49 protein-coding genes and 1 pseudogene (1 of these 50 running past the window's edge) are annotated in these 57,671 nt (G+C 52.6%); 28 read left to right on the top strand and 22 right to left on the bottom strand.

What is annotated here, in order from left to right; all coding sequences use genetic code 11:
* On the bottom strand, nucleotides 1-468 hold the start of the coding sequence (glpK, locus tag CA13_RS21250; protein ID WP_146400047.1) for a glycerol kinase GlpK. Its footprint begins 1,026 nt before the window's first position; 468 of the gene's 1,494 nt are visible here — the first part of the coding sequence; its start codon is at nucleotides 466-468; the stop codon falls past the left edge of the window.
* Nucleotides 469-709: 241 nt separating this feature from the next.
* Here glpK and CA13_RS21245 point away from each other — a divergent pair, with 241 nt between their 5' ends.
* Nucleotides 710-2,293 (top strand): sugar porter family MFS transporter, encoded by a 1,584-nt coding sequence (locus CA13_RS21245; protein WP_146400045.1) that lies wholly within the window; start codon nucleotides 710-712, stop codon nucleotides 2,291-2,293.
* A 98-nt stretch (nucleotides 2,294-2,391) separates the two neighbouring features.
* Here CA13_RS21245 and CA13_RS21240 read toward each other — a convergent pair whose 3' ends face one another.
* The 4 genes from CA13_RS21240 to CA13_RS21225 form a co-directional block, all read right to left on the bottom strand.
* Nucleotides 2,392-2,898: a fasciclin domain-containing protein gene (locus tag CA13_RS21240; RefSeq protein WP_419194654.1), complete on the bottom strand. Its 507-nt coding sequence runs from the start codon at nucleotides 2,896-2,898 to the stop codon at nucleotides 2,392-2,394.
* A gap of 175 nt (nucleotides 2,899-3,073) precedes the next feature.
* The gene (locus tag CA13_RS21235) at nucleotides 3,074-3,658 is read right to left on the bottom strand and encodes a methyltransferase family protein (protein ID WP_146400041.1); all 585 of its coding nucleotides are present in this window, start codon (nucleotides 3,656-3,658) and stop codon (nucleotides 3,074-3,076) included.
* A complete protein-coding gene (locus tag CA13_RS21230) occupies nucleotides 3,655-4,275 on the bottom strand; it encodes a TerB family tellurite resistance protein (RefSeq protein ID WP_146400039.1) in 621 nt (206 codons plus the stop codon). The genes CA13_RS21235 and CA13_RS21230 overlap by 4 nt, the downstream gene beginning before the upstream one ends.
* 81 nt (nucleotides 4,276-4,356) lie before the next feature.
* The gene (locus tag CA13_RS21225; RefSeq protein WP_419194653.1) at nucleotides 4,357-5,238 is read right to left on the bottom strand and encodes an alpha/beta hydrolase; all 882 of its coding nucleotides are present in this window, start codon (nucleotides 5,236-5,238) and stop codon (nucleotides 4,357-4,359) included.
* A 349-nt stretch (nucleotides 5,239-5,587) separates the two neighbouring features.
* Here CA13_RS21225 and CA13_RS21220 point away from each other — a divergent pair, with 349 nt between their 5' ends.
* From CA13_RS21220 to CA13_RS21210, 3 genes are all read left to right on the top strand, one after another.
* On the top strand, nucleotides 5,588-6,487 hold the full coding sequence (locus CA13_RS21220) for an ABC transporter permease (RefSeq protein WP_419194652.1): 900 nt from the start codon (nucleotides 5,588-5,590) through the stop codon (nucleotides 6,485-6,487).
* 4 nt (nucleotides 6,488-6,491) lie between these two features.
* Nucleotides 6,492-7,388: an ABC transporter permease gene (locus CA13_RS21215; protein ID WP_146400035.1), complete on the top strand. Its 897-nt coding sequence runs from the start codon at nucleotides 6,492-6,494 to the stop codon at nucleotides 7,386-7,388.
* 161 nt (nucleotides 7,389-7,549) lie between these two features.
* Nucleotides 7,550-9,499, top strand: coding sequence for an ABC transporter ATP-binding protein (locus CA13_RS21210; RefSeq protein ID WP_146400033.1), 1,950 nt, complete (start codon nucleotides 7,550-7,552; stop codon nucleotides 9,497-9,499).
* Nucleotides 9,500-9,519: 20 nt separating this feature from the next.
* Here CA13_RS21210 and CA13_RS21205 read toward each other — a convergent pair whose 3' ends face one another.
* Together CA13_RS21205 and mutM are read right to left on the bottom strand one after the other, a co-directional pair.
* Nucleotides 9,520-10,566, bottom strand: a complete 1,047-nt coding sequence (locus tag CA13_RS21205) for a prenyltransferase/squalene oxidase repeat-containing protein (protein ID WP_146400031.1) — start codon at nucleotides 10,564-10,566, stop codon at nucleotides 9,520-9,522.
* Between the two features lie 216 nt (nucleotides 10,567-10,782).
* Nucleotides 10,783-11,679 carry a bifunctional DNA-formamidopyrimidine glycosylase/DNA-(apurinic or apyrimidinic site) lyase gene (gene mutM / locus CA13_RS21200; RefSeq protein WP_146400029.1) on the bottom strand — a complete coding sequence of 299 codons (897 nt, stop codon included), beginning with the start codon at nucleotides 11,677-11,679 and terminating at the stop codon, nucleotides 10,783-10,785.
* Nucleotides 11,680-11,831: 152 nt separating this feature from the next.
* Between mutM and trpB the strand changes: the two genes are divergently transcribed.
* Nucleotides 11,832-13,055: a tryptophan synthase subunit beta gene (gene trpB / locus CA13_RS21195; protein ID WP_146400027.1), complete on the top strand. Its 1,224-nt coding sequence runs from the start codon at nucleotides 11,832-11,834 to the stop codon at nucleotides 13,053-13,055.
* 67 nt (nucleotides 13,056-13,122) lie between these two features.
* Nucleotides 13,123-13,806, top strand: coding sequence for a metal-dependent hydrolase (locus CA13_RS21190; protein WP_146400025.1), 684 nt, complete (start codon nucleotides 13,123-13,125; stop codon nucleotides 13,804-13,806).
* Between the two features lie 211 nt (nucleotides 13,807-14,017).
* On the opposite strand, the gene nirD is transcribed toward CA13_RS21190, so the two are convergent.
* Nucleotides 14,018-14,335, bottom strand: coding sequence for a nitrite reductase small subunit NirD (gene nirD, locus CA13_RS21185; protein ID WP_146400023.1), 318 nt, complete (start codon nucleotides 14,333-14,335; stop codon nucleotides 14,018-14,020).
* Nucleotides 14,336-14,479: 144 nt separating this feature from the next.
* Between nirD and CA13_RS21180 the strand changes: the two genes are divergently transcribed.
* Nucleotides 14,480-16,315 carry a TIGR03960 family B12-binding radical SAM protein gene (locus CA13_RS21180; RefSeq protein WP_146400021.1) on the top strand — a complete coding sequence of 612 codons (1,836 nt, stop codon included), beginning with the start codon at nucleotides 14,480-14,482 and terminating at the stop codon, nucleotides 16,313-16,315.
* Nucleotides 16,316-16,364: 49 nt separating this feature from the next.
* Here CA13_RS21180 and CA13_RS21175 read toward each other — a convergent pair whose 3' ends face one another.
* From CA13_RS21175 to CA13_RS21165, 3 genes are all read right to left on the bottom strand, one after another.
* On the bottom strand, nucleotides 16,365-16,853 hold the full coding sequence (locus tag CA13_RS21175; RefSeq protein ID WP_146400019.1) for a 3-hydroxyacyl-ACP dehydratase FabZ family protein: 489 nt from the start codon (nucleotides 16,851-16,853) through the stop codon (nucleotides 16,365-16,367).
* A gap of 104 nt (nucleotides 16,854-16,957) precedes the next feature.
* The gene (locus CA13_RS21170; protein ID WP_146400017.1) at nucleotides 16,958-18,691 is read right to left on the bottom strand and encodes a M56 family metallopeptidase; all 1,734 of its coding nucleotides are present in this window, start codon (nucleotides 18,689-18,691) and stop codon (nucleotides 16,958-16,960) included.
* Entirely contained in the window at nucleotides 18,688-19,077 is a 390-nt protein-coding gene (locus CA13_RS21165) for a BlaI/MecI/CopY family transcriptional regulator (protein WP_146400015.1), read from the bottom strand. Before CA13_RS21165 ends, CA13_RS21170 begins: the two co-directional genes overlap by 4 nt.
* A 340-nt stretch (nucleotides 19,078-19,417) precedes the next feature.
* Here CA13_RS21165 and serC point away from each other — a divergent pair, with 340 nt between their 5' ends.
* The 3 genes from serC to CA13_RS21150 all read left to right on the top strand — a co-directional run bounded on the left by serC (nucleotide 19,418) and on the right by CA13_RS21150 (nucleotide 23,042).
* Entirely contained in the window at nucleotides 19,418-20,545 is a 1,128-nt protein-coding gene (gene serC / locus CA13_RS21160; RefSeq protein WP_146400013.1) for a 3-phosphoserine/phosphohydroxythreonine transaminase, read from the top strand.
* Nucleotides 20,546-20,593: 48 nt separating this feature from the next.
* Nucleotides 20,594-22,216, top strand: a complete 1,623-nt coding sequence (gene serA, locus CA13_RS21155; protein WP_146400011.1) for a phosphoglycerate dehydrogenase — start codon at nucleotides 20,594-20,596, stop codon at nucleotides 22,214-22,216.
* A 67-nt stretch (nucleotides 22,217-22,283) separates the two neighbouring features.
* Nucleotides 22,284-23,042 (top strand): ThuA domain-containing protein, encoded by a 759-nt coding sequence (locus tag CA13_RS21150; RefSeq protein ID WP_146400009.1) that lies wholly within the window; start codon nucleotides 22,284-22,286, stop codon nucleotides 23,040-23,042.
* A gap of 75 nt (nucleotides 23,043-23,117) precedes the next feature.
* Here the strand turns inward: CA13_RS21150 and CA13_RS21145 are convergent, their stop codons facing one another.
* On the bottom strand, nucleotides 23,118-23,720 hold the full coding sequence (locus CA13_RS21145; RefSeq protein WP_419194651.1) for an RNA polymerase sigma factor: 603 nt from the start codon (nucleotides 23,718-23,720) through the stop codon (nucleotides 23,118-23,120).
* A 116-nt stretch (nucleotides 23,721-23,836) separates the two neighbouring features.
* Between CA13_RS21145 and CA13_RS21140 the strand changes: the two genes are divergently transcribed.
* From CA13_RS21140 to CA13_RS21095, 9 genes are all read left to right on the top strand, one after another.
* Nucleotides 23,837-26,896, top strand: coding sequence for a protein kinase domain-containing protein (locus CA13_RS21140; RefSeq protein ID WP_419194650.1), 3,060 nt, complete (start codon nucleotides 23,837-23,839; stop codon nucleotides 26,894-26,896).
* 141 nt (nucleotides 26,897-27,037) lie between these two features.
* Nucleotides 27,038-29,107 (top strand): flagellar biosynthesis protein FlhA, encoded by a 2,070-nt coding sequence (flhA, locus tag CA13_RS21135; RefSeq protein ID WP_146400006.1) that lies wholly within the window; start codon nucleotides 27,038-27,040, stop codon nucleotides 29,105-29,107.
* A gap of 102 nt (nucleotides 29,108-29,209) precedes the next feature.
* Nucleotides 29,210-30,304: a flagellar biosynthesis protein FlhF gene (locus tag CA13_RS21130; protein ID WP_146400004.1), complete on the top strand. Its 1,095-nt coding sequence runs from the start codon at nucleotides 29,210-29,212 to the stop codon at nucleotides 30,302-30,304.
* A 269-nt stretch (nucleotides 30,305-30,573) separates the two neighbouring features.
* Nucleotides 30,574-30,846, top strand: a complete 273-nt coding sequence (locus CA13_RS21125; RefSeq protein WP_419194649.1) for a hypothetical protein — start codon at nucleotides 30,574-30,576, stop codon at nucleotides 30,844-30,846.
* Nucleotides 30,847-31,055: 209 nt separating this feature from the next.
* Complete coding sequence (locus CA13_RS21120) at nucleotides 31,056-31,853, top strand: FliA/WhiG family RNA polymerase sigma factor (RefSeq protein WP_146403807.1); 798 nt, start codon at nucleotides 31,056-31,058, stop codon at nucleotides 31,851-31,853.
* Between the two features lie 143 nt (nucleotides 31,854-31,996).
* Nucleotides 31,997-32,410, top strand: a complete 414-nt coding sequence (locus CA13_RS21115) for a ribosomal maturation YjgA family protein (protein WP_419194648.1) — start codon at nucleotides 31,997-31,999, stop codon at nucleotides 32,408-32,410.
* 210 nt (nucleotides 32,411-32,620) lie between these two features.
* The gene (locus CA13_RS21110) at nucleotides 32,621-33,802 is read left to right on the top strand and encodes a glycosyltransferase family 4 protein (RefSeq protein ID WP_146399998.1); all 1,182 of its coding nucleotides are present in this window, start codon (nucleotides 32,621-32,623) and stop codon (nucleotides 33,800-33,802) included.
* A 78-nt stretch (nucleotides 33,803-33,880) separates the two neighbouring features.
* Nucleotides 33,881-34,948: a serine/threonine-protein kinase gene (locus tag CA13_RS21105; RefSeq protein WP_419194647.1), complete on the top strand. Its 1,068-nt coding sequence runs from the start codon at nucleotides 33,881-33,883 to the stop codon at nucleotides 34,946-34,948.
* Nucleotides 34,945-35,934 carry an acetyl-CoA carboxylase carboxyltransferase subunit alpha gene (locus CA13_RS21095; protein ID WP_146399996.1) on the top strand — a complete coding sequence of 330 codons (990 nt, stop codon included), beginning with the start codon at nucleotides 34,945-34,947 and terminating at the stop codon, nucleotides 35,932-35,934. Before CA13_RS21105 ends, CA13_RS21095 begins: the two co-directional genes overlap by 4 nt.
* A gap of 251 nt (nucleotides 35,935-36,185) precedes the next feature.
* Here CA13_RS21095 and CA13_RS21090 read toward each other — a convergent pair whose 3' ends face one another.
* Nucleotides 36,186-36,884: a CvpA family protein gene (locus CA13_RS21090; protein ID WP_146399994.1), complete on the bottom strand. Its 699-nt coding sequence runs from the start codon at nucleotides 36,882-36,884 to the stop codon at nucleotides 36,186-36,188.
* Nucleotides 36,885-37,142: 258 nt separating this feature from the next.
* Between CA13_RS21090 and CA13_RS21085 the strand changes: the two genes are divergently transcribed.
* Nucleotides 37,143-37,871 carry a metal-dependent hydrolase gene (locus tag CA13_RS21085; protein WP_419194646.1) on the top strand — a complete coding sequence of 243 codons (729 nt, stop codon included), beginning with the start codon at nucleotides 37,143-37,145 and terminating at the stop codon, nucleotides 37,869-37,871.
* 64 nt (nucleotides 37,872-37,935) lie between these two features.
* Here the strand turns inward: CA13_RS21085 and dtd are convergent, their stop codons facing one another.
* Complete coding sequence (dtd, locus tag CA13_RS21080; protein ID WP_146399990.1) at nucleotides 37,936-38,379, bottom strand: D-aminoacyl-tRNA deacylase; 444 nt, start codon at nucleotides 38,377-38,379, stop codon at nucleotides 37,936-37,938.
* 153 nt (nucleotides 38,380-38,532) lie between these two features.
* On the opposite strand from dtd, the gene CA13_RS21075 reads away from it, so the two are divergent.
* The gene (locus tag CA13_RS21075; protein WP_146399988.1) at nucleotides 38,533-39,435 is read left to right on the top strand and encodes a DUF1559 family PulG-like putative transporter; all 903 of its coding nucleotides are present in this window, start codon (nucleotides 38,533-38,535) and stop codon (nucleotides 39,433-39,435) included.
* Between the two features lie 116 nt (nucleotides 39,436-39,551).
* Here the strand turns inward: CA13_RS21075 and CA13_RS21070 are convergent, their stop codons facing one another.
* The gene (locus CA13_RS21070) at nucleotides 39,552-40,766 is read right to left on the bottom strand and encodes an argininosuccinate synthase (protein ID WP_146399986.1); all 1,215 of its coding nucleotides are present in this window, start codon (nucleotides 40,764-40,766) and stop codon (nucleotides 39,552-39,554) included.
* A gap of 83 nt (nucleotides 40,767-40,849) precedes the next feature.
* Between CA13_RS21070 and larB the strand changes: the two genes are divergently transcribed.
* From larB to CA13_RS21050, 4 genes are all read left to right on the top strand, one after another.
* Nucleotides 40,850-41,677 carry a nickel pincer cofactor biosynthesis protein LarB gene (gene larB, locus CA13_RS21065; RefSeq protein WP_146399984.1) on the top strand — a complete coding sequence of 276 codons (828 nt, stop codon included), beginning with the start codon at nucleotides 40,850-40,852 and terminating at the stop codon, nucleotides 41,675-41,677.
* Nucleotides 41,678-41,872: 195 nt separating this feature from the next.
* Nucleotides 41,873-42,736, top strand: a complete 864-nt coding sequence (locus CA13_RS21060) for an NAD(P)H-hydrate dehydratase (protein WP_146399982.1) — start codon at nucleotides 41,873-41,875, stop codon at nucleotides 42,734-42,736.
* A gap of 58 nt (nucleotides 42,737-42,794) precedes the next feature.
* Nucleotides 42,795-43,736 (top strand): bifunctional riboflavin kinase/FAD synthetase, encoded by a 942-nt coding sequence (locus tag CA13_RS21055; RefSeq protein ID WP_146399980.1) that lies wholly within the window; start codon nucleotides 42,795-42,797, stop codon nucleotides 43,734-43,736.
* Nucleotides 43,736-44,728, top strand: coding sequence for a DHH family phosphoesterase (locus CA13_RS21050; protein WP_146399978.1), 993 nt, complete (start codon nucleotides 43,736-43,738; stop codon nucleotides 44,726-44,728). The genes CA13_RS21055 and CA13_RS21050 overlap by 1 nt, the downstream gene beginning before the upstream one ends.
* A 117-nt stretch (nucleotides 44,729-44,845) precedes the next feature.
* On the opposite strand, the gene CA13_RS21045 is transcribed toward CA13_RS21050, so the two are convergent.
* On the bottom strand, nucleotides 44,846-46,951 hold the full coding sequence (locus CA13_RS21045) for a membrane or secreted protein (RefSeq protein WP_146399976.1): 2,106 nt from the start codon (nucleotides 46,949-46,951) through the stop codon (nucleotides 44,846-44,848).
* A 113-nt stretch (nucleotides 46,952-47,064) separates the two neighbouring features.
* Between CA13_RS21045 and purB the strand changes: the two genes are divergently transcribed.
* Nucleotides 47,065-48,501, top strand: a complete 1,437-nt coding sequence (purB, locus tag CA13_RS21040; protein ID WP_146399974.1) for an adenylosuccinate lyase — start codon at nucleotides 47,065-47,067, stop codon at nucleotides 48,499-48,501.
* A gap of 140 nt (nucleotides 48,502-48,641) precedes the next feature.
* Nucleotides 48,642-50,107 (top strand): annotated as a pseudogene (locus CA13_RS21030) (IS701 family transposase).
* Between the two features lie 41 nt (nucleotides 50,108-50,148).
* Here CA13_RS21030 and CA13_RS21025 read toward each other — a convergent pair.
* The 3 genes from CA13_RS21025 to gatA are packed head-to-tail and all read right to left on the bottom strand — an operon-like array spanning nucleotide 50,149 to nucleotide 53,681.
* Nucleotides 50,149-50,709 (bottom strand): NYN domain-containing protein, encoded by a 561-nt coding sequence (locus tag CA13_RS21025; protein ID WP_146399972.1) that lies wholly within the window; start codon nucleotides 50,707-50,709, stop codon nucleotides 50,149-50,151.
* 1 nt (nucleotide 50,710) lies between these two features.
* A complete protein-coding gene (gatB, locus tag CA13_RS21020; protein ID WP_146399970.1) occupies nucleotides 50,711-52,180 on the bottom strand; it encodes an Asp-tRNA(Asn)/Glu-tRNA(Gln) amidotransferase subunit GatB in 1,470 nt (489 codons plus the stop codon).
* A 10-nt stretch (nucleotides 52,181-52,190) separates the two neighbouring features.
* Nucleotides 52,191-53,681 carry an Asp-tRNA(Asn)/Glu-tRNA(Gln) amidotransferase subunit GatA gene (gatA, locus tag CA13_RS21015; protein ID WP_146399967.1) on the bottom strand — a complete coding sequence of 497 codons (1,491 nt, stop codon included), beginning with the start codon at nucleotides 53,679-53,681 and terminating at the stop codon, nucleotides 52,191-52,193.
* Nucleotides 53,682-53,913: 232 nt separating this feature from the next.
* On the opposite strand from gatA, the gene CA13_RS21010 reads away from it, so the two are divergent.
* Nucleotides 53,914-54,378, top strand: a complete 465-nt coding sequence (locus CA13_RS21010) for a hypothetical protein (protein WP_146399965.1) — start codon at nucleotides 53,914-53,916, stop codon at nucleotides 54,376-54,378.
* 24 nt (nucleotides 54,379-54,402) lie between these two features.
* On the opposite strand, the gene CA13_RS21005 is transcribed toward CA13_RS21010, so the two are convergent.
* From CA13_RS21005 to CA13_RS20995, 3 genes are all read right to left on the bottom strand, one after another.
* A complete protein-coding gene (locus CA13_RS21005) occupies nucleotides 54,403-55,557 on the bottom strand; it encodes a sensor histidine kinase (protein WP_419194645.1) in 1,155 nt (384 codons plus the stop codon).
* A 136-nt stretch (nucleotides 55,558-55,693) separates the two neighbouring features.
* Entirely contained in the window at nucleotides 55,694-56,281 is a 588-nt protein-coding gene (locus tag CA13_RS21000; RefSeq protein ID WP_419194644.1) for a response regulator, read from the bottom strand.
* A 478-nt stretch (nucleotides 56,282-56,759) separates the two neighbouring features.
* On the bottom strand, nucleotides 56,760-57,671 hold a 912-nt coding region (locus CA13_RS20995; RefSeq protein WP_419194643.1), incomplete at its 5' end, for a CRTAC1 family protein.

Below are 57,671 nucleotides of genomic sequence, written 5' to 3'. Positions count from 1 at the left end.
ACCATGTGTTGCACGCTCTCGTGCCCCAGGAACATTGTCGAGTAGCCAACGAAGCTTGCTCGCGCAAAAATAGGAATCGATAAGTAGCCCTGTTTTTTGCTGAACGATTTCCGTGTGCCCAGCCTCGCGAAGCGAGTCACAAAATCCGGCCGTTCGTCGATCTTGCCAAACGATCGCGTTGTGAACCGGTTGGCCGCTTGCTCGATCCCAAAGCACCGTCGTTTCTCGCTGGTTGGCAATCCCTATCGCAGCGACCTCGTCGGCGGTTACTTTGCATGTGACCATCGCTTCACGAGCGACCGCAAGTTGACTTTCCCATATTTCGTTGGCATCATGTTCGACCCAACCCGAGGCAGGGTAATGCTGAGCAAATTCACGCTGAGCGACACCTAAAATCGATCCCGCATGATTGAACACGATTGCACGCGAACTGGTTGTGCCTTGATCGAAAGCTAAGACGACGCTCATCGGAAACCCTCTGTGTTGATTGGCAACAGATTGGATCGGTAGTGGTTCATCGTCGCAGATTGCATACCACTAGGCAACTATTTTCGACATTCTCGGCGGCGTCGTTGAATAGGAACATGCCGATATCGATGCTCGATCACGCCAGACCGTGCCTCACGCAGCATGACGTTCCCAATTTCTGATATCCTATGCATCGATCCGTCTGCTATCCCCTCCAACGCCTTCACTAAGTCTGTTTGCCGTGAACCAACGTCTTTTTTTCTGGTCGCTTACATCCGCATTGGCTGGATTTCTATTCGGTTTCGATACGGTGGTTATTTCCGGTGCTGAGAAACCAATCCAGTCACTTTGGGAACTAAGCAGTGCCGAGCACGGTTTGGCATTGAGCATGGCACTATGGGGTACCGTCATCGGATCTCTGATTGGCGGATGGCCGACGGACAAATTCGGTCGGACCAAGACGCTGTTGTGGATCGGTATTCTTTACGTCATCTCGGCGGTCTGGTCGGCACTTGCGACGGATGTTTATTCGTTCATGATCGCACGGTTCATCGGCGGGTTGGGCGTAGGCATCTCCACGGTAGCGGCACCTCTATACATTTCCGAAATTTCACCACCCGGACTCCGCGGGCGTTTGGCTGGAATGTTTCAGTTCAACATCGTGTTGGGCATCTTGGTTGCGTTTTTATCAAACGCATTACTGGGCAAGGTTGGCGAAAACGCATGGAGATGGATGATGGGTGTGGAAGCGTTTCCCGCCGTTTTGTACTCGGTGCTCTGCCTAACGCTCCCCGAAAGTCCGCGATGGTTGATCAGCAGCAAAGGAGAACGAGAAGCAGGACTCGATGTCCTTCGGAAGATAAACACGGACGCGTCAGAAGAAGAAATAACGAGGCTTGCGAACGAAATTACGGCTGCAGGGGAAGCAAGTGAAAAAGTCACACATGGTTTTTGGTCCTCGAAATTACGAATACCGATCATGCTGGCCTTTTTAGTCGCGTTTTTTAACCAATTGTCGGGGATCAACGCGATCCTATACTTCGCACCTCGAATCTTCGGTTTGACGGGGCTCGATCAACAAGCGGCACTCCTGCAGTCGGTCGGGATTGGTGTTACCAATCTGGTCTTCACGTTTGTGGGCTTGTACTTAATTGATCGCTTGGGACGAAAGACATTGTTGTTCATTGGGGCAATCGGCTACATCGTATCGCTGGGGTTGTGTTCCTACACGTTCTTTGCCAATGCGCCCGAGTTCAAAGTCGCTTCAAGCGCCATTGAGGTGGTTGGAGTTGTCGAAAAAATGGAACAATCGCAGGAACCAGAGACGTACAACGAAGATTTGTCAAAGGCAAGACAAGGGTTTGCGGACTCGTTCTCGTCCGACTATCGCGGCGAAGCCTTCACCGTTCCCCAGGATTCATCGCCGAGCGTCTTGAAGTTGATTGCTAAGAAAGCGGTCGCAAACGCTTCAGCTGCATCAAGCCCAGCGGGCATGATCGTACTGTTGTGTATCTTCGGTTTTATCGCCGCCCACGCGGTCGGCCAAGGAGCGGTCATTTGGGTTCTGATTTCGGAGATTTTCCCGAACAAGTATCGTGCAGCGGGACAATCGCTAGGCAGTTTCACTCATTGGATTTTCGCCGCACTCTTGACTCTCGTCTTCCCTTGGATGGTCACGTATTTTGCTCCTGGTTATGTATTCGGTTTTTTCTGTTTCATGATGGTACTTGAACTGATTTGGGTCATCTTCATGGTTCCCGAAACGAAAGGCGTTCCCCTGGAACAATTACAAGAACAACTAGGAGTGAGGGATGCCGCTGGTTAAGCTTGCTAACCATAGACCTACTTAAGGCAAACCGCAAAAAATCCTGCTTCCGCTTTCGCGAAAACAGGATTGGATGTGACTGAGCATTGAAGCGATGATTATTTCTCTGGTGGAAGTAAGACGCTATCAATCACGTGTACGACGCCGTTTTTGCAGACAATGTCCGTCTTCACGACTTTCGCTTTGTTCACTTTCACGCCCTCGCTGTCAACGGTGATGTTCACCATTCCGCCTTGCACGGTTTTTGCTTCGTCCATTTTTGCAACATCCGCAGCCATCGCCTTTGCAGGAATGACATGGTACGTGAGGATCGCAACAAGCTTCCCTTTGTTCTCTGGCTTCAGCAGATTTTCAACGGTACCCTTGGGCAACTTTTCAAAGGCTTCGTTTGTCGGTGCAAGCACGGTAAAAGGTCCTCTGCCGCTAAGGGTATCGACCAAACCAGCTGCTTTCACAGCGGCAACGAGCGTACTAAACGCTTCGTTACCTACGGCAACTTCGACGATCGATTTCTCTTCGGTCTTCACTGCTTCTTCAGCAACACACATGGCCGGAGCGACCAACGCGATGGCGAAGCCGGCGAACAAACTAAACAAACTTTTCATCTTCGATTTTCCTACGATTTGGTGACAGTTGTGTAAAAACATTCAAACGTACAAACCTACGCGAGGCCCCGCAAACAAATCTGCTGCCGGCTAGCAGGATGTTTTCTTTGGACATCGAGATGTTAGCGTCCCGTCAAGCGGCACTACAAAAAAATCTTTCCATTGTCGTCATAACTTAAGACGCAAGCGTCAAGTCCTCGCGGCGCATCCGCCAAAGGGAGATGGGCGTCAATAGCAAAGCACCCAGGATTGCAGTGTGCGGTGATCCCAGTAGCAGCGCCGCACCGATAGATATCAGCAAAAGTCCGATTTCAGATGGATGCCGAAACCATTTGTAGATACCAGTCCGAACGACCGTGTTGTAAGCTTGAATATCGCTAACAAAGCTTTTACCCAAAGTACGAATAGCCACGATTCTTAACGCAATGCCAATTGCCAAACCAGCTGCACCAAGAAGACTCATCCAGAAATCCGGGCTGTCTCCGAAGAGACGCTCGATTTGGGCCGCCCAAAAGCCCAGTAGCAGCAGCAAGCCAACAAACGAGGCAACTCTCATTGCTAAGGGATCATGGATCTTCACTTCCAATAAATCGAATTGAATGTGCTGGGAACTGCTTTCCAAAATCGCCGCAATCAAAACACCAATCATAAACCAGATATAGCGCCAATCGATCGCACTTGACGGTGCCAACACCATGGTTGGCAAAGTGAGTATCAAGCCGTGAATCAGATGCAACGACAACCACGCGAGCGTCTTCACGCGTCCGGATCCGGTTCGCTAAGATGGTTGATCAACTCGACATATTGATCTTGGGGAATACCAAGCGTCGTCGACAATTTTGCCAATTGAGCCTGATGCCCCGGCTGAAGATCACCGCCAGCAGACATGGTGTGAAATGCCAATTTCACGACCAGTGCTTTACCATGAGGCGACATGTCACCCGCGATCTTACCGACATAAGAATTCAGATCGGCCTTGGATTGGTGAGCCAGTTCGGTTTCTTGTTCAAGCGTTGCCGCAGGAATCGGAAGCCCCGTTAATTCCATGTACTGTTTCTGAATCTCGCCTCGTTCCGCATCGTCCATTTGGCCATCGGCGAGTGCAGCCATCACCATGACTCGCAGCAAATGCGAATTGGTTTCTTGTTGCTCCACTTCTGGATCGTACGACAAAATTTCCTCCGCAAAGGTGCCCCCGCAAGAGGTGCATTCAACGAATCGGCCAGCAACATTCAGTGGAATCAGCGGGATGAAGTAAAGCGTAAAAAAATTACGAACTTGTTTCAGATTACCACTGCGGTTTGCAGAGCATTGCGGACAATGAAATTGCGTCGACTCGACGACCGAGGTCAAACCTCGCGAACCCCAAATGATCATGCATTCATTCCAGAAATATGAATAGTGGTAAGTGACAAGATCCAAAAGGTTGGATCAGCAATTGATTCTATGAGTTAGCGTTTACTGTTGCACACTTTGTTGATGAATCATACCTAAACCCTTCAACCAATTTCGGCAAAGCCCCGGCCATTGTGATGCGCCTTGGACATTTGCAGCCATACCGAGTCCGTGTCGGCCGTCATTGAACAAATGCATTTCCACGGGCACGCTTGCTTCAACGCACGAACGGTAGTACTGAAGACTATTTTCGACGGGAACGGCTTGGTCTTTCGCAGTGTGAAACAGGAACGTCGGTGGCGTGTCGCCCGTAACTTGAGTGGCGTTATTAAGGGACGAAACTAGACGCGGATCGGGTTCGGCACCTAACAAATTGCGTTGGCTGCCGTGGTGGGTGTAGGGCGTTCCCATCGTCAGCACACCGTAACACAAGATGGCAAAGTCAGGCCGTGACGAAACGCGAGCGATGGGATCGTCCGATTGGTCGTTGACGGGTGCGAAATGTGTCGAAACGGTCGACGCAAGATGCCCACCAGCGGAAAAGCCGATCACACCGATTGCGTTTGCGTTGATATTCAGTTCACTTGCTCGGCTTCGCAGTGTCTGTATCGCTCGTTGGGCATCATGCATCGGGGCAGGGTGACCATAACCTTCGCCACCATTACCTGCTCCTCGAAGGCGATAGGTGCAAATCGCCGAACTGATCCCCATCGAAGCAAACCAATCGGCGATGTCGTGTCCTTCGTGTCCCATGGCGTGACCGCCGTAACCACCGCCAGGCAAAATCACGATTGCGGAGGTTGGCGTATCCGACTCAACAAGTTTGATGATCAATTGAGGAACGTCACCTTGATCGGTAAATCGTGCTCCGGGAACTCCTGCGGGCCAAAGCAAATCAGTACGGTCAGCGGGTTTTTCAGCGGAAACGTCTTGAACCAAAGTCATGGCAAGGAATATTGTGAAGGGCATGAAGAAACGAGGTAGGATCAAGCGGGGTAGAGCAGGGCGGGGTAGAGCAGGGCGGGGTAGGGCAGGGCGGGGCATCAATTTTCTCCGACAGGGCGACGATCTAGGAATTGCCCGCATTGTAGCGGATCACCGGGCCGGTAGGATGAGGAGGAATCGGTCCTTCGGATCTTGTCGCTTTTCTATTGTCATACTGTTTTGGCGACCCGGGGTCCCGCCCCATCAAGGGCAACTGCGACGAGTCGCAGTGACGTAAACCCCCAGTGACGTAAAACAAATTTCCTGCATTCGCTCATCAACTTCTTTTTTTTCTAAGCCGAACGAGACCGTGTCCTCTACTTCCACCGAACCACTAGCGACACCTCACCACCGCACCGGGTGGTCGTGGCGATTATCGACGTGGTGGATCATCCTGCGAACCGCGTTAGAAGAACGTTTGGTCTACCGAGGCGATTTTGCGCTCGGCACCTTGATGCGATTCTTGCCAATCATCACACAAATCTTTCTTTGGTATGCCGTCTTTGATGCGATTGAGGCAAAGGACGGTTCTGTCGCTGGCTCGGATGCGCCACAGATTGGTGGCTTCGGTTTCCGTGATATGGTCGCCTACTACTTGTTAACGATGGTCGCCCGCGCGTTTTCGAGTATGCCAGGCTTGGCGTCGGGGATCGCCCAACAAATCCGTGACGGCGAAATCAAGCGGTACCTGATTCAGCCGATTGATTTGATTGGTTTTCTGTTGCTCACACGAATTGCACACAAACTTGCCTATTATGCTGTGGCCGTTGGGCCGTTTGCGTTGGTCTTCTTTCTATGCCGTGGTTACTTCGTGATGGGGTGGCCCTCCGCGCCTGTGTTCTTCGCATTCCTCGCTTCGCTGTTGATGGGATTCCTGATCGGTTTTTTCCTGGAAGCGGCGATCGGGATGATCGGCTTTTGGTTCTTAGAAGTCTCGTCGCTTTTGTTCATTTACATGTTGTTTAGTTTCTTTTTGTCCGGCCATATGTTTCCCCTTACGCTTCTTCCCGAAGGGATTGGAACCTTTGTTCAATTCTTACCGTTCAAGTATTTGGCCTATTTTCCAGCGGCGGTTTTCTTGGGCAAGATTCCGGATGATGAATTGCCGATGGAAATGGCAATTCAGGCAGCCTGGTTAGTATTTTTTATCGTCGTTTGCCGTTTTGCCTTTGGGCAAGGGATCAAACGCTACAGCGGGTACGGGGGCTGATTGAATGAGCGAGTCCATTGCGGGAGATTCGATTACCAAAGAAACGCATCCGGTTGGTCCCAACTATGCGAAGGTTTTCTTGACGTTCGCCAGCAATAGTCTGGTCCGCGACATGACGTTTCGCGTCAACTTTTTCCTGCAATGCGTTAGCAGTATCGGTTGGACGCTGATGAATGTCGGTTTCTACTTGATCATTTTCCAATACACAGGGACGATTGGAGAAGACTCGGGCTGGGATCGAGATAAGTTCTTCGTGTTCCTGGCAACGACGTGGTTCATCAACTCGATGGTGCAGGCATTCTTTATGCCGAATGCGCAAGAATTCAGTGAAATGATTCGCACCGGCGGACTCGATTTTGCTCTTTTAAAACCGATCGATACACAGTTCCTGGTCTCATTTCGGCGAATCGATTGGAGTGCGTTGTCGAACTTTGCCGCTGGATTAGTCATCCTTACCTTTGCCCTGCATTCACTGGCGACTCGCGCGGTCGACCCAATGATTCCGTCGCTTTTTTCGGTCGGCTTGTATATAGTCTTTCTCGTTTGCGGGGTGTTGATGATGTACAGTTTGATGATCTCGCTTAGCGCGACGAGTATATGGCTGGGCCGAAACCAAACGCTCTACAACTTTTGGTTCTACATCACCAACTTCAGCCGTTATCCGATGGAGATTTACGATCGCGGATGGGGCAAGCCGCTGTACGGATTCTTCACGTTCATCATTCCTGTGCTATTAGTGGTAAACATCCCAGCCCGACTACTCGCCCGCCCCATCGATCCGCGAACAGGATGGGAATGGATGCTTGTCGGATGGGCATTGTTGGCGACGATTCTAAGCCTAGCGATAAGCCGATGGGTATTTAAGACCGCGTTATTGAGTTACCGGAGTGCTAGTTCGTAGTGGAGTAGGGCCGGTTTCTATCGGCTGAACACGGTGTCGTTGTGCAAGACCGCCTTCTACCGGACTATCGATTGAAGGTTGGCGGATAGGAAACGGCACCATGCCTGCCAGTTGCAAATTCCCCAGTTGCCAAATTTGCTGTTCGTGACTACCACTATGGTATGTCTACTGAGCCAAGCCGTCGTCGTTTTCGTTCCTACCGCCAAAAAGTTCTCGCCAGAAACAAAGGGTCCGCGCCGCGAGATACGCGTTCGTTTCACGGTTCATCGGGCCCGAGTGCCAAAAAGCTTGGCACACGAGAACGCGGTTTTTGGGAACTATTTCGCGAGTTCTTTCGGCTAACAGCTAACCACCGTGGTCAAATCATGACCGCCATTTCCCTGCTCACGATCGGCATTGGACTGCGGCTCATTCCTCCCTTTGGGACAAAACTGGCGATCGATTCTGCGTTGACCGATCCCCCCAAACCGTTGCCGGATGCGTTGATTGGCTTCGGCTTGCCGACGGATCCCTTTTCGTTACTGTTGGCAATCGCCTTGATCGTTACCCTTGTTACGATTTTGGGAACGGCAGTGAGCCTAAGCAGTCGTTGGCTTGCCACGAAAGCGGTTAACCAAAGTCAAGTCAGTATCCGCCGGCGAGTTTTCGAGCATGCGGTTCATCTTCCGCTACAAAATGTCTACGACATGAAAAGCGGTGGCGTGGCCAGCTTGATTCGGGAAGACGCAGGTGGCATCGCAGATCTGATTTTTAGCATGATCTACAATCCGTGGCGTGCGATCGTCCAATTCGTTGGCAGCCTCGTTATTCTGATGTTGGTGGATTGGCGGTTGATGGTCGGTGGGTTACTACTCATGCCCGTCGTGTGGGTCACACACCGCACGTGGATCAATCGAATTCGACCGCTCTACAAAGACATTCGAAGCCAGCGACAACACATTGATGCAGGAGCGACCGAGACGTTCGGCGGGATTCGTGTCGTCCGTACGTTCGCGCGCAGCCGCAGTGAATCGACCCGTTTTGTTCACGAGGGAAGCTACTTAGTCCGCCAACAACTCTTCACATGGTGGTGGACGCGAATCATCGAGACCATTTGGGAAGTGATCATTCCGCTGGCTTCGACGGTCCTACTTCTGTACGGTGGCTACCAAATCATTCATCAGCAATTAACGCTTGGCGATTTGATGATGTTTCTGGTTTACTTAACAATGTTACTCGATCCGCTAGCGACACTAGCCGGCAGTGCTGTTAGTTTTCAGAATAATTTGGCGGGGCTCGACCGAGTGCTCGACGTCCTCGATGTTGAAGAGGAACTGCCAAGTCGCCCCGGCGCGATTGAATTGAACAAGGCGAAAGTCGCCGGGTCAGTCTCAATCCAAGGCGTGTCGTTTTCTTATCCAGGTTCCGAAACGGTTGTGCTTGATGACATCGATTTGGAAGTCAATGCAGGCGAAACCGTCGCCTTGGTGGGACGCAGCGGAGCTGGAAAAACCACGATGACCAATTTGATCGCCCGGTTCTACGATCCCAACACGGGCAGCATTCAAATTGATGGGCGAGACTTGAAAGACATTAAGCTCAGTAGTTACCGAAAATTGCTCGGCATCGTCGAACAGGACGTCTTCATGTTCGACGGGACAATTCGCGACAACATTGCTTATGCCAGGCGTAACGCGACCGACGATCAGATCGTCGCGGCAGCCGAAGCCGCTGCGGCGGATGAGTTCATTCAAACGTTACCGCTCGGATACGATTCGATCATTGGTGAACGCGGTGTCAAACTTTCCGGTGGTCAGCGGCAACGATTGGCAATCGCGCGTGCGATTCTTGCGGACCCACGAATTTTAATTCTCGATGAAGCGACCAGCAATTTGGATAGCGAATCGGAAAGATTGATCCAAAACAGTTTGGCGGAGTTGCTCAAGGATCGGACTGCTTTCGTGATCGCCCATCGGCTCAGTACGATTGTGGGAGCCGACAAGATCGTGGTCCTCGAAGATGGCCGCATCACGGATGTCGGGACACACGAGGAACTACTCACACGAGGTGGCCATTACCACGACATGATTCACCTGCAAATGCATGAAACGATGCCGAGAACGATTGGTTAAGTGCTCATAACCGGATTTGTTCATCTCTGATAGATCGGCAGATAACCGTGGTCAAGTTGCAGCATAATCAAGTTGCATGCGGTAACGTAGACCGGATGAATTTGGCCCTCCCAATAGCCATCAGGCCGCTGTTCGCTAACGATGCGATCGTATAGCCGATTGCGAAATGCATCCCAAAGCTCGTCACCTTGGCGATAAACGACTTGGCTGTAATACAAGTACGTGTAGTGCCAATGGCCGAACGCTCGAGTCGAATCGCTGATATCGTGCAATGACTCTTTCGCATAAGCCAACATCTCGGGAACGTGCGTACTGTCGTAGTCGCCTGCGTTGTAGAGCGCCGCGAGCGCTGCCGCAGTGATCGCTGGCCTGCTACTTCCCTTCTGGCGACTGCTGTAACTGATTCCACCATCAGGGTTTTTACACTCGTAAATATATTGTTTTGCTCGTTCAATGACTTCACCGCTAACGGGGATTCCCGCATTACGACAACCGCGAAGCCCTTGGACCTGCGTGATCGTGGTTGAGCCCTCGTCGAAGTCATTTCCTTCGCGAGCCGAGACATAGCCCCAACCGCCGGCAGCAGTTTGTGCGCTGCCACTGAACTCGACCGCCTTGGTTAACACTTCGACCAATTCTTGACGTCGATCGAGTAGCCCTTCTTCGCCGAGCACTTGCGAAAGCATCAACATCGAAAAGCCGTGCCCGTAAGTGTAGCGAGGGTCGATTTGCGGATCACCAATCAAGCCGTTATTGCGGCTCTTGCTGATCAAGTAATCGGCTGCCCTGGCGATCTCTTTTGCGTAAGGCCCTTGCGTTGTCGTGCTACCGTTGGCGATCAGCGCAGTTCCCGCCAGCGCGGCGAGTGCCGTGGGATAGGCTTGCGTGTTCCATTGACCGCGTGAAGATTGCGTGCGACTGAGCCAATTAAGTCCCTTGGTGATCGCTTCGTTCCAACGAGGGTCGCGAGCAGCGGATGCCGTGCGAGCGGATAAGGACGCTGCGCCGCCCATCGACAGGATCGTTGCATTGCGAAGCCAGTCACGGCGAGATAGATTTTGTTTCATAAGGTTTTGCTGTTTGCGTCGGCTCGGCAATTCTAAAATGTGACTCTCATCTGCGACGAAAGTGCTTCGTGACGTTGTTGCAGTTCCGGCTCTAACCGCATCGAGCTTTCAATCGAACCCGACGCGAGCTTTCAATCGAACCCGACGCGAGCTTTCAATCGAACCCGACGCCTTGAACGCCTAAAGGCTGAACACCAACGGGATGCTTTAGTCCCCCTATTCTATCGCCTCCGGCCAGCTCGTCGAACGCCAGCTTCCCAGCAAGGAACGGTGGATTCCTGTTTTTCTTTGGCAAACCGGGCAAAAAAACGTGCTTCGTTGAGTTTGGACAATTCGCCGAATTTTTCCTTCGCCACATCGACGACATGGTTTCCCCTCTCGGTCGTATACCGAGTGGTGAGCCTGGAAGCTCCCTTCGCCGTTGATCGCGTTGCGGTAAGTACCGTCGCTCAGCGTACTGCCTTCGTAGAAAATGGCCTCGTTTAGGACCGCGTGCATTTCCGTCGTTATCCGCCGCCACTGGTTGCGTGCCAACCGGTTACAGCGTGTTCGCGGGTCGACACCCGACCGAAATAGGATTTCCGCGGCATAGATATTCCCGATTCCCGCGACGTCCGATTGATCAAGGAGTGCCACCTTGATCGCTCGAATGCTCTTGCAGAGACACTTTCGAAGTTCGTCTGCGGTGATTTCGAGCGCATCGGTGCCCAATTTGTCGTCGATATTGGATTTGACTTCTTTTGCAGAAAGCAAGCGAACCGTACCGAGGCCACGACGGTCCCAAAAGAGTAATTGTTCGTTATCGCCGCCGCTCAGCTCAATTCGTAAACGCAAATGGTCGCGGGTTGGCGGATCGGAAAGTAGCACCAATCCGGTCATTCGTGGTTCAATCACGATCGTTAGCGAATCTTCGATTTCGACCATCACTCGTTTACCGCGGCGTCCGATATCGACGATTTTTTTACCCTGAAGTCGTCGGTTGAACGTGTCAATGCGAGGCGTCAGCAGGATTGGTCTTCGGCTGCATGGCGGACGAACCGCGGATTCGATCCGGCTTCCGACAATTGGCAAAATGCCGCGTCGCATCGTTTCCACTTCGGGTAGTTCGGGCACTCGGGGTTCCTCATTGACCATCGATTGACTGCGGGCGACAATTCAATTCACAGATTACTTATCGTAGCGGAAGTCGCAGAGGCTTCTGCCCATGACAACTTCCAGTCCCCCGAAACTCTCTGCGAGTTTCGCTACGTCTTCGAGTCCACTTCATGAGTTCCGCTTCAGCACGTCCTCACGCTTCCGCCTCGGTCCCCGATTCTCAGGGCCGATTTGGCGATTTTGGGGGACGTTTTGTCCCTGAAACGCTAACTCGGGCCCTCGACCAATTGGCCGACGAGTACGATCGGGCCAAAAAAGACCCGGAATTTCAACGCGAGCTTGCGGGACTTTTGAAAACCTTCGTCGGTCGCCCTAGTCCGTTGTACCACGCCAAGCGATTGTCGAACTCAGTCGGCGGAGCCCAAATTTGGCTTAAACGCGAAGACCTCAACCATACCGGTGCTCACAAGATCAACAACACGCTCGGCCAAGCCCTGCTTACTCTGCGGATGGGCAAGACTCGCGTGATCGCGGAAACCGGTGCGGGCCAACACGGTGTAGCCAGTGCGACGGCATGCGCCCATTTCGGGTTGCCTTGCACTGTCTATATGGGCAGCGAAGACATTCGCCGCCAGAAACCAAATGTCTTTAGCATGAAGCTGCTCGGTGCAGAAATCTGTGCTGTTGAAAGTGGCTCAAAAACACTTCGCGATGCCGTCAACGAAGCGATGCGAGATTGGATGTCTTCGGTCGAGAATACTCATTACATCATCGGCAGCGTGATCGGGCCTCATCCGTTCCCAATGATGGTCCGCGATTTCCAAGCGATCATTGGTCGAGAAACGCGAGAGCAATGCCGCGACACATTTGATCGATTGCCCGATTGTATCGTCGCTTGCGTTGGCGGTGGCAGCAATGCAGCAGGGATGTTTTACCCGTTCGTCGAAGACGACGGTGTGCGAATGGTCGGTGTCGAAGCAGGCGGCCGCGGCAACGCTCCGGGCGATCACGCGTCGCCATTATCGTTCGGAGACCCCGGAGTCCTGCACGGAAGCTATAGCTATGTGATGCAAGACGAAGATGGGCAAACGTGCGATGTTCACTCGATGAGTGCAGGATTGGACTACCCCGGTGTGGGGCCCGAACACAGCTATTGGATGGCGACCGGACGAGTCGACTACATCGACTGCGGTGACGACGCGGCGATGCAAGCATTCGACCAACTCGCTCGCACAGAAGGCATCATCGCAGCACTCGAATCGAGTCATGCCGTAGCGAAAGCAATGACAATCGCAGCAGAGATGAAACCCGACCAACATTTGGTCGTGTGCCTTTCAGGCCGAGGCGACAAGGATGCAATGGAAATTGCCAGACTTCGTGGCGTAACCTTCTAGAGCTTCTAGCCCTCCGATAATTCGGTACAATAAGGGCTTCCCACCTTTATCCCTCCGAGGCTGAAAAATGACGAAACTCACATGGCTTTCTCACAGCAGTTGGCTGATTGAAACCGAAACGCACAAGATTCTCCTTGATCCCTTTTTTAACGACAATCCGACTGCGACGGTTACTTCAAAAGATTTCAACAGTGTCAGCTACATCTTGATCTCGCACGGCCATTTTGATCATGTTGCCGACGCAGCATCGGTGGCAAAACATAGCGGCGCAACCGTCATTTCCTCGTTTGAAATCGCGAATTGGTTCACCGATACACAACATGTAAAGGCAACCTACGGGATGAACCTTGGCGGTTCAGCGGAGTTCCCGTTTGGTACGGTCCAGATGATTCCGGCGCACCACAGTAGCCAATTGCCCGATGGATCGTACGGTGGCAGCCCCGCCGGCTTTCTACTGACAATCGAAAACAAACGCATTTATTTTGCATGTGACACGGCGATTTTTAGCGATATGCGTTTGTACGCGCACAAGGTCGATGTCGCCATCGTTCCAATTGGCGATCTGTTTACGATGGGAATCGATGATAGTATCCGAGCGATCAAATTGATCGAACCGGCTGCTGTTTTGCCGACTCACTACAACACTTGGCCCCCCATCGAACAAGACCCCGACGATTGGGCAAGCCGAGTCACCGGAGAAACATCCGCAACTCCGATCGTCCTACCGGTCAACGGTAGCTTTGAGATTTAAGTCGCTTTATAGCGGCACCAATCATAGAGGCGCCAATCAGGGCAAAAAGGACATCGACATGGTCTTCGGTAGCACGTGACATTGTCGCAACTCTGCTTCAATCAAGTCGATTGAGGCCATCGATTGTGAATTCGACAGTGGACGTCGCGGATGGTTGCGTTGTTTTCACCCAATGCGTCAAGGAAGAACGCTACCGACATGATCGCTCCAACTACGCTTTCTCGCGAACTTGTACTTCGTCGCCGACGACGCGGACTTCGAAGCAATCGACTTTGGTTCGCGGGTTGTCGGTCCACGTTCCATCACGAATGCAAAACCGCCATGCGTGCCACGGGCAAGTGACGGTGTTATCCTCGGGGTCGACGAAGCCTTCGGCCAATGATGCTCCCATGTGGGGGCACAAATCGTCGATTGCGTACCACTCGTCTCCCTGGCGAAAAACCGCAACCATCCGCCCGTCATAGGGAACCGCTAGTCCTTGTCCCTCTTCAAAATCAGTCACTTTGCCGACTGTCTCAAACTCGCTCACGTTATCTCCTGTTGGTTTGCTATCTTCAAAAATTCGATGTTTTTCGTTCTTTGCCTTGCCAGAACCCCCTATTAGCGACCACACTTTAGCTTCCTGAGACGATTTGCCCCAGCACTCCTCTTTTCTCCGAAAGATTCCAAGCGAATGATCCATCATAGCCGACGACGCCTGCTCGAGTCCTGCATTTGGCCGCATGTGCAGACGCCTGCCCAATACGCCGGTGGCGAACGGAATATCGTCGTAAAAGATCACAGCACGCTGCGAGGCAAGATTTGCCTAGGGTTTCCTGATGCCTATACGATCGGAATGAGCCACCATGGATTGCAGGTACTGTACTCGCTAATCAATCGCCGCGACGACCTGTGTGCCGAACGCGTTTTCATGCCTTGGCCCGACATGGAAGAGTTACTTCGCAAACACGAAATCCCGCTCTACTCGCTCGAGACTTTCACGGGGTTATCGGAATTTGACGTTGTCGGTTTGAGCCTACAATACGAAATCAGCTCGCCGAACGTGTTGACGATGATCGACCTGGGCGGCATTCCGCTTGAATCCGAAAACCGAACGATGGCCGATCCGCTTGTACTCGCGGGTGGCCCGTGTTGCCAAAACCCCGAACCGATGGCCGACTACTTTGACGTCATGGTCACCGGCGATGGCGAACCCTCGCTACCGGTGATTTGCGATCTGTGGCTCGATCTCCGTGATCGCTATCGTCGCGATGATGGCACTTTCGCCAGCGGCGACGAAGGACGCAGCGAGCGAACTGAAGCGTTGGCCGAAATTGCAAAGACGCTGCCATATGCTTACGTTCCGCGGTTCTACCAACCCGAGTACACCGACGACCGCGTCTCGGCCTTGGTCCGCACGCGGGACGATGTTCCCGAAACGATCGCCCCGAGCGTGATCAGTGACCTCGATGGCATCCCAATCCCTACCTCGCCGATTGTGCCCTACATCGAATGTGTTCATGACCGAATCGCAGTGGAAATCATGCGAGGTTGTCCACACCTTTGTCGGTTCTGCCAAAGCACCGTCATCAAACGCCCACTGCGCATCCGCGAAGTCGAAACCATTGTTGAAGGTGCGTTGGAAAGTTACCGCAACACAGGTTTCAACGAAATTAGCATCTTGTCGTTATCCAGTAGTGACTACCCACACTTCGAGCCTTTGGTCCATCGCCTGCACGACGTTTTCAAACCACTTGGCGTCAACATTAGCGTGCCAAGCTTGCGAGTAAACGATCAATTGCGCAGCTTGCCACAATTGATCGGCACCGCTCGCCGTAGCTCACTGACGCTTGCACCGGAGGTGGCTCGTGATGACATGCGTGAGCAAATTCGCAAAAAGATCAAGAACAGCGATCTAATCGAAGGCTGCCGCGCGGCGTTTGAAAACAATTTTGACTCGGTAAAGCTTTACTTCATGTGCGGGTTACCGGGCGAACGTCCGATCGACTTGGACGGCATTATCGATTTGGCGGAAGATATCGCGAAAGTTGGCAAAGAAGTGAAGGGACGCTACGCGAAAGTAACCGCTAGCGTTTCCAATTTCGTGCCCAAGGCGCATACGCCGTATCAGTGGAATGGAATGCAAACGCGGGACTATTTCCGATGGGCCCACAAGTATTTGCGAAGTCGGTGTCGAATCCGCAGCGTCACGGTGAAGTGTCACAATATCGAAACCAGTTTGCTCGAAGGCGTCCTGAGCCGTGGCGACCGTCGTACCGGCAAAGCGATTCGATTGGCGTGGGAACGCGGTGCGCGAATGGACGGTTGGACCGAATACCTTGACCCACAACGTTGGTGGCAAGCAATCGAGGACGCGGGGATCGATATCGACCGCCAAGTCCACGAGAATTACGAAGTCATGTCAAAATTGCCGTGGGACCACGTGAATGTCAAATTCGGCCGCGAATATTTAGAAAAAGAGCATGGCAGGGCGACCGTCCAATTGGCTGCTATGGCGGACGCTGTCTAACGCAAGTTGTCCGAGCCTCCGATCATGAGTTGATAATAACGCCGAGCGTTCACCCGCGCAGCGTCGTTGACAAGATGTTGGTCAATTGGAAACGGTTTTCTGAAATTGTCTTGCCGGCCGAGATCACTTTCCCCGTGAACTCAAACACTTCGCCAATCTTCTCGGCAAGCTGGACTTCGATCATTAGTGAATCGCCTGGTCGAGCAAAACCACGGTAGCGTGCGTGTTTCACCTTCACCAAAACGCCGAGGGCGTACTCGTTCGCGTACGGATCATGCGTGTCGAACGTTGCCATCGGATTGAACTTTGCCGCGATCAAAATACCGGCACTTTGAGTCGTCATCTCCTGCATCATCGCGCCGGGAACAATCGGTGCCCCTGGGAAATGACCGGCGAAGAAAAACTCGTCTCCCTTGACATGCTTTTCCGCTACGATCGCATTCTCGCTGATGGACTCGATTGTATCGACCATCAAGTAGGGTGACCGGTGATGCAAATAATCTTCGACGCGATCGAATTGGTGTTGATAATAAGCCATGCGAGCAACTGGGGGTGATTCGGTTTCGTGAATATCAATACCGAATCATAGCCACAGGGAAAGTAGAACGCATCCGACCCAACCGTTCGCCCACACCTATCCGTCTATTTCGTTTCAAACTCATAGACCACCGGATCAAGCGAGATTCCGTGTTCGCTTTGAAAATTCCTGAAGCTCTTGCTGTTCAGCCCGAGTCGATACTTTCGCTTGGGAGCTAACTCGACGGGAAGCGTACAGGTCTTTCTGTCCTTGGACCACTTCGCTGATCGTCCTGCGGGGATCGTTGGGAAATTCGCTCCGCCACCTGTCCATGACATGCCCGCGCTCATCGGAATGTTGAAGGTCACGCTGACGGACCTAGTTTTTGGATCGACGTCGGTACCATCGTTGGCAGGGGACAACTCGACGACCTTCGGTTTTTCCGCCATCGCAAGCACGTCCTTGGATGCATCTTCGGTAACAAAGTAGAAGTCGATTGGTTCCACCGGTACTCCATCACTTGAACGAAAGTTCTGAAACGACCTCGCGTTGATCCCCAACCGATAAAACTTACCTCGCTCAAATTTCACTGGCAAAGCGCAAGTTCGACGATCGATCCATTGTGCCTTTCGCGATTTGTCGACTGGCGGAAAAAGCGGTGGGCCGCCTGTCCAACTCATCCCTTTGCCCATATCGCGATCAAAGGTCACGCGGATTTCATCGAGCGAGACTTTGACGTCGGTTTGGCCAATCGCAGGCGTCGATGTGACAAGCTTTGGTGCTTGTCCAGTGCTAGCCTTGTTTGTTGCTGCCACGTCCTCTGCACCCAATCGTCCCGTAGCCCCCGGTGCCATGGGCAACAGCACCGTCGCGACAACAAGTAACAATGCTTTCGATGCCCATCCGAATGATCGTTTCGTTTCGTAGTTCATGATTTGCTCCAATCGATTTTGTAGATTTGTACCTCGTTCAAAAACACCCAAGAAAGTGGCACCGGCCAATGACTTCGCCTTGGAAGATGTCAACACTCGCATCATTGCTTCGCCATAGTGTGCCGGTGTGACGCCTGCATCACTCAAAACCGCTTCGTCGCAACACTCCTCTCTCGAATCTCGTATGCGTCGGTTTGCCCACCAAACCAAAGGATGAAACCAGAACAATCCTTGAGCGACGATTTGCAGCCACCCCACCCAAACATCACGACGACGAAAATGCGTTAACTCATGGCTCAATGCAGCCATCAGCTCCGTTTCGGATGCTGTGCTGGTCAGCGTTCGCGGCAACACGATCGACGGTCGAAGGATTCCAAACAGCAGGGGGCTAGTGATCGTGTCGGTCACGTATAGGTCGGGCAGGTGCAGCAAGCCGAGTTTAATCGCTGATTTTTCGAGTGCGATCCGTAGCGGCCCTTCGTCGATGCTAATGTTGCTTCGCATGGCCTCGGTGGCCTTGCGATAGCGAAGCAACACAAACACAAAGAAAGCCAGAACGCCAATCGACCAAATCAGCATCCATTGTGCAGCACCCGAAAGCCCCTGAGGCATTTGCATGTTGTGAAGATCTGCTGCAGTTTGCGGTATCCCCGTCATGACTGCACCAAGCATCACTGTGGCACCTGCTTCTCGAGCTGCAATATCAGGCATCAGCCAATGGCCGATGCCGGTGACTACGGAAAGACTCGGCGGCAAAAACATTTTCAAGAGAGCCAGCAGCCATAGTCCGTGGCGAAGTCGAGGAGAACCTTTCTTTAGCACAAGGCATAAGCAAGCGACCAAGACGACAAAAAGTCCCACTTGCCAACTCGATGAAACAAGCCACTTGAACCAATCTCCGGCCAAATCGTTGGTCGCGTGGATCATCCTTTGCCTCTTTCTTTTTGATCGAGCCTGCGGCGCAGTTCCTGGATCTCATCTTCACTTAGACTCGCTTCTTCGATGAAATGGGCGATCAATGGTGACGTCGCTTCGGTTACTAATCGCTCGATCACACCACGAACTTCCCTGCGAGTGGCCGCATCACGATCGACGGCGGCTCGGTACAGATAGGAATTGCCGATTTGGTCATACTCGACCGCTTCCTTTGCGACCAATCGCGACAACAGCGTCTTGACCGTTTTATAGGCCCACTTTTTTTCAGCGGGCATTTGGGCGAACACGTCACGCGCAGCCGCAGGGCCGGATTCCCAAAGGACTTTCATGACCTCCCACTCAGCGGGGGATAGGCTAGGAGATTCGGATTTGGTCATTGGGTGAAGCTTTCCGTTGTAAGTGGAAGTGGACGCCACTTCCAAAACCTATTGGATTACATGCGTAGTCGTTTGTCAACACTGCATTTTCTCTTGCAGTGTTGATTTCACATAATTCCCTTGATTGGTTCAGTGGTGCCATTTTTTGCAGAGAACCCGCACGATGAACCAATCGCTTCCAACAGCCGCTATGTCGGTTTCCACTGGAACATTCAATTGAGCCAACCTTTCGTACTTAATCCACTAAGCATAGAATTCCGGCTTACAAACCGTTTCCCAAACGCCAAGCAACGCGTCGCGGCGCTTGGCAGGCAAAATCACGAAGGAAAGAGCGCAAACGATGAGTGCCTCAGCGACTGATCCCACCGCTATCAGCAGCCGCGTCTACAATTTCTCTGCAGGGCCTGCTGCGATGCCCGTTTCGGTGCTCAAAGAACTTCAGGAAGAGTTGCTCTGCCTCCCGGGCGCAGGCGCTTCCCTGATGGAACTGAGCCATCGCGGTCAAGTTTTCACGGACATCTTGCACGGTGCCGAGAATTCGATTCGTTCGCTCTACGGAATTAGCGACGACTACGCAGTGCTATTTTTGCAAGGCGGTGCGGCGCTGCAATTCTCGATGATTCCCGCTAACTTGATTCGCGGAAACGACAAGACCGCTCAGTACATCGTCACTGGTTCGTGGGGCAAAAAAGCGATTGGCGAAGCCAAGAAGGAAGGCAACATCGAGTCGATTTACGACGCCAAAGAATCGAACTTTGATCACGTGCCTAGCCCCGGGGATTACAAGGTTCGCGATGACGCGGCCTATTTGTATTACTGTAGCAACGAAACGATCCAAGGCGTCCAGTTTGCCCAAGCGCCATCGTGCCCCACAAGCGTTCCTCTTGTCTGTGACGCGTCGAGCGATTTACTTTCGCGGCCGTTAGATATCAACAAGTATGGAATCATTTACGCCTGTGCTCAAAAGAATGCTGGCCCGGCCGGTGTAACGGTGGTCATCATTCGGCGGGATTTGCTCGATCACGCCCCCGCGAATCTACCTGGTTACATGACCTACAAGAATCATGCCGATGGTGATTCGATGTGGAATACGCCTCCGACATTTGCAGTCTGGGCATTGGGAAAAGTCGCTCGCTGGCTTACCGATGACATCGGGGGACTCGCCGCAATGCAAGCGGTCAATGAACAGAAAGCAAAGTTGGTTTACGAAGTAATCGATGCGAACAGCAATTTTTACAAAGGGCACGCAAAGCCCGATTGCCGATCCAAGATGAATGTCACCTTCAATTTGCCGAACGACGAACTACTTGGAAGGTTCGTGAAAGAAGCGGCCTCGCAGGACTTGGCTTCGCTAAAGGGCCACCGCAGCGTCGGCGGTATTCGTGCCAGCATTTACAATGCGATGCCTCTCGAGGGGGCTGAAGCGTTAGCCAGCTTCATGAAAGACTTTGCAAGTAAGAACGGCTAAGCGTTCCCCAAACAACCATCACCCGCCATCTCTATAAACGATTTTACCATGCACCGTATCCTTGTTCTTGACGACATCGCCCAAGAAGGCATCGACATTCTCAGCGCGGAACCTAACATTGAGTACGAAGTTCGTACGGGCTTGTCAGGTGAAGACCTCCGCACCGCACTCAACGAGTTTGACGGCGCAATCCTGCGAAGTGGTGTCAAAATCACGGCGGAGTCGCTCGAAGGCAACACACGCATGCGTGCACTGGTTCGCGCAGGGGTTGGAACGGACAACATCGACAAGTCGGCTTCGACGCGACGCGGAATCGTCGTGATGAACACCCCCGCGGGCAACACGGTCAGCACCGCCGAACATGCCTTTGCATTGATGCTTGCGATGAGCCGCAATATCCCCGCGGCAAACCAAGGTTTGGTCGAAGGACGTTGGGACCGCAAAAAGTTCATGGGGACGCAAGTCCTCGGAAAAACGCTCGGTATTGTAGGTATGGGACGTATCGGCCGTGAGGTTGCTGCGCGTGCGATCGCGTTCGAAATGAATGTGATTGCGTTCGACCCCTTCTTAACCGACGAGCAAGCTTCGGCAATCGGAGTCAAGCGAGTTGCAACGGTCGACGAGATGCTGCCGCAAATCGATTATTTAACCGTGCATACTCCGTTGACGCCTGAAACGAAAGGCTTAATCAGTCATGCCCAACTTGAAAAAGTGAAACCAGGACTTCGCGTCATCAACGCCGCACGGGGTGGAATTTACGACATCGATGCACTGGTCGAAGGACTCGAAAGCGGCAAGCTTGGCGGCGTTGCGTTGGACGTTTATGAAAAGGAACCTTGCACCGACAATCCATTGTTCGGCATGCCTAACGTTGTTTGCACACCCCACTTGGGAGCCAGCACCGAGGAAGCGCAAACGCAAGTTGCCGTCGAAGGGATTCATCTGCTGATCAATTATCTCAAAACTGGCGAAATTCGTCACAGTGTCAACGTCGCCTCGCTCGATCCCAAGACGCTCGATGAGCTTCGTGGTTACCTAAACGTGGCGCATCGCATCGGGTTGTTAGCTGCCCAATGGCACGGCGGAGGGATCGACCACGTCTCGATCAACTACCGTGGCGAGATTGCTTCGAAAGACACTCGTGTTGTGAACAATGCGTTCTGTGCCGGTTTACTCGAACGAATTGTCGACGACGCAAACATCATCAATTCGGAAATGTTGGTCCGCGAACGAGGCATTGAACTGTCCGAAGAAAAGCACCGCGACAAGGGAGCGTTTTCTTCGAGCATCACAGTCAAGGTATCGGGTGGTGGTCGAACAGTCACCGCCGGTGGAGCCGTCTTGGGCCAAAACATGCCGCGACTAATCATGCTTGATGGCTACCGCTTGGAATCGTTCCTCGATGGCAAGTTGTTCATTTTCGCTCACCAAGATGTGCCGGGAATCATCGGACGCGTTGGGACCGTCTTTGGCAATCACTCGGTCAACATCGCCCAAATGGCAGTCGGACGCGAAGGCAACGCACCGGGCGGCCCTTCGATTGGTGTGCTCAGCATCGATGGGGAAATCCCGGCAAAAGCTTTAGCAGAAATCGAGAATATCGAAGCCGTCACACGAGTGAAAACAATCGACTTGCCGCAAGTTGGTGAAATGCCAAGTTGGCTGTCGTAACTTGGAACCCAGCGAGTAAGCTGACTCCTAGCAATCTGCAGCGTCCAAGCCACCGGAAAATCCCACCATGAAACTGCTCGCAATCCTCGTTTGCTTGATCACGTCTTTCGGGTCGCTTTCGGTGCATGCAGACGAATCGAAACCGCGAATTGTCATGCTAATTGCCGAGCGGGAGTACGAAACGCATCAGACGCTACCTGCGTTTGCAAAGCAATCGCTTGAGCAGGATTTTGATGTGTCGTTCGTGTTCGAAGACCCGGCGGATCGGAACCGGTTTGTTGGTATCGAGCAAGTTGACGACGCAGACGTTGTTGTGATTAGCGTTCGCAGGCGGACATTGCCCAAAACACAACTTGATACGATTCGACGTCACGTGGCCTCGGGAAAACCAGTCGTTGGGATTCGAACGGCAAACCATGCATTTTGTTTGCGAACGGGGAACCCGCCCGATGGTTACCATCAATGGACGTCATGGGACCATGATGTCTTTGGCGGTAGCTACACAAATCACTACGGCAATGATTTGGTAACGACGGTTACCTGTCGAGACGCCGGTGAAGTTAGCAATATACTGCTCAAAAACATCGATACCGACAAGTCTTTCACGTCGACTGGATCGCTCTATGTCGTCTCTCCCATTGCCGAAGGCACAACCGTTTTGATGGATGGCAAAGTGGAAGGGCAGGGGAGTGAACCAATTGCGTGGACCTTCACGCGAGCCGATGGCGGAAAATCATTCTACACATCGCTCGGTCACAAAGATGACTTCGCCGGCGATGTGTTGCCAAAACTGCTGGTCAACGCCCTTGATTGGTTGACCCCGTAGGCCGCAAGCGACCAACAAAAATTCCGGCATGAAGCGAGAAAGCCGGATCGATTACTCCTGATGCCGGAACTGCGTTTACGTTTCCAATCGTTGCCGCAATCTTCTCAGGATGCGGGATTTGGCTTGGTAGACGCTTGCTCGGGATAGACCGGTGATCTCAGCTGCTTCGCTGGCAGATTTTTCCTCGATCGTCGTTAGCCAGAACGCGTCCCATGTCGCAGTCTCGAACTCGGCCCGAACTTGCTGCAGCAATTGATGCGAAATCGCCGCTTCGACACTCGCTTCGCTGATCGTTGATTCGAGTGATTCGGCATGTCGCTGCATTGCCAACATGGCGTCCGTTCCGCCTATCGCCGCTTGTGCTTTGGCAGCACGTCGAAAGTAATCCGCAGTGCGATTGCGAGTGATCGTCGCTAGCCAACTGCGAAAACTGCCCTCTTGTTTTTGACGCTCAAAATCACTGATACCGCGTGCAACCGATGCAAACACGTCTTGAACAACGTCCGCCGCATCGGACATCGGCACATTAGACACTCGGCACCACTTGTAAACGATCGGCCCAAACGTCGTCGCTAATCGGCTCCAAGCATCCGGGTCCATTTGCTGCGTAAGGGTGAGCCAATCCGAGGATAGCGTCGGATGCTCCGGTCGATCGGAGGGAAATGGAGGATTCTGCAAAATGATGTCAGACGTTTGCGTTTATCTCGTTGTTGGGGGGACTCGCAAAGAGTTCCTAACGATGGGAACGCCCTGCTGCTTACCTTACAATGTGTCTCACTTCCCAGGAGAATGCAATGATGACAGTGACACCTCCCCAGTGCCCACCGATACAGAAATTGCGAGCGTATGCTACCGGGAGACTTCCCGAGAGTGACAGCGATGCGATTTTCATGCATGTTCGAGACTGCGAAGCATGTACATCCGAACTTGAGACGATCGACGATGGCGAAGATTCATTGATCACCGGCTTGCGTCAACCAGATCCTTTGACTCAATTCGGTGAAGAACTTGGTTGCCAAGTCGCAGTTGCGAAAGCTTTGGGCGTACTGGGCAATACGAGCGAACTGCGGCATGAAATTGGTGAATACGAAGTCGTTCGGCCGCTTGGTCGTGGTGGAATGGGCAGTGTCTATTTGGCACGGCATACCAAGCTTGGCCGCGAAGTCGCGTTAAAGGTGCTGGCGACGCATCGGCTGTCCGACCCGCGCATGCGACAGCGGTTTGAAGCCGAGATGCGAGCCGTCGGACAATTGAGTCATCCCAACATTGTCACCGCGCATGACGCTCGCGAGATCGAAGGGACCGCAGTACTGGTCACCGAATTCATCGACGGATTAGATTTAGGCCAATTGGTTCAAAGCACCGGACCTCTTCGGATCGCCGATGCCTGCGAAGTCGTTCGCCAAGTCGCCATCGCATTGGCGTACACCGACAGCCAAGGGTTCGTACACCGCGACATAAAACCGTCGAACATCATGCTCAGTCGATCGGGTGAAGTGAAGCTGTTGGACCTGGGATTGGCCCGCTTCGAGTATGGCGATCCCGATCATCCCGAGATCACGGGTACTGGGCAAACGATGGGCACGGCCGACTATATCGCACCCGAACAAGTGACCGATAGCCGTAGCGTCGATATCCACGCAGATATCTATTCGCTTGGATGCACACTAATGAAACTACTCACCGGCAGTGCTCCCTTTGCAGACGAGGACCACGAAACACCCTTCGCGAAAATGACCGCACACGTATCGACTCCTGCGCCACGCTTAAAACAATGGTTGCCAGACGCCCCCAAAGAACTCGCGTCACTGGTCGATTCAATGTTGCAAAAGGATCCCAAAAAGCGACCGCAAACACCGATAGAAATCGCCGAGCGTTTGGCTCCATTTACGTCTGGCAATGATTTGCAGCGACTTGGCCAGACGAAATACGTTCCGGCACCAGTTCCACCTCGAATCACACAAACCCAACCATCGAGAAACCGCCGAGTACCAATCTGGGTCGCCGTTGCTGCGGGGCTATTGGGGCTAATCGTCGGCATCATCATGGGAATCACCATCACGATTGAGTATCCCGATGGAACAAAGGCACAAATCAATGCACCGGCGGGAAGTCAAGTGACGATTGCGGAGACACCGGGGCAGGGCAGGGGGGCTGCGCAAGAACGTGCCAGTTCGGCGCTAGCTCCAGCGGTGGAAGTTGGCGATGGCACGATTCTGCCCGACGATCCACTGGTTTTTATTGTCTTGCTGAACTCAGATGAAGTATCCAATGCCGAATTATCTGCGGCGAAATCTCTCTTACATGGCCAAATAAGTTCGGACCCTAAGAACGATAAAGTCGTGACGACGGATGCTGGTATTTGGATCCAGTTGCCCAAAGATGTACCGGCTCCGATTGCGCACCAGTACAACGGAAAGCGGTACGGATTGGCATCGGGGTCAGCGTTGCACCGGATCGAATGGGCGGATCTCAAAGAACATGTCACGGTGGTCCAATCGACGTTTGATGTGCAATCACGACAGCCAGTTCTTGAGTTTGAGTTCGATGATGTTTTGGCACAGAAATTTCAAATGCTCACTCGCAGTAACTTGAATCATCCGCTTGCGGTTGTCGTCGACGGTACCATTCGCGCGGCACCGAACATTCTGTCAGAGATCATTGGGAAAGCGAGACTCTTCGGAGATTTCTCCGAGGAAGAGACTCGTTCCATCATGCAAAGTATCCATGGAGGTTTGGTTGATCCGCAAAAACCATCAACTGCAACGATTGAATCGAATGAACTCGATCGCCTTCAAGGTGTTTGGGTTGGTGAAGTCGCAAGCAACGTCAACGCAACTCAGTCGCCATTAGTCGTCATTGATCGTAAACGGATTTATTACTTTTCAGATTCAAAAGTCGGTTTGTTGTCGTTTGGAACCATTTCACTAGACACAACTTGGCTTCCTGGTGAGATTGATATGGAGATCCGGTTTCCGATATCAGAAACAGTACTCGGCATCTATGGTTTTGAATCCGACGGAAAGGTCCGACTTGGATTCAAGAATGGCGAGATACGTCCACGCGATTTCAATGATCAAGGAGATCTCCCCAACCTCATCATGCGACGTATCGGTGACGTACCACGATCCTCGCAAGATCTGCCAAAGCTAGTTGATAAGCTTGGGCAACCGTGGGCTACCGTTTTGAACGATCTGGTTCGCTACCAAGCGTTGCCGTTGGATGAAGTTGCTCAGACCGTGAAGGCTAAGACTCGGTCAATATCGATTGTAGAGACACTTAATTCAATCAAGCAAATCGGCATTGCGTTCTATAACTTTCACGATGCCTATCGAAAACTCCCTGGTAGTCAAAACGTCCGCGAAGGAAAGCGTGGCATCAACGGTGATGCTGCGTATCCATTTAGTTGGCGAGTCGCAATATTGCCATTTATTGAGAATCAAGAACTGTTTGAGCAGTATCGATTCGATGAGCCATGGGATAGTGAACACAACCTAACGCTGCTGGACAAAATGCCAGAAGTTTATCGGTCCCCATACGCGTCCTCCGAACAAAGCAAAGGTGAAACGAACTTCGTTGGGATTGCGACCAAACACGGTGGTCTCGGTGTCACGGGCCATTCGTTCGCGGATTTCACCGACGGCACTTCAAACACCGCCTTGATCTTGACGACTAAGAAAAACGTGCCTTGGACGAAACCCGAGGACTTGACGAACACCACGGTGGAGCCCATCGATAATATGCCACTGATCATTCTCAAAGCAGACGGCTCCGTTGAAATGATGATGGACCTCATCGATGAAGTGAAATTGCAAAAGATGCTCACCCGCGATGGCGGTGAGTGGATCGAGTAGGTCACCTCGCCGGGTTGGGAGAGGTGTCGCTTCTATTGCTATCAACGCATGTAATCTTCTCTGGACTCTGTCGTCGTGTTTTTTGTACCTTCGACGAGTTGAAGCGAACGAGTCGCTTTTTGTTTAGTACAAAGGTGTTTTGTGCAGTCGTTGTTACTCCGATATCGTGATCTGATCCTGCCGATTGGCATAATCGGCTGTCTGGTTGTGATCTTGATTCCATTGCCAGCAATCCTAATGGATTTGTTTTTGGCGATGAACATTACGATCGGTGTGATCATCCTTTTGACGACCGTTTATGTTTCGACACCTCAAGAATTCAGCGTTTTTCCCTCGCTACTTTTAGCAACGACGCTTGCCCGATTGGTCCTGAACATCGCAACAACGCGTTTGATTTTGACCGGTGCCGACACACTCGGGATGGACGCAGCTGGGGGGGTCATCCGAAGTTTCGGCGATTTCGTCGCAGGCGACCGAATTGAAGTCGGCATTATTATCTTTGTCATTATTGTGTTGATCCAATTTATTGTGATCACCAAAGGTGCGACACGAATCAGTGAGGTCGCAGCTCGCTTTGCGTTGGACGGTATGCCAGGCCGACAAATGGCGATCGATGCCGATTTCAATGCGGGTGCGATCACCGAACAGGAAGCGACCGAACGTCGCGAACAAGTCAGCTCACAAGCCGACTTCTACGGGGCGATGGATGGTGCGAGTAAGTTCGTTCGTGGTGATGCTATCGCTGGGATTGTGATCACGATGGTCAACGTGATGGGTGGGCTCTATATCGGGATCGTCCAAGCGGGCATGACGCTATCCGAAGCGGGTGCACTGTTCACCAAACTAACGATTGGTGACGGATTGGTCAGTCAAGTTCCGGCGCTTTTGATATCACTTGCAGCTGGCTTGCTAGTAACGCGAAGCACTCAAAAAACAAACTTGCCAGTCGAGTTTTTGCAGCAACTCTTTGGTAACCCCAAAGCGTTGGCGGTTGCCGGTTGCTTTTTACTGCTGTTGATTGTGACCAATTTGCCAACCATCCCGATGTTTACACTCGGGACTGCGTGCATTGGCTTAGCGGTCGCAATGAACCGTCAACAAACGAAAGACATTGCAGCCAGTAACGATCGTGAAACGGCGGAAAAAGCGGCTGCCGAAGCACCACCGGAAAAACGCGTGGAAGATTTCCTCACGATTGACCCGATGGAAATGACGATCGGTTTGGGCCTTTTGAGTCTCGCGGATCCGTCGCGTGGCGGCGACCTCATGCAGCGAATCACGGGCGTCCGCAATTCAATCGCCGCAGACATTGGCATCGTGCTACCGAAAGTGCGAGTGCGGGATGAAATGAGCCTAGAGGACTGCGAATACGAGGTCCGGATTGCCGGAAACACGGTCGCTCGGGCGATAGCGCGACCCGACAAATTGTTGGCGATCGACAATGGCCAAACCACCGCCGTGATCGATGGCGAACCGACTCGCGACCCAACGTTCAATGAACCAGCGGTCTGGATCGACCCGATGCGTCGCGAGCAAGCAGCAATCTATGGTTACACGACAGTCGAACCTGGGGCGGTACTCGCAACCCATCTACAAGAAATAGCCAAACGGCATGCGGACGAACTTCTGTCGCGTGATGCGACGAAGCATCTGATTGATGAACTAAAAGAAGTTTCCCCTACCGTAGTCGACGAGTTGATCCCCGGAGCAATGAAGGTGAGCGAGGTGCAGCAGGTGCTACAAATGCTCCTTCGCGAAGACGTTCCGATTCGTCAATTAGGCATCATACTGGAAACACTCGGTGACTTCGCTTCTCGCACGAAGGATCCCGTTTGGCTTTGCGAATACGTTCGCCACCGTTTGGCACGAACCATTAGCACTCGGTACCGCGATGAACACAGCCGGTTACATGTGCTTGCACTTGATCCTGCGATGGAAGATCGCATCGCGGCTGGGATTGAGCACAGCGAAAGAGGACTTTTTGTAAGAATGAGTCCCCAAGCGGTAGACCTCACTTGCGAAAAGATCCAAGAAGGCGTTAAGAAGTTAATTACAGCTGGTTATCCACCGGTGTTGCTCGTCAGTCCGCGGATTCGTCCTGGGCTTCGACAGATGACGTCCGCTTCGATGCCTCGGCTGCGAGTATTGTCCTACAACGAAGTCACGCAAGACACAAAAATCGAATCCTATGGAGTCATCAGTGATCAGTAACCTAGTTTAGTGGCGAACTCAAACCGTCAAGAGTCGATTGTGGAGGCTTGAAGCCACCACCTGAATAACATTCCAATCTCCAACGCGACGTGATTCACAATCATGCATATTCGCACATTCCGTGCCGCTAGCCTCCAAGACGCCCTGGAAGAAATCCGCAATCAAATGGGTACGGACGCATCGGTGCTGCACACTCGCCAAGTCCGCGATGGATGGATGGGATGGCTAGGACGTACTTATGTGGAAGTGACCGCTGGACTTCGCGGTGTCGATGACGCAAAGACGCCGGATGATTCGATACCGCAAGCGGATGCAGAGGTTCCCGTGACGGTGCCGATTCGCAGCGGTTACATGCAAGCCGAACCGACGTTCCCCGGACCGTTCGAAGGATTCCGCGAGCAATTGATCGATGCCGGAGTCTCTCCGAAAACCGCACTTCGTTGGTTGAAGTCAACAGAAAGCTTTACCGTAGGCCTTGGCGATTCGATCAACGAACCTTGGATGGATCATCTTCAACGCTCGATCGCTCGTGAGCTTCGAATTGGCGGACCGATTCGGACTCAACCTGGCGCGAAACACATTGTCGCCTTGGTCGGGCCAACCGGCGTCGGTAAAACAACAACGATCGCAAAACTGGCGGCGGGTTTCCGCATACAAGAGCGTCGCCGAGTCGGTTTGGTCACCATTGACACCTTCCGAATTGCGGCGGTACAGCAACTCGAAGCGTATGCTGAAATCATGGACTTGCCGATGGAGGTGGTCGAGAATCCCTCGCAGATGCAACCGGCGATTGAACGTCTTGGCGATGTTGATTTAGTCCTGCTTGATACTGCGGGGCGAAGTCCTTCGAGCGACGCAAGAATTGACCAATTAGTTGAATTGCTGCGAATGGCTCAACCAGATGAAACGCATTTAGTAATGGCCGCTACCAGCAGCTCCTCGACAATCCAATCCGTGTTAAAGGGATTTGCCCCGGCTCATCCGACAGCAGCAATTTTGACAAAACTAGATGAAGCGACCAGCACCGCAGGCGTGTTGTCCGCAATTACGGCATCAGACGATTTCGCGGGGATACCACTGAGCTACTTGACTAACGGACAACAAGTGCCGGATGACATTCAAGTGGCATCAGCGGAGCCGCTATTGTCACGACTATTGCCGGGATCGTTTGTAACAAACCAGATGGAAGCCGCGTAGCGCGGAGCAGGGTAGGGGAGCCAGAACAATTGCGCCCATTCTCCCCAAGACGAACAACGGACAATCACAAACAAAAAGATTTTTTGAAAAGAAAATTCAGGTTCATCCACTCGATGACCGATACAGATACGGAGGCAACACGCATCTTTCCAAACCGACTTCAATCGTTTGCAAAAGATACATGTTGCACTGCTTTGACAGTTAAAAGCAGGTTAGAAAACAAAGGATTCGGTTTCCCACAACTTTGATTGTACAGGACGATTTGGACGGTGACACGAAGCTTCGCATTATGCCTGGGTGCTCTTGCAATGGCTTTGGTTGTCGTACGAGGAACTCTATTCGGCGAGTTTGCCGATCAGGTTGCAATCGAAGCGATCGTCGCTCTGATTGTGTTTGCCGCGATTGGATGGGTTGCCGGATGGATCGCAGATTACTTGGTTCGCGACGCCGTCGAGGTCGCTTTTCGACGCAGAGTCGATTGGTACCGACAAGGAGTTGCTGAGGCAGGTTTATTAGAGAACAAGCCGTCCGAAGAGCCATGAACATGGATGTTCAATTAACGTTCTTCGGAGGGTCACCATGACGGTTTTGGCTTTGTAGGCACGGATGCCCATAAAACCAAACCGTCCTGGTTTTTTAACGAAGCGTCGATGGATTGCACTCAAAGCATTTCGCTCTGATGGTATCTATCGTCCACATTGTGGACTCGCATGAGGTGAGTCCACTCCATTTTTTGGTCACGGAGGATTGGATGGCAGCCACAGTCACAACCGACGAAGAGATCCTGCAAGTTTGGATAGATTTCAAGCAGATCACCAAGGACTCGCCGGATTACGAAGACTTACGCAATCGGTTGGTCGAACGGTATATGCCCTTAGTTCGTTACAACGGCGAACGAATTTGGCAACGTCTACCTGATGGCGTTGAACTCGACGATCTTATCAGTGCTGGTATCTTCGGTCTGATGGACGCAATTGACGCTTACGACATGGAGCGTGGCGTTAAGTTCGAAACCTATTGTGTTCCGCGGATTCGCGGTGCAATGCTGGACGAACTTCGCACGATGGACTGGGTCCCTCGACTTGTCCGCAGCAAAGCGAGCAAGCTTGCAGTTGCAAAGAAAGAACTTGAAACAAGATTTGGCCGGGCTCCGACCAATCAAGAGCTTTCGGAGAAGATGGAAATCTCGCTCCTTGAGCTCGAGAAGATGCAAACCGAAGCCAACGCGGTTGGCGTCGTTTCACTCAACAAAAAATGGTACGAAACGGACAGCTACAAAGATGTCCGCGAGATAGACATTCTTGAAGACAAAAAGGGTGAAGACCCAACCATTCGTGTCCAGAAGAACGACTTGATGCGTTTGGTCACCAAAGGCCTCAACCGTAACGAGCGACTCATCATCATTCTCTACTATTACGAAGAATTGACGATGAAGGAAATCGGAGCCACCTTGGATTTGTCTGAATCACGAGTCAGCCAGATGCACACCTCGATCGTTGGCCGTCTTCAATCACAACTCGGTCCAAGACGAATTGAATTTGGTGCATAAACCGAACACTGGACTTCACGCTACAATTGGCAAGAGTGAATTCCATAGTTCTTGATCGAACAAAAGGTGATCCTCAATGGGGATCACCTTTTTTCGTTGGCCCCTAAGGATAGCGAAACATCAAACCTAGCCAAAACACTCCATTGCGACCCGATGTGAATCGCGCGGTCGCCGCATTGCTATGCATCACATTGACCGCATTGTGTTTCGGTTACGCTTGGTTGCGCAGCGACTTGCCCGTTTGGTGGCGACTCAATGGTGGCGGCGTCGTCTACGTTGTTTTCTGGATCACGTTTGGTTTCGTTTTCTTTCCCTACCGCCGCCGTGTTGTTGCCATTTGCGTCACGGCGACGGCGTTAACGTGCTTGCTCGAAATCCTGCAACTTTGGAAACCGGCATGGTTACTGAAATTCAGGGCGACGAAGTTCGGAGCCGCACTGCTGGGGAGCGAGTTCGCATGGCAAGACATTCCTCCGTATCTAATTGGCGGCATCGCCGGTTACGGCCTGCTATTGGCCGCGTGTAGTCTGAGCAGATCCAAAACGCCAGACGTTTAAGCTAAGTGAAACACACGCCAAACGGGACGAACCCTTCCTACTCGGCGGATTTCCCCAACCTAACATACCCTCGTCGCTGGATTGATAGACAATCGTTTCCCTCCACGGTTTAGCCACGGTGCTTCGCGGACCTGAATCCGTTATTCTGTGCGTTCACTTGCGTCACATTGAAGCCATCTTCTTGAAACCAACCAAACGGACCTGTCCATCATGCGTGTTTGCCACATCATCACCCGAATGATCATTGGCGGCGCGCAAGAGAATACGCTTCTAAATTGCTTAGACTTGATGCGGGACTACGGGGACGATGTTTTATTGGTCACTGGACCAGAGGTTGGGCCGGAGGGCGATTTGTTGGGCCAGGGTAGAGCAGGGGACCTTCCCATATTGAAGCTTGACAATTTGCGTCGAGCGATCCACCCCATCCGTGACATGAAAGCTCGCTTGGAATTGCGACAAACGATTCGCGATTTCAAACCAGATGTAGTTCATACGCATAGCGCCAAAGGCGGAATCCTGGGCCGCGCCGTTGCCTGGAACGAAAAGGTACCCGTGGTCGTTCACAGCGTCCACGGCGCACCGTTTCATCCCTATCAATCGGCAGTCGCGAGAAGTTTGTTTCGAAGTTGCGAACGATGGGCAGCGAAACGATGCCATCACATGATTTGCGTCGCGGATGCGATGACCGATTTAATGGTGAATGCGGGAGTCGCACCACCGGAAAAATTCACGACGATCTATAGCGGAATGGATGTCGATCCGTTCTTGGCGGCAGACAAACATCGCCAACGTGTGCGAGAACAGTTCGGGCTAAAGCCAGAGCATGTCGTCATTGGAAAGATCGCGAGACTGTTTCATCTCAAAGGTCACGACGACTTGGTCTCGGCGGCGGTCGACGTGGTTCGGCAAGTTCCCAAAGTGCGTTTCCTGTTGGTAGGCGATGGTATTTTGCGTCAACCGTTGACCGAGCGGATCGAGTCGCTAGGACTGAAAGATCATTTCCTATTTTCAGGACTTGTGCCGCCAAGCGAGGTACCGGCAATGATCGGGGCCATGGATGCACTCGTTCATACATCCTACCGCGAGGGACTCGCTCGAGCTCTACCGCAAGCGTTAATCGCGGGTCGTCCGGTTGTCAGCTATGACGTCGACGGGGCCCGTGAAGTGGCGATTTCAGACGAAACAGGTTTCCTGGTTCCACCCGGTGATATCGCGAAATTATCGGCGGCCATGACCCAATTGGCTAGCGATGCGAAAATGAGAGATCGAATGGGAAGGGTAGGGCAGAGCCGATTTACCGACCAATTCCGTCACCAGACGATGACGAGGCGAATCCGAGAACTCTATGTGAAATTGTCCGACCTTTCAGGATCAGGCGGAATTCAACTATGATAGGGGCGTAAGAGAATCTACTTTTCGCGTAATCTGTTTTACTTTGCGCCTAACTGATTGCCCCCAACTGATTGACTGATGACAAAAACCCGCGACTTTCTCGGCCCTTATCGTTTGGCAAGACTGATTCGTTCCGGAACCACTTGCGATGTCTGGGAAGCAATCGAAGAGAGCAAACACGAACGCTTCGCACTGAAACTTCTTAAGCCATCCGCTCGGAATGACCGCTCGGAAGTGGCCCTGCTAAAACATGAGTACGCGGTCGCATCGGATTTACACAGTCCGCGGATCATCAGAGTTTATGACTATCGAGTTGAAGCAGGGACGCCGTTCATCGTGATGGAATTGTTCAGCGAGTTGAACATGAAGCAGGCACTGCGTCGCGGTCCTGATTCCTTGGCCTACATGCTTGACAAGATTGTTTCGCAAGCGGCGGAAGGACTCTATTTCATGCACACGAAGAATTGGCTGCACCTGGATATCAAACCAGACAATTTCTTGGTCAGCCGCGATGGTGAAACGAAACTGATCGACTTTACGATTGCGGAGAAAAAGAAGACAGGATTAAGCAAGCTGTTCCACAGCAGTTCGAAAATGGCTAAGGGCACACGCAGTTACATGTCGCCCGAGCAGATTCGCTCAAAGGTTTGCGATGAGCGGTCGGACATTTACAGTTTTGGATGTGTCTTGTTTGAAGTCTGCACTGCGAAACCGCCATTTACCGGTGACACGCCGAACGATTTGCTGAACAAACATTTGACGGCTTCGATCCCCAGCCCGATTGTCTACAACGACAACATTAGCAAAGACTTTGCCGATTTAATTCGAAAGATGATGGCTAAGAAACCGGAGGGACGTCCGACCTCGATGTGGGAATTCCTGAAGCATTTCCGAGCGATCGAGCTATTCAAGAAACGACCTCGCGTTCCGGACGTTAGCGTGTTCGATAGCATGCCAGGTATTCGAGGCGCCGAAGATCTACTTCGAAAAGACATGAGCTTGGAGGTTGAAGTAGATGACGTCACCAAGCCTTCGAAGAAACAAGATGCCGCTAACAAGAAACAAGATGCCGCTAACAAGAAACAAGATGCCGCTAACAAGAAACAAGATGCAGCTAACAAGAAAAAGGATGGCGACAAAGCATGAGTGCGGGACCCGGATTAGAATTTGAAAATGAGATCGCGCAGCTTGAATCAAAGATCGCGTCACTCGAACGACAAACCGATCGAACGGACGAAATCGACAAAGAGGTTCGTGACCTTCGTCGGCAATTGATCGATACGCTTCGCGAAGTTTACGGGTCGCTTGATGCATGGCAAACGGTCCAAGTGTCACGGCACAAGAACCGACCTTACACACGCGACTATTTGAACTTGGCGTTCGACGAGTTTGTTGAGCTGTACGGCGACAAACACTTTGGCGACGACCGAGCGATGTTGTCTGGATTTGCGAAACTTGATCGCTTCAAAGTAATGGTGCTTGGGCATCAAAAAGGGCGAACGTTCAAAGAGCGAGCGGCGTGCCATTTCGGGTGCGCTCACCCCGAAGGTTACCGAAAAGCCATGGTCAAGATGCGTTTGGCCGAGAAATACCATTTGCCTCTGATTTGCTTCATCGACACGCCGGGAGCCTATCCAGGAATTGGCGCCGAGGAGCGTGGTCAGGCTCAGGTAATCGCCGAAAGCATGTTCATGATGAGCCGTCTGAAAACGCCGGTTATCTGTGTTGTGATAGGTGAAGGCGGATCGGGCGGCGCATTGGGAATCGGACTCGGCGACCGCGTCGCGATGCTTCAGCATTCCTATTACAGCGTGATCAGCCCCGAAGGCTGCGCGGGCATTTTGTGGAAGAGCCACGAGTTTGCTTCGAAGGCCGCGGCGGCACTGCGTTTCACAAGTAGCGACCTGACACGACTTGGTGTGGTCGACGATGTCATCGAAGAACCACTCGGCGGAGCGCACCGCGATCATCACCAAATGGCATCGCGGTTGAAGAGCTATCTCTCGCGAACGTTGGCGGATTTAGAGTCGCGCCCGATCGAAGCATTGGTTGACGCTCGCTATGAAAAATTTCGCCGCATCGGCGTCTTCCTGGACGAGGCCCAGATGGTCGATTCACCGTCGCAAGACTAGCGGTGACCAACAACCGCTTGGCAAATCAGGGCGGAATTCAACCGCCCCGCAACGTCCGATAATGCCCCTTATGTTGTATTAAGAGTGCGGTTTTCCCCGTGTATGGGGCATTTGCCTCATTTTCCCCCTGCGAATACCACGACCGCAGTCGCAGAGGCTGCCCCTGCAGCTTCGGGATCCGCGGTTGAAGTCGCCTAGACTTCAACCGTGAAGATCACACGACTCTGTACTTTGCGCTCTCAGTGATCGCCTTAGCGCTGGTAGCTGCCATTCCACGGTTGCTGCGCCTGCTGAGGCGAACTCGAGAATGGCGTTTGCCCATTCATGCCGCCGGGCGGTTCGTTCCAGAATGACTCGGGCAAAAAGTCACCCGCTTTCTCTTGAACGATCTGCGTGCCCATTTGCTCAAACACGCTTTCGTTTTCGTCCGATCCAGCGCCGTGAAACTTTTCCTCAAAGCGGTCTAAATACGGTTTGACGATCTCTTGGATTTCAGGCGGAATCACCGATTCGCTGCGGGCCAGCACATTGGCGATATAGTTGCCACTTTTGCTTTCGACGATATTTTCGCGAGTCGTATTGCCCAACAGCGTGACTGCGAACAGGGTGATCAATGTGCAGTACAAACCTCCTTTGGCCAGCCCGAACAAGGCCCCGACTTGGCGGTCGAATTCCTTTAGCCTCAATCGATCGATCGATCCGCTGACCATCCGAAACGCCACCCAAATGACCAACGACGTGCCGACATACAGAATCAACATAGCCAAAAATCGATTCCACGGTGGTGTCGCTTGGATCGATTCGCTGAACGGCTCACGAAAGTGATAAGCCACTGCATAGCTAACCACAATCGAGGCAATTGATGCCAACTGCCAAGCAAACCCTTTGACGGCCCCAAACAACATTGCGCCGACGAGCACAACCAACATGACAATGTCGTAGATTTCCACTTGAAAGCTTCCGTGCATAGGAGGAACAGGAGAGGGCGGTTCGCTAGCAAAAAAACGCTTGATAGCGAAGCAATCCGATCGCGTTCGCATGCGTGTACACCCGGTCTATTTTCATCAAGTGTAGCGAAAGGCTCCGATCGAGCGAAGATCAATCGAGGTGGCATTGGGTTGCCAAAATCCCTTATGAGGAACAATAAGAAAAATGGACCTGTCATTTTTTTTCACTCCCCTGCCCTTCGATTTTCCAACTCCAATTTCGTGGCTGATTTCAAATCGCACATTACCGGCAGCACGATGGTTGGCATCGCCTATGGCTATTGGGGCGTGGCCAGCCAAGGGATGTCAATTGAAAGTGGCATTTTGGCGGGCGGGCTATGCAGCGTCAGCGGGATGCTTCCTGACCTGGACAGCGATTCGGGAATTCCGCTTCGCGAGACCAGCATGTTTTGCGCGGCGATCGTTCCAATATTGATGATCGATCGTTTCCGCGATATGGAATTGACACACGAAGCGATGGCTTTGGCGGCGATGCTGATTTACATCTCCATCCGATTCGTTCTCGTCGAATTCTTCAAACGCTACACCGTCCACCGAGGAATGTGGCACAGCATCCCCGCGGCAGCATCAGCTGGTTTGCTAGCGTACTTGGTGATGCCATGTCCAAGCGAAGCGATTCGCGTTTACAAAAGCATGGCGGTGGTCGTCGGCTTTGTCGTACATTTGAGTATGGATGAGATTTGGAGCATCGATTTTCGACGAGGCCGATTTCGATTGAAAAAGTCGTTTGGCACGGCATTAAAATTTTTCGGCAACAATCCGTTAGCGAACGTGTCGGTTTACGCAAAGTTGGCGTTACTGATTTACATCGCATGGGGCGACCATGGGATCCTACAACGACTCCGCCAACGAGCTCGCTTAGATCGACCCTACATTGCGGAACCCAGACCCGATCCGTTGCCGTGGGACAAATGGTTACCTTGGAGGTAATCCAATGCCCTGACCTTTCGTTGGTCATTGCAAACTGGCTTGTATTCTCACATCCAATCCGTAATTACGGCAATCGATCAATCACGAGCGTCACCGGGCCATCGTTGACCAAACTCACTTGCATGTCTGCGGCGAAAATTCCTTTTTCAACATGGAGGCCTGCGTCTCGGAGGAAGGCCATATACGCTTCGTAGACTTGGTCTGCAATTTCGGGGGCGGCCGCATCGGTGAATCCAGGGCGACGTCCTTTGCGACAATCTCCTAGCAGCGTGAATTGGCTAATCGCCAGAACCGAACCATCGACATCCAACAATGACCGATTCATTTTCCCCTCGTCATCGGGAAAAATTCGCAGTTGTGAAGTTTTCTCGGCAAGCCATTTTGCTTCCACTTCGGTATCGCCATGGCCGACACCAACCAGCACCATGACTCCTCGATCAATTTTTCCGACCGCCCTGCCCTGCACTTCGACTTTGGCCTCCGTAACTCGCTGAATAACAATACGCACGGCCGATTCTCTTTGCTTGGGATATTCTTGTTTTTCGCCAAAGACAAATCTTAGACGCATGTGACACTGAAGGACAATTGCAACCGCGAATTGATTGGGCATACAATTAGGAATTGCCGTCTACCGTCCGTCCGCCATTTTGCCGATCGATTCATGCCTTATCTTTTCACGTGTCCCCATTGCCAAACCAAGACGGAAGTCGAAGATCGCTTCAGCGGATTGGCCGGCGAATGCGTGACTTGCGGCGAACCGATTGAGTTACCCAATTTTGCCAAACAGGCCTCGCCAGATAACCCTAAAACACGCGAGAATAAATTCCTCAGTTCACTGCTCGCTGCGGGGGTCGTGTTGGTATTGATCCTTTGCTTACTGTTTGCCGTCGTGCGACACGGCAGCCAGACGGTGACCCAGTTACAAACCAACCGAGCAAGAGCTTCGTCGATTCGCAATTTGGAAAAGATCGCCGCAGCCCTGAATGCGTACTCCGCCGATCACGGAACCTATCCTCCGCCCTTTACAAAGAACCAAGCGGGAAGGCCGATGCAGTCATGGCGAGTTTTGATCTTGCCTTACCTCGGCGAAGAAGAACTGTACGACTCTATCAACCTCGGTGCCGATTGGGACAATCCTGACAACATGTCAGTCGCATATAACCGTGTACCAAGCGCTTTCTCGCATCCTGATGGCAGTGTTGGTCGAATTTTTAGCGAAAGTGCCTACTACTTGATCACAGGGCCAGGCACATTATTCCCAGCGACCGGTCCGCTCGGACCCAACGATGTTATTGACGATACAACAAAGACATTGCTTGTCGTCGAAGGCTCGCCCACGATGACAACCAACCTATGGACCGAACCAGTCGATATTAACGTCACACAGGCCCAAGGAATCGGAGGCAACAATAGCAACGTTGGCGGGCTGCTCGACGAAGGCGCCGCTGCGGCAACGGTGGATGGCCGTGGCCACTATATTGCCGACACAATGCCGACGGCAACATTCCGGGCCCTCATTTCCCCTCGCGGCGGCGAACCGCTCGCGGATGATACGTTGGATTAGCTGGCAACTGCATCTGGCAAAAACCAAGCGATGCACAAACCACCAACATTGCTGAATTCAGGATCCAGAGAGGTCCGAGTGTAAGACCACGCCAAAGACCGAACTCCTATCTTCGCTTAATACTTCCGTGGTCGAACCGAAGCTTGAACTCGGCTTGGAAGACCTTGAATACGAAGGAAACCTTCGGCGTCGTCTTGGTTATACGATCCGCCACCTTCCATCGTTGCGATCTCGGCGTCGTACAAACTATTCGCACTCTTTCGCGAATCGACGGAAATGTTGCCTTTGTATAGTTTCAGCGTCACTTCGCCCGTGACCGGTTTTTGGGCTTCGCGAATGAACGCCAACAATGCATCCATCTTGGGCGTGTACCAGAAACCGTAGTAAACCATTTCGGCAACTTCCGGTGCGAGTCGGTCGCGCAAGTGCATCAAGTCGCGGTCCATCGTCAATTGCTCGACGTTCATGACTGCGTCGTACAATACCGTCATGCCCGGCGACTCGTAGACACCACGACTCTTCATGCCAACAAAACGGTTTTCAACCATGTCGATACGGCCAATACCGTTGCGGCCTGCGATTATGTTGAGTTGCTCGACCATCTCTAACGCATTTACGTTCTTTCCATTGAGCATCACCGGTACGCCCGACTCGATTCCGATCGTAACCGTTTCGGCTTTGTCGGGTGCTTCTTGCGGGCTGACGCCCATCCCGAAATCAACGATTTCCACGCCGTTGACATCCAACTCTTCTAATTGGCCTGCTTCGTAGCTAATGTGCAGAACGTTTTCGTCACTGCTATACGGCTTTGATGTGGATGCTTTGACCGGAATATTTTTTTCCGCACAATAAGCGATCAGCTCGGTTCGGCCCGGGAAGGCGTCGCGAAACTCTTGGATTCGCCATGGGGCGATTGTTTCGACATTCGGATCGAGAGCTTCCGCAGCGAGTTGGAATCGGCATTGGTCGTTGCCCTTGCCGGTCGCTCCATGTGCATAGGCAACCGCGCCGACTTCACGAGCAACTTCGAGACATACCTTGCTGATCAGCGGTCGAGCGATCGAGGTGCCCAGCAGGTAAATTTGCTCATACTTGGCTTGCCAAGCGAGCACAGGAAATGCGAAGTCACGACAGAGTTCTTCACGAACATCCACAACGCGAGACGATTTAGCACCGCAATCGCGAGCCTTTTTCATCGTCGCATCACGGTCTTCGCATGGTTGTCCCAAGTCGACATAAACCGCGTGGACATCGTAGCCTTTGTCCTGCAGCCAACCAAGAATCACGGAAGTGTCTAATCCACCAGAGTAAGCAAGTACGCAGCTTTTCATTACGATGTTAACTACCAACAATAAGAGGCTTGAAACGAACCAGCCGTAATTTGAAGTACGAATCCCCTTTGCCGCAACCGCCCATGCCCAAACTGCCCCCCAATCTGAGGCAAATTATTGCCCAAGTCGCTGCCGGAACCACGTCGGTAGCTGATGCGATGAGTGCCCTGAAACTCTCGTCACCCGAGAATCCAAAGGACCAAATGCAGCAAATTGACGGGGCAACGGTCGATTTGGGACGTCAGAGCCGGTGTGGGTTTGGCGAGGTCATTTTTGGAGAAGGGAAGAACGCCGACCTTCTGATCCGGATTATTGAAACTCAGCTGACCGCGGGACAACAAGCTTTGGCGACGCGGGTCGCTCCCAACGCCGCCGAAACGCTGCGAAACCATTTTCCGAATGGACACCACAACGCCCTCGGCCGGACGTTCCGAACCGGCGAAAAAACGGTGGAAAGTGGTGAAGCCCCCTGCCCTGCTCCGACCGAATTCTCCGAAAATATTTTTCACGCTGCCGTTGTGACCGCTGGTAGCACCGACGCGCCAGTGGCCGAAGAGGCGATGGAAACGCTTAAATGGATGGGAATCCCCACGACGCGATTCGATGACATTGGGGTCGCCGGTCCACAGCGGTTGATTGCGGCTGTCCCCAAACTTCGTAAAGCGTCCGCCGTGATCGTGATTGCCGGAATGGAAGGAGCCTTGCCTGCGGCGGTGGCCGGGCACTTAGCGTGTCCAATTTTTGCGGTTCCAACGAGTGTCGGTTACGGAGCAACACTCGGTGGTTTGACGCCGCTGCTAGGAATGCTTAGTAGTTGTGCCGCCAACGTGGCTGTGGTGAACATTGACGCAGGCTTTAAGGGCGGTTACTTGGCAGGAACCGTGATCCGCCAATTGCAGCACCGAGGCTAGAATTCCGCTGCAGCTCCATCTAAGGGCAATGAAAATCGTGAAGCGTTTTGGCCTGTACTGGAAAATGCCGAAAGACTCGACGACTTACGCTACATCCTAAATTCCCAAATTAAACTGAGACAAAGGACTAGGAAAACGCAACCGACGTATAATGTGAACCGATTCCTCTTCGAGCTCGTCCCCTAAGTGAAACCAATGCCTCCTCCGCTTCCCTTTCCGACTCGTGCGTCGGACGCCCACAAAGGCGACCTTGGCCGGGTTCTGTTGATTGGTGGCTCGCGAGGAATGGCCGGTTCAATCTCCCTTTCGGCGATTGCTGCATTGCACACCGGATCGGGCCTCGTCTCCGCGGCCGTCCCCGATCGATGCCTCGAAACCGTCGCTTCGTTTCACCCATGTTTGATGACCATTCCGCTCAAGCAGAATAGCCAAGGACAATTTTGCACTGACGCAGTATCGGAATTGACCCAGCGGATCGGCCCCTTTGATGCGATTGGCTGTGGCCCAGGGATGTCAACGAGCGAGGGAGCGATCGAAGTTGTTCGACTGTTACTTCGGCAACGAAATCGCAAGCGAGTTTTTGACGCTGATGCAATCAACTGTCTCGCAACAATGGGATGGCCAACGACAGCCACGTCCGATGCCGGGCCGATCGTATTGACTCCGCACCCAGGAGAACTCTTGCGTTTGACCGGTGTCGCCCCCTCCGAGCGTGATGGACAAATCGACGCCGCTCAAGCCTTGGCGGCTCAACACAACGTCACGATTGTCGTCAAAGGGGGCCCCACCGTTGTGGTCGCCCCCGAACAACGTTGGACCAACGACAATGGCAATCCGGGGATGGCCACTGGCGGGACCGGTGACGTTTTAGCAGGCATGATCACTTCGCTGCTGGGGCAAGGGATGTCACCGTGGGACGCTGCTCGGTTGGGCGTTTGGCTGCATGGCGCAGCAGGCGATGAGGCCGCCAAAACGCATGGCCAAGCGGGGATGACAGCCCTCGAATTGTTGCTGGCGATTCCAAAGTTGACTGCGGCCTACGAAAACGGAACGATTTAGTTCATAATGGCCCGATCGTCCTACTCCCCTGCTCTGCCCCGTTTCGTTTGCAACCACTGTGACCAAAATCGTACCGCTCGAAGAAATTACCGATGCGGCACGCCATGGAGTGATCACGATCGGCAACTTTGACGGCGTCCATAAAGGCCACGCCGTTTTGATTCGCCAGGCCAAGCGGATGGCACATGCCTTTGATGGTCCCGTCGTCGCCGTTGCATTTGACCCGCATCCAGCGGCAATTCTGAGACCGGATCAGGTGCCCCCAACATTGACGTGGCTTGAACGACGAGCCGAATTGCTCGGTGAACATGGAACCGATTTCCTCGTCGTCATTCCGACCAACAAAACCTTTTTGAACCTATCGGCAACCGAGTTTTTTGCCTCGCTCGTCCAGCAGCAGCTCGCGGCTCGTGGGATTGTCGAGGGCCCCAATTTTTTCTTTGGACGAAACCGCGGCGGCGATATCCAAACGCTTCAATCACTTTGCGACGAAGGCGGCGTCGAATTGTCGATTGCCCAGCCCTCGCGAGATTCCGATCTGATGATAAGCAGCACTCGGATTCGCGACCTCATTTCGGCCGGGAATATGAATCCAGCAATCAGCCTGCTGGGGCATCCTCACCGCATTCGCGGAAAAGTCGCTCACGGAGTTGGACGCGGAAAAAAAATCGGTTTCCCCACAGCCAATTTACATGACATCGACGTATTGGTGCCAAGTGATGGAGTTTATGGCGGGTATGCAATTGTCGGAGACGAACGCCATAAAGCGGCAATTCATATCGGGCCGAATCCAACTTTTGACGATCAACCCGATTTAAAAATCGAAATCCATTTGTTGGATTACAATGGGGACCTTTATGACCGCGAGCTGATGGTTGACTTCATCACTCGAGTGCGTGACACTCGGCGGTTTGACTCACCTGAACAACTCGTCTCGCAATTAAAACGCGACATTGAATCAATTCGCATCTCTCTCTTCCAATCCGAAAGTAAAGCCTAATGGGTGCCCAATGGAAAGCCTTTGTCAATCAAATCAGCCACTACGAATCGTTTGTCCTTGTTAGCCATATCCGACCTGACTGCGACGCGTTGGGAAGCGAACTCGGGATGGCCGAAGTGCTAAGAACGATTGGCAAGAAGGTACGAATTATCAATGCCCATCGCACACCCACCGCTCTGCAATTTCTCGACCCTGCCAGCAATATTGAAGTGCTTGGTGACAATGTCGAAGCTGAAGACATTTCCTGCGACTGCATCATGATTCTCGATACCAGTGCATGGGCGCAACTAGGTGACATGGGCGACGTGATTCGATCATCACGAGCCGACAAAATCATCGTCGACCACCACGTTGGCGAAGATGACATTGGCGCCACGATGTACAAGGACTACCAAGCCGAAGCGACCGGACACCTCGTCGTGCAAGCCGCCGACGCGCTCGGTGTTCCCTTGACACGAAGCATGGCGATGCCGCTATTCGCCGCCATCGCGACCGACACCGGATGGTTCCGGTTCGGTAGCGTAACGCCTGAAACCTATCGTATCGTTGCAAGATTGGTCGATGCGGGTGTCGTGCCAAGTGAGATCTACAGCGATCTTTACGAACGAGACACACTTGGGCGTTTGCGTTTGCGAGGTTTAATACTCTCGCGAACTCAGTCGGAAGTCGACGGCGCGCTAATGTACACGCACGTCGAAAAAGAGGACTTCGTCAAAGTCGGTGCGGAGCCAAGTGATACCGAAGACGCAATCAATTTGACCTTAGCCGTGCAAGGCACCAAAGCTGCGGTGATTTTTGTGGGGCAACTTCGTGGCGGCTTCAAGTTGAGCTTCCGAAGTCGCTGTGACATGGATTGCAACGAAATCGCTCAAATATTTGGCGGTGGTGGTCACAAGGCAGCTGCCGGAGCGTTCCAAGAAGGGACGCTCGACGATGTCAAGGCGAAAGTGTTGCCGGTCGTCATCGAAGCAGTTCGTAAAGCGACCACTTAGTGGGAATCCAACCCTTTGGGTTGCTCCGAGCATACCTTTCTCGCCCTGCGTCGATACCTTCCACGCCTGGCGCCAGTCACAGGCGAAAGGGTGAATTCGAACGCCTAAACTCAAACTTTACTTCAACATAAAGCCGTTGATTGACCAGCCGTCTTTCTCGGACTTAAAGTAGTTGCCCCCATCAGGAAGATACTTTTCAATCTTCGCAATGGGGGGCAATTTTGCGGTATCCAACTTGGCCGGATCTTCTTCGCTTTCGTCTTGAAACAATCGACGAATGACAGTCGCCATGATCGAATCGCTCTCGCGGAGCTTTCCTTGTCGAAGCAATTCATACTTGGCTCTTAGCGACAACTTGCTTCGCCCAATGCGAGCAAACGAAACTTCGTCGGCCCCAAGATCCTCGAACGCAGCTGCCACTCTCATCACCTCCGGAAGCGACGCGAAGCCACCTGCTTGGCCCTGCGTAATTCGCTTGGCAGTCTCGATCAAAAGCTCGGGATGACTCGAAAACATCAAGTAAGGGTGCTGTGAACCGGCTCCCTTACCGACCATTGCGATCGCCCAATGATCTAGCAACGGAGCAACTTCTTCGGCCTCTTCCTCTTCAAACCCCAGATCACCAAAAATATCTTCTTCAAAACTGTTGTCGCTCGACTCGCCGCGTTGGACTTTCCAAATTTCGACCCCTGGCACGACATCCACCTGACTTGCATCAGGCTCCACTTCCATTGCCTTGCGAATCGCAGTTTGAATCGCATCGGCGTTTTTCAATCGGATCGCAACAAGCATTCTTTCGGAGTTAGTATCCGCAGGCATGACATTGTCGGTGATCAATAGAATTTCATCACCAAATGCAGGTAAGACGTTCTGCAGGATGTCGATCTGAGGCCCATCCTGGTCGTCTCGGATGCCCTCCAAGGTTGGGGCAAAGATGTTGTCATCAAACGCCTCGTTCACAAGCGTCTCAGACGCTAAAAACGCTTCTTCGATCTTCCAGCGAAGTCGCCCCACACTGGCCGAGTCCTCGCCAATCCATGCGGGAATCACACCGATCCCCTCGTTCGCGAATTGGAGCATGCGTGCCGCTTTTTCGTACTTGCTCGACAATTTGGTCGTCGCCGGTGCAAGGACGAATCCGCGGTGCAATAAGTCGTACTTGGTCCCAGCAATCGCGACGATTCCGCCTGCTGCTTTCAAGGCATTGAATCCTTGATTTTCCAACAACTTCAAGATGTCGATCTGAGTCCCGCGATCAACTTCGAAGGTTTCTCGCAAAATCCGTCCCATCTCAAAAGGATGAGCAAACCATTCGACCGCAACCGTGCTGCCGCCTTCGATAAACGGCCCCTGCATCGCTCGGCTCGACCGCGTCAGCACATCTCGAAACTCTGGCAATTCGCTGATCGATTTTGTTTCTGATTCGCCAGCGATTACATCGAGCAAATCGCTTACGACGGTGTCTCGGTCGGCGGCAATGATCCGAGTGTCATCTAAAGTGATCGCAATTTGCTCGATCTTGATTTGCCCTGGTTTCTGCTTCGTCTTGTAGACACGGATCGTGTGGCCGCGATGTTCAATATCCTGCCGTGTTGCGTCATTTGCTTTGAGTTCTTCATCGATTTTTCTGATCGCATCGTTTGCCTCTTTGCTTTTGCCACGAACATCAGCGATGACGACCAAAGAAAACGGGCGCCGATTGTCTTTTTCAAACGGCAACCATGCCACCACCGCTTCACCCGATGCGATGTGATAAAGGTCGTCTGGATTTAGCCCGACGCGTTTGTCCAATGATTCGAAATAGCTCTTGGCCCGTTCGTGTTGCGCTTCGATAAACGGCTGCATCTCAGGGGCTTGCATCAGACTGCCAAAATGCGTCTTTCGCCAAGCTTTGCAGAAATCCGGCACACTGGGGATGCGTGCTAGCCCAGCGACAGAATCTGGAAGCAGTTTGATCGCGGGTGTGTAATCGGCCGCTGCCGGTTCATCACTCTTCGTTTCAGCAACTTCCGTATCCACAGCAACTTCCGTATCCACAGCAACTTCCGTATCCGCAGCAACTTCCGTATCCGCAGCAACTTCAACTTCCGTATCCGCAGTCGCGTCTTGGGCCACAGCCGCGTCTTGGGCCTCGCTGACCGAAATCGTCACCACCGTGATCCATCCAACAACGAAGCAGAAACTGAGAAAGAAACGCACGAGCGAGCTATTAGAACAGTACATTCAAAATCCGGTGATGTTTACCTGTGAGGGGGTGGCATGATTTGCCAGCTGTCCGCCAGACAGTATGTTATCGAACTCGATATGGTCCTGAAACGCCTTATAACCAAGATAGAATGACAGATACGCCCCAACGCCCCTACCAAAACCCGTTAATTGAACGATATTCGTCCACCGAAATGGCCCATTTGTGGGGGCCCGAACGGCGAATTTCGACTTGGCGAAGCCTTTGGATTGCGTTGGCGGAAAGCGAGCAGGAGCTCGGATTGCCGATTTCGGACCTTCAAATCGCACAGTTACGCAAATTCCAATCCAACCTCAACCTTCATGTCGCGGCAAAATTCGAGCGAATTCGGCGCCATGACGTGATGGCACATGTCGAAGCGTACGGCGAACAATGCCCCGACGCCAAGCCGATCATCCACTTGGGTGCGACCAGCTGTTTTGTCACCGACAATGCCGATTTGGTTCTCCTTCGCGAGGGACTCCGGCTGGTAGCCCGCCGCTTGGCCTCCACAATTCTCTGTATGAGCGAATTCGCCAAAGCCGAACGTGCCCTGCCCTGCCTCGGCTTCACCCACCTTCAACCCGCTCAGCCAACGACGGTCGGCAAACGGTGCTGCTTGTGGATTTACGATCTCGTACTCGATTTACACGAAATCGAACACAGGATCGACACGCTATGTGCCCGCAGCGCCAAAGGCACCACCGGGACGCAGGCAAGTTTTTTGGAGCTATTCGAAGGCGACCATGGAAAAGTCCGCCAGCTGGAAGCGTTGGTTTCAAAAAAACTTGGATTCGACAAGACCTATGCGGTAACCGGACAAACCTATCCGCGAAAAGTCGACAGCCAAATTCTTGATGCCTTGTCCGGCGTCGCCCAAAGTCTTCATAAAACGGCCACCGACCTGCGGCTTCTCGCCAATCGCAAAGAACTCGAAGAACCGTTCGAGGAAAAACAAATCGGCAGCTCGGCAATGGCCTACAAACGGAATCCAATGCGAAGCGAGCGAATTTGTTCACTGACCCGGTTTGTCATGAGTATGCAGAGTAGTCCCGCGATGACCGTCGCGACTCAGTGGATGGAACGTACGCTCGACGACAGTGCCAATCGTCGGTTGGTAATCCCACAATCATTCTTGGCGATCGATGCATCGCTTGTGCTGATGCAAAACGTCGCCGATGGTTTGGTCGTTTACCCCAAAACGATTGCGAAGAACTTGGCAGCCGAGTTACCCTTTATGGCGACCGAAAACATCATGATGAAAGCCGTCTCCGCGGGAGGCGACCGACAAGAGCTTCATGAACGCATTCGTGTACACAGTGTCGAGGCAGCGCGGCGTGTGAAAGCCGAAGGCGAAGCGAACGATTTGATGGATCGATTGCGAGGTGACGAGGCCTTTGCAAAAGTCGATCTCGACGCCGCTACCAATCCGCTCGATTTCGTCGGCCGGGCTCCTGAGCAAGTCGATGAATTTATCGAAGAACACATCGAACCGATCCGCCAACGATACGGCGACAGTGGTGATTTGAGTGTCGAAGTGAATGTCTAGCTGGACAGCGCCACTTCGTGGCTTCCTGATTTCGTAAGTTGTGACTGTGCCGCGAGTTATCTCGCTTGACTTGGGAGTCAAAAAGAAACGACCCTCCGTGTGCTAATTGTTTCACGACGAAACCACGGAAGGTCGCCTCTATGTCACTACAGGATATCGCATCGCTCGGAAAGATGCTCGCCCAATTTCTCGCCATCTTTGCCGATTGTTTCCACGGCGTCAAAGGCCGAAGGCTGTTTGCCGCGTATGTTCGCGGACTGCTCTCGGAACTGCAGCGAAAGAACGTCGAAGCGATTGCTTTGAAACAAGGCATTGCACCGCGAACGCTCCAACGATTCCTCGAGTCCATCAAGTGGGACCACGACGAAGTACTCCAGCGATGCCGCAACGTGATCGTCCGCGAACAGGCCGACCCGCAGGCCATCGGAGTGATCGACGAAACCGGTACGGCCAAAGCCGGCAAGGAAACCGTCGGAGTCAAACGACAATACAACGGCAATCGCGGCAAAGTTGAAAACGCGGTTGTCAACGTCGCTCTATCGTTTGCCACAGCGACTTTCCAGTGCCTGATCGCCGCCCGAACGTACTTGCCCGAAGACTGGGCCAACGACACCGCGCGCCGAAAAAAACTCATGTCCCTGACGAGGCCCAGTTTCTGACCAAGCCGCAGATCGCCTTGGTGCTGATCGACCAGGCAATGGCCGATGGCATCACCGTCAAAGCCTGGACGTTTGATGAACTTTACGGTCGTGACGGGAAGTTTCTCGATGGGCTCGACGAGCGCAAACAGGCATTCGTTGGCGAAGTACCGCCGAACTTTCGGGCATGGGCGCGGAAGCCAAAAGTGCTGCGAAAATCGAGGCAAAAGACCAAGAGGCGGCAAAAGAAATACCCTCGCTTGGCCACCAGCGACTCGAAGGCTTGCCAAGTGCAGAACTTGGCCAAGTACTCGCCCGGCCTGGCCTCGCAAACACCGCAGCGTTACCGCACACGGGACTCGCATAAGGGGCCCGAGATTTGGGAAGTTCGCTGGCATATCGTCCATCGCAAGACTCACGACGGTCGCTTGGTCAGCTCGCAATGCACATTGATCGTTGCCAAGAACGTTCGCACCGGAGAAGTAAAGTACTTCATCAGCAATCGAATTCCAGGCCGTGATGGATGGACGGTTCGCGAGTTGCTGCGAATTGCGTTCGGACGCTGGAAGGTGGAAGCGTGCTTTCGCGAAGCCAAAGAGGAATTAGGCTGGGATCACTTTGAATGCCGTGGATGGGACTGCGTTCATCGTCACATGATCGTGGCGATCGTCAGCCAATTGTTCTGTGCCCGGGTTCGTCATCGTCTGTGCCGCACGGAGGTCGTCACCGACGCTGAGCGTCTGACGCTTGAACAGGTTCGACGGGCGGCCGATGTGGTGATCCGCTGCATCGGTCTTCCCAAGCGACTTCGAGATGAGCAGTACGAAGCAGAGCGTCTCCGAATCAGCTACCATCAACGTCGTAACGCGGAAGCAAGTCGTTGCCATCGTAAGAAACGTATCGCTGACTGTCATGACCTTGGAATCGACCCCGGTCAAATCAAAAGCGTCGAGCCAAAATCCGCGTGAAACTATAACCAATAACATCAAACTGGCGCTGTCCAGCTAGGCTACTGATCAAAGCCGAATTCTCGCAACCAATCATCGACCTCGGCTTTGGGAACGCCCCCCTTGGGCTTCCCAGAAGATGATGACGAGTCGTTTACCTGGGACCCGCCCTGCCCTGCCCCGTTCGATTCGGCTCGGATTGGGACGGCTAGATGAAGCTTCCCATCGAGCAAGTCATCAAGCCATTCTTGAGAATCAAACGCGATCGCGCCACGGCGTTTCGCAGCCTCTTGGATGCGGTGATCTGACGAAACAACCGCCAATTGCTTCGGTGACGAATGCTGAGCGATTCGTTCTTCAATCAAATCATCCGCTTCGGGTTGCTCAACCGCGAATTCAATCTCCACACCATTGACCGCGTACCGACTCTCGCGGTTGGGCGGCGGACGCGAGGCGTCAAACACCACTACAGTCTGATTGCGAACGCTCTCTGGTAGATGTTCACACAACCGCCGAATTAGCTGTTCACGTTCCCGCTTCAACCAATTTGCGTCGGGCCGTCTACCCGGTCCGGCTACCGGAGCGATGACGTTGTAGCCATCGAGGATCAGCAGAAGCGACATCCTATTTTCCGATCAATCGCAGAAGCGTTTCGCGTACCTGCTGTGGATTGGCATTCGGATTTTTCTTTTTCGCTTGGCCGATTAGCGAGCCCACGGCCTGTACTTTACCGCCTCGCACGTCGTCAACTACCGCAGGATTCGCATCGAGTAGTGCTTGGCATAACGCATCAATCTCGCTGCTATCGACTTGCTCGATCCCCAGCGCCGCAATCGCTTGTTCGACGGTTGATTCTTTCTCAAGTAAATAACTGAAGACGTCGCGTGCTCGAGTGTTGTCGAGTTGTCCATCCGAAACACGTTTTAGCAATTCACCCAATTGCACACTGGTTACCAAAAAATCATCGATCGAAACGTCGCGGTCCTTCAAGGTCCGCATCACATCTTGTTGAATCCATGAACTCGCTCGCTTCGCATCCCCGCTAAGCTCCGAGACTCGTTCATAATAAGCGATCATCGCAGGGCCTTGGTTGACGATCACGTCGGCATCGTACGGTTTGAGCCCATGCTGAGATTGCAGTCGAGCAAAGGTCTCTCGCGGCAATTCGCCGAGCGATTGACGAAGTTCTTCGACTCGCTCTGCTGGAATTCGAATCGGCAACAAATCTGGATCCGGGAAGTAACGATAGTCGGCCGATTCTTCTTTTTCGCGTTGGACAAACGTCCGTTCCTTGACATCATCCCATCCACGCGTGGTTTTCGGATTGTCTTCGATCGTCAATCCATCGACTTCCCAATCCGCATATTGACGCTCGATTTCATACTCGAGTGCCCGCTCGACGGCGCGAAAACTATTCATGTTTTTCACTTCGACGATCGGCGTGGCGATTTTCTTTCCGTCGAAACGGATGTGCAAATTCACGTTCGCGTCGACCCGCAAACTTCCCTCTTGCATCTCGCAATCCGAAACATCCAAATGCGTCAAGATGAGCTTAAGTTGCGTTAAATACTCTTTCACTTCGGCTGCCGATCGAAGATCAGGCTGACTAACGATTTCAAGCAGAGGTGTTCCACAACGATTCAAATCGATCCGCGTATCACTCTTTCCCGTTTGCTCATCGTGCATGCTCTTTCCGGCATCTTCTTCCAAATGAGCGCGGATGATTCCAATGTGTCGGATCGAATCGGGATCCTCGGGATCGGTGATTTCCAAGTAGCCATCGGCGCAGATCGGTAAATCAAATTGGCTGATTTGATAACCTTTTGGCAGGTCCGGATAAAAGTACTGCTTGCGGTCCCATTTGGTCATCGGTGGAATGGAACAATTGATCGCCAACCCAGCCCGAATTGCCAATTCGATCGCCTCTTCGTTCATTACCGGCAATGCCCCGGGAAGCCCGAGGCAAACCGGACAAACTTGCGTATTGGGCGGCGCACCAAACGCCGCACTGCAACTGCAGAACAGCTTGGTTTTCGTTTTGAGTTGAACGTGGACTTCAAGTCCAATGATCGTGGTGATTTCGTGTTTAGACATGGCCGCTTTTTTACTTCGTTTCGGTGAGCGGTTGAGGACGTTGTTTGTGATGATCAGTCGCAGTTTGGAAGGCACCCGCCGCAAACAGCAATCGCGATTCTTCGAGTACAGGTGCTTGCAATTGGATGCCGATCGGCAACCCCTTGGAATCCGAGCCTCCCGGAAGTGAGATCGCTGGTAAACCAGCCAAGTTGGCACCGACGGTGAACAAATCGCACAAGTACATTTGGATTGGATCGTCGACCTTCTCTCCAATGCGAAAGGCGGGCGACGGGGTCACGGGGCCGAGCAACAAGTCGCACTGTGTAAAAGCATTGTCAAAGTCGCCTTTGATCAATCGACGCACTTTCAACGCTTGGTTGTAATACTTGTCCGCATAGCCTTCGCTTAATGCGTAAGTACCGACCATGATTCGGCGTTTGACTTCGGCCCCAAAACCTTCGTCACGACTTCGACAATAAGCGGAAACAAGCGGCCCATGTTCGCTGCCGGTATCAATCGATTCGGTGCGATGACCGTAGTGGGCACCATCGTAGCGAGATAGATTGCTACTCGCTTCGCACGGTGCGATCACGTAATACGTCGGAACCCAGTATTCACTATGTGGCAAGTTGACTTCGACGAGTTCAGCGCCGCAGGATCGAAAGACCTCCCCAGCGTCTTGGACCGCTTTGCGAATCGCAGGATCGAGAGCCTCGGTTTCGGATGACTCGCTTAGAATGCCAATCTTTAATCCACGCAGGTCGGTGGTTTGTAAAATCTCCGAGTAGTTCGGTACGTACTGGTTGAGCGACGTGGAATCGCGAGGCTCGAACCCGGCAATCGCTTGCAGCAACAATGCCACATCCGGCACCGACCATGCCATCGGGCCAACTTGGTCGAGACTGCTCGCGAATGCAACCAATCCGTATCGGCTGACACGCCCATAGGTCGGTTTCAACCCCGTGATGCCACAGAATGCTGCGGGTTGACGAATCGATCCCCCCGTGTCGCTGCCGAGACTTAGTGGCACATTTCCCGCCGCCACACAGGCCGCCGCCCCACCACTGCTGCCCCCCGGGGTTCGATCGGTATCCCATGGGTTTCGCGTCACTCCGAATGCACTGGTTTCCGTACTGGCACCCATTGCGAACTCATCCATGTTCGTCTTGCCAATGATCACGGCATCGGCGACTCGCAGTTTTTCGACCACCGTCGCGTCATACGGTGGAAGGAAATCCTTTAGCATCCGCGACGAGCAGGTGGTTGGCATATCGGACGTACACAGAACATCCTTCACGGCGACTGGGATGCCCGCCAATGGTCCGAGCGGTTCCCCAGCGGCCCGTTTCGCGTCAACACGTCGTGCCGTTTCGATCGCCTTTTCAGCAGCCACGTGAGTGAACGCATTGATCGATTTTTCCGACGATTCGATAGCCGAAAGCGATTTCTCAGTGATTTCAACAGCGGTCAGGTCGCCGTTTTCCTGCAATCGCAGTAATTCCGCAGCGGAATCAAGCATGGTTTTTTGCGAGGGTTGCGAGTTGGGTAATTGGGTTGGAACAGACCAGATTATTGAAGATTGCCCACGCATCGGCTACCGGGCATGAATCGGCGCCCGAATGGATATGATGAAAGGCTGCGAATCGACGACAGACTCGAAAGAACGTGGTTTCAAAAAAGTCGACCACGCTTCGGGTTTCGGGACAACCAACCGATTGCCCCCCTGACGCAGAATTCCCCTGGACCACGGAATGAGAACCGAACGCATTGTGACCAACCCGTACCAACCGCCGCGGGAATTTACCGATCAAGAAGCTTCTGCGCCGGATGAGCGAGATACGCTTCTGCCAGACGAACTTGTGAGTCGAACCGCTTGGCATCTAAAAGCGTTTGGAGTTTTCCAATTTATCCAGCAATTCATCCCGCTGCTCTTCAGCGCCGGGCTCACAATCGATGTTTTTGCAATCGCGATTGCATCGATTGGCATGGACCTCAACAAACGCTCGTTTCGTCGATTTCCATGGACATCGGTTCTATGTGGAATCTATGCTCTTGTCTTCGGCTTGGGCTTTCTAACCCTTTTATGGAATGGTGGTCCTTGGCCGATAACATGGACGATACTTTTTTTGGGCGTCCTGTTCGCCGAGTGCACGTGGGCTTGTTTTTTGATTTACCTAATATTCCGGTGCTATTTTTGGCATCGAAATTCCATTTAACGGTCCATCAAGCTTACCAGCGCGTTAGGACCACGAAAATGAAATCGTTGCGACACAGCCTACCGGACCACCAGCCAACGTAATTTCGGCGTGATGCATTTTTGCAATTCGGTACGCTCGGCAAAGCCCAAGCCCGAGACCGCGCCCCGCTTCGCGACCGCTAAAGTAAGGATCAAAAGCATGCTGGCGTGCCTGACGAGATAGCCCCGGTCCGCTGTCAGCAACATGGATCATCACGCGATCGTCGTCCCTTACCACCGAAGCGACAATGGTTCCATCGTTGCCAATCGCATCAATCGAGTTTCGCAACAGAACCCGCAATGCTTCGCCAATCATTTCGGAGTCCGCGTCAACCGTAACCGGTTCTCGGCTAGTTTGCGTCTCAAGCCGTATCGATAGTCGCTCCAATTCACCCTCAAATTCGTCGGTTACCGAAACGACGAGTCCATTCAAATCGCATTTAACCATTTGCGGCTGAGGCGGGTTGGAATAGAACATCAAGTCCGCAATCATCTCGTGAGCGCGATAAACTTGATTGACAATCTTTTGCAGTGTTTGTTGCCGACGTGGATCAACTTCGTCACGCTGTAATTGCTGCGCACGTGTGGAAATATTTGCCAACGGATTATTGATTTCGTGGCTAAGTCCATAAGTGAGCTGCTTCAGCGCAGCCAACTTACTCTTGTGAAGCCGGCGGTCAAATGATCGTTCGATACAATCGAGATGCTGCATCTTGCGAGCGAGTTGCTGAAGCACGTCCGCCGATGGAAAGGGCACTTCGTCGCGATAGGTTTCTGCTTCGAAAGTGATCGATGGCCATTGTTCGCGCCATTCGGTTGGCACAGCGGTTCCGGAAACTTCAAGCCATAGATGCCCCTCGGCAATCCAGCGATTCTGTGGCAACGTTTTGAAAAAGCCATAGAGTTCGCTCCATCGACGTTGTTGTGCTTCCGTGAGGACGGGCGCGCCTAGAAACGCATCGCTATTGGCAAATACTCCCGAGACGTTGTCTGTCAACCAAACTGCCAAGTCCGCAAGAGTCACGCATTGTGATCCACTGAGAGATCCGCTAGAAACCGCGGCGAACAAGAACAGCGGTGGGTCCTCACGTAGACAAGCCGCGGTTCTTTTCAGATTGCTCTCGCCGATGTTACGGCCGATGAGCAGTTCCGCAATCATCTCGGTCGACTCATATGACCTCGGTAACCACCATCGGTTTGAACCGAAGCGCAGGCATGGTAGCAAACGCATCGTTGCAGTCCTCAGCAGGTCACTCGGGGCCTTAAAACTCTTTCAAAGATCGACTCAAGTCGATCTAGCCGATGACACCGCGTTCGATTTCGAGTAAATCGCACGATCGACTGATTAAATCTTCGATCGCAAACGGTTTCTGCATAAAATCGTTCGCTCCCGCTGCTTTCAAGCCGTCGACCTTGTTGTGTTCGACCATACCGGAAATACAAAGAATCTTAACCATATCTAACGATGGATCACTACGGACCCGTTGGCAGACCTCTTTGCCGTTGATATCGGGAAGCATGACATCGAGAATCACCAAGTCAGGGCGAAACTCCTTCACTCCCATCCCAGCGTCAAATCCATTGTTGGCGGTGCGAATATCAAACCGACCATCGCGTTCGAAACCATCGCTCATCAATTCAACAAGATCTTGATCATCATCAACGATCAGCAACTTCTTCTTGCCGCTTTCAAGCGCATCGGTAGGAATCCCGTTATCACGCATGAACTGATAGAGTTGTTCACGTGGAATTCGACGGAATTTGCTACCAGGAACACGAAATCCCTTAAGCGACCCGTTGTCGAAACAACGAATGATTGTTTGCTGGCTGACCTTACAAATCTTGGCCGCTTCGCCTGTTGTGAAAACCGTTTTATTGGTCATGGCAGAAACCATCCTCCCTGCACGACTAGCCGTTACCAAATGTGTAGTATTTGCCTCTTATGAAGCGACATCCCTAACAACAACACCGTGTGCCCCACCGAATGGGGTCACAGTTGCTCTCGGCACGCCTCCTTAAAAGGGCAATGGTGAACTTTGCTAGCAAAACTCGCTAGTCAAGTTTTGTTAATTTGGGTTGGCCTTCATCTGTGCGATCCGATGCACAACTATCCCAACCGTTCACCACCAGTCCTGTCTTAGCAAACTTCCTGTTCTACCGCACTAGCACATTTCAACGCTAATCTGCGGAAAGAACGCAAGCAACAAGAAACTCCGAGTCTCCCTGCCTTACCAAGCTTGCCTCGACAACGAATTCTATCGAATAGATAGTCTGGGTCAAGATCGATTTATTCCACTCAAACTGCCTAGACCCTGGATTCTAGGGGGGAACGCAGTCACCGATCGAAAAAAAGAAAAAAACTTAACGCTTGAAAAGCGTTGGTTGGCCTTCCACGATCAAGTAGCGACAATTCACTTTGGGGGCAGTGAAAATTTGTTGGAGCCCCGAGGGCCAATGAACTTTAAGTCGATCGATCGTCCCAGTTGCTTCGCTAGCATTACCTAGTCCAAACTCGACGACAGCCTCGTTTGTGCATAGTAGCCCATCGCCGCCGGTGACCCACTGAGTCAAATGAAGATCGTTGCACTCAATCGATAGTTTGGCACCAATCGCATCTCGCTCACTTGTCACTCCAGACAACTCAAACGAGATGCTGTCGCCACCCTCGGTTTGATTTTCCAAGAGTGCGGCCGGGGCTTCGAGATGATTGACCACGAGGTCGGTTCGACGATCACCATTCCAATCGAGGTTCACAACGATGCGCCCCAGTTTTGGGTCCTCCCAGTAGGGGTCCCCTAAACTTGTCGGATCGATCAAATGAAAACCATCGGTCTTTCCGCCGAACAACTGAGGTTCCATTTCAAGCGGTTGGCCCAAATGCCGATGGTCGGTGACATGCCCATTTAAGACCACGAGGTCGAGCCATCCGTCTCGATCGAAGTCAACTGCTTGAGTCCCCCATGCAACCGTTTGATGTGTGTTTTTGTATAAACCGCGGTTGGCATTCTTGTTTCCAAATAATCCCGTTGGCAATTGCATAAACAAATCGGCGGGTTGGTTCCAAAAGTTGGTGACATGCAAGTCGATAAAACCATTTCGATCAAAGTCACCCGACGCGATTCCCATACTACCTTGTCGTTCGCCCATTCGTCCCGCACCGCATCCGTATACAAGCGAGCCTTCCTTTAAAACGTTCTCTGGATTGCCCGAATCGGCTTGGCTGACCCAATATTGATTGTGTTTGGTATCGGTCGCGACAAAAAGGTCATTGCC

It is taken from the genome of Novipirellula herctigrandis (assembly GCA_007859835.1).
In the GTDB taxonomy this organism is placed as follows: domain Bacteria; phylum Planctomycetota; class Planctomycetia; order Pirellulales; family Pirellulaceae; genus Novipirellula_A; species Novipirellula_A herctigrandis.
This window is presented reverse-complemented; position numbering and strand designations above follow the sequence as displayed.

What these genes read in the sequence shown, in the direction of transcription:
- CA13_RS21240 (WP_419194654.1), bottom strand. Translation starts at nt 2,898, where the DNA reads ATGAAAAGTTTGTTTAGTTTGTTCGCCGGCTTCGCCATCGCGTTGGTC.
- CA13_RS21230 (WP_146400039.1), bottom strand. Translation starts at nt 4,275, where the DNA reads ATGATCATTTGGGGTTCGCGAGGTTTGACCTCGGTCGTCGAGTCGACG.
- CA13_RS21225 (WP_419194653.1), bottom strand. Translation starts at nt 5,238, where the DNA reads ATGACTTTGGTTCAAGACGTTTCCGCTGAAAAACCCGCTGACCGTACT.
- CA13_RS21215 (WP_146400035.1), top strand. Translation starts at nt 6,492, where the DNA reads ATGAGCGAGTCCATTGCGGGAGATTCGATTACCAAAGAAACGCATCCG.
- CA13_RS21210 (WP_146400033.1), top strand. Translation starts at nt 7,550, where the DNA reads ATGTCTACTGAGCCAAGCCGTCGTCGTTTTCGTTCCTACCGCCAAAAA.
- CA13_RS21205 (WP_146400031.1), bottom strand. Translation starts at nt 10,566, where the DNA reads ATGAAACAAAATCTATCTCGCCGTGACTGGCTTCGCAATGCAACGATC.
- trpB (WP_146400027.1), top strand. Translation starts at nt 11,832, where the DNA reads ATGAGTTCCGCTTCAGCACGTCCTCACGCTTCCGCCTCGGTCCCCGAT.
- CA13_RS21190 (WP_146400025.1), top strand. Translation starts at nt 13,123, where the DNA reads ATGACGAAACTCACATGGCTTTCTCACAGCAGTTGGCTGATTGAAACC.
- CA13_RS21180 (WP_146400021.1), top strand. Translation starts at nt 14,480, where the DNA reads ATGATCCATCATAGCCGACGACGCCTGCTCGAGTCCTGCATTTGGCCG.
- CA13_RS21175 (WP_146400019.1), bottom strand. Translation starts at nt 16,853, where the DNA reads ATGGCTTATTATCAACACCAATTCGATCGCGTCGAAGATTATTTGCAT.
- CA13_RS21170 (WP_146400017.1), bottom strand. Translation starts at nt 18,691, where the DNA reads ATGATCCACGCGACCAACGATTTGGCCGGAGATTGGTTCAAGTGGCTT.
- CA13_RS21165 (WP_146400015.1), bottom strand. Translation starts at nt 19,077, where the DNA reads ATGACCAAATCCGAATCTCCTAGCCTATCCCCCGCTGAGTGGGAGGTC.
- serC (WP_146400013.1), top strand. Translation starts at nt 19,418, where the DNA reads ATGAGTGCCTCAGCGACTGATCCCACCGCTATCAGCAGCCGCGTCTAC.
- serA (WP_146400011.1), top strand. Translation starts at nt 20,594, where the DNA reads ATGCACCGTATCCTTGTTCTTGACGACATCGCCCAAGAAGGCATCGAC.
- CA13_RS21150 (WP_146400009.1), top strand. Translation starts at nt 22,284, where the DNA reads ATGAAACTGCTCGCAATCCTCGTTTGCTTGATCACGTCTTTCGGGTCG.
- CA13_RS21140 (WP_419194650.1), top strand. Translation starts at nt 23,837, where the DNA reads ATGATGACAGTGACACCTCCCCAGTGCCCACCGATACAGAAATTGCGA.
- CA13_RS21130 (WP_146400004.1), top strand. Translation starts at nt 29,210, where the DNA reads ATGCATATTCGCACATTCCGTGCCGCTAGCCTCCAAGACGCCCTGGAA.
- CA13_RS21120 (WP_146403807.1), top strand. Translation starts at nt 31,056, where the DNA reads ATGGCAGCCACAGTCACAACCGACGAAGAGATCCTGCAAGTTTGGATA.
- CA13_RS21110 (WP_146399998.1), top strand. Translation starts at nt 32,621, where the DNA reads ATGCGTGTTTGCCACATCATCACCCGAATGATCATTGGCGGCGCGCAA.
- CA13_RS21105 (WP_419194647.1), top strand. Translation starts at nt 33,881, where the DNA reads ATGACAAAAACCCGCGACTTTCTCGGCCCTTATCGTTTGGCAAGACTG.
- CA13_RS21095 (WP_146399996.1), top strand. Translation starts at nt 34,945, where the DNA reads ATGAGTGCGGGACCCGGATTAGAATTTGAAAATGAGATCGCGCAGCTT.
- CA13_RS21075 (WP_146399988.1), top strand. Translation starts at nt 38,533, where the DNA reads ATGCCTTATCTTTTCACGTGTCCCCATTGCCAAACCAAGACGGAAGTC.
- CA13_RS21070 (WP_146399986.1), bottom strand. Translation starts at nt 40,766, where the DNA reads ATGAAAAGCTGCGTACTTGCTTACTCTGGTGGATTAGACACTTCCGTG.
- larB (WP_146399984.1), top strand. Translation starts at nt 40,850, where the DNA reads ATGCCCAAACTGCCCCCCAATCTGAGGCAAATTATTGCCCAAGTCGCT.
- CA13_RS21060 (WP_146399982.1), top strand. Translation starts at nt 41,873, where the DNA reads ATGCCTCCTCCGCTTCCCTTTCCGACTCGTGCGTCGGACGCCCACAAA.
- CA13_RS21050 (WP_146399978.1), top strand. Translation starts at nt 43,736, where the DNA reads ATGGGTGCCCAATGGAAAGCCTTTGTCAATCAAATCAGCCACTACGAA.
- CA13_RS21045 (WP_146399976.1), bottom strand. Translation starts at nt 46,951, where the DNA reads ATGTACTGTTCTAATAGCTCGCTCGTGCGTTTCTTTCTCAGTTTCTGC.
- purB (WP_146399974.1), top strand. Translation starts at nt 47,065, where the DNA reads ATGACAGATACGCCCCAACGCCCCTACCAAAACCCGTTAATTGAACGA.
- CA13_RS21025 (WP_146399972.1), bottom strand. Translation starts at nt 50,709, where the DNA reads ATGTCGCTTCTGCTGATCCTCGATGGCTACAACGTCATCGCTCCGGTA.
- gatB (WP_146399970.1), bottom strand. Translation starts at nt 52,180, where the DNA reads ATGTCTAAACACGAAATCACCACGATCATTGGACTTGAAGTCCACGTT.
- gatA (WP_146399967.1), bottom strand. Translation starts at nt 53,681, where the DNA reads ATGCTTGATTCCGCTGCGGAATTACTGCGATTGCAGGAAAACGGCGAC.
- CA13_RS21010 (WP_146399965.1), top strand. Translation starts at nt 53,914, where the DNA reads ATGAGAACCGAACGCATTGTGACCAACCCGTACCAACCGCCGCGGGAA.
- CA13_RS21005 (WP_419194645.1), bottom strand. Translation starts at nt 55,557, where the DNA reads ATGATTGCGGAACTGCTCATCGGCCGTAACATCGGCGAGAGCAATCTG.
- CA13_RS21000 (WP_419194644.1), bottom strand. Translation starts at nt 56,281, where the DNA reads ATGACCAATAAAACGGTTTTCACAACAGGCGAAGCGGCCAAGATTTGT.